Annotated in this window: 50 protein-coding genes and 1 pseudogene (1 of these 51 running past the window's edge); 22 read left to right on the forward strand and 29 right to left on the reverse strand. The window is 35.6% G+C overall.

The features are described from left to right. Positions 1–591 precede the first annotated feature (591 nt). The 5 genes from ACMA47_RS22175 to ACMA47_RS22195 all read left to right on the forward strand — a co-directional run bounded on the left by ACMA47_RS22175 (position 592) and on the right by ACMA47_RS22195 (position 6,945). Positions 592–1,758: a T9SS type A sorting domain-containing protein gene (locus ACMA47_RS22175; RefSeq protein WP_413931535.1), complete on the forward strand. Its 1,167-nt coding sequence runs from the start codon at positions 592–594 to the stop codon at positions 1,756–1,758. A gap of 126 nt (positions 1,759–1,884) precedes the next feature. Then, on the forward strand, positions 1,885–4,536 hold the full coding sequence (locus tag ACMA47_RS22180; protein WP_413931536.1) for a 4-alpha-glucanotransferase: 2,652 nt from the start codon (positions 1,885–1,887) through the stop codon (positions 4,534–4,536). A 139-nt stretch (positions 4,537–4,675) separates the two neighbouring features. Beyond that, positions 4,676–5,671 (forward strand): hypothetical protein, encoded by a 996-nt coding sequence (locus tag ACMA47_RS22185; protein ID WP_413931537.1) that lies wholly within the window; start codon positions 4,676–4,678, stop codon positions 5,669–5,671. Between the two features lie 187 nt (positions 5,672–5,858). After that, positions 5,859–6,308, forward strand: coding sequence for a hypothetical protein (locus ACMA47_RS22190; protein WP_034695675.1), 450 nt, complete (start codon positions 5,859–5,861; stop codon positions 6,306–6,308). Positions 6,309–6,435: 127 nt separating this feature from the next. Then, a complete protein-coding gene (locus ACMA47_RS22195) occupies positions 6,436–6,945 on the forward strand; it encodes a ferritin (protein WP_002981834.1) in 510 nt (169 codons plus the stop codon). A gap of 72 nt (positions 6,946–7,017) precedes the next feature. Here the strand turns inward: ACMA47_RS22195 and ACMA47_RS22200 are convergent, their stop codons facing one another. Both ACMA47_RS22200 and ACMA47_RS22205 read right to left on the reverse strand, forming a co-directional pair. After that, positions 7,018–7,242: a hypothetical protein gene (locus tag ACMA47_RS22200; RefSeq protein WP_413931538.1), complete on the reverse strand. Its 225-nt coding sequence runs from the start codon at positions 7,240–7,242 to the stop codon at positions 7,018–7,020. 133 nt (positions 7,243–7,375) lie between these two features. Continuing rightward, positions 7,376–10,516 (reverse strand): UvrD-helicase domain-containing protein, encoded by a 3,141-nt coding sequence (locus tag ACMA47_RS22205; RefSeq protein ID WP_413931539.1) that lies wholly within the window; start codon positions 10,514–10,516, stop codon positions 7,376–7,378. 182 nt (positions 10,517–10,698) lie between these two features. Between ACMA47_RS22205 and ACMA47_RS22210 the strand changes: the two genes are divergently transcribed. The 4 genes from ACMA47_RS22210 (at position 10,699) to ACMA47_RS22225 (ending at position 13,907) form a co-directional block, all read left to right on the forward strand. After that, positions 10,699–11,445 carry a hypothetical protein gene (locus tag ACMA47_RS22210; protein WP_413931540.1) on the forward strand — a complete coding sequence of 249 codons (747 nt, stop codon included), beginning with the start codon at positions 10,699–10,701 and terminating at the stop codon, positions 11,443–11,445. 1 nt (position 11,446) lies between these two features. After that, the gene (locus tag ACMA47_RS22215; protein ID WP_413931541.1) at positions 11,447–12,265 is read left to right on the forward strand and encodes a hypothetical protein; all 819 of its coding nucleotides are present in this window, start codon (positions 11,447–11,449) and stop codon (positions 12,263–12,265) included. Positions 12,266–12,280: 15 nt separating this feature from the next. Beyond that, positions 12,281–13,093, forward strand: a complete 813-nt coding sequence (locus ACMA47_RS22220; protein ID WP_413931542.1) for a carboxypeptidase-like regulatory domain-containing protein — start codon at positions 12,281–12,283, stop codon at positions 13,091–13,093. Between the two features lie 79 nt (positions 13,094–13,172). Beyond that, positions 13,173–13,907: an SIMPL domain-containing protein gene (locus ACMA47_RS22225; RefSeq protein WP_076596918.1), complete on the forward strand. Its 735-nt coding sequence runs from the start codon at positions 13,173–13,175 to the stop codon at positions 13,905–13,907. A gap of 53 nt (positions 13,908–13,960) precedes the next feature. Here ACMA47_RS22225 and ACMA47_RS22230 read toward each other — a convergent pair whose 3' ends face one another. The 5 genes from ACMA47_RS22230 to ACMA47_RS22250 form a co-directional block, all read right to left on the reverse strand. Continuing rightward, positions 13,961–14,473, reverse strand: coding sequence for a GNAT family N-acetyltransferase (locus tag ACMA47_RS22230; protein ID WP_413931543.1), 513 nt, complete (start codon positions 14,471–14,473; stop codon positions 13,961–13,963). 3 nt (positions 14,474–14,476) lie between these two features. Then, on the reverse strand, positions 14,477–14,698 hold the full coding sequence (locus ACMA47_RS22235; protein WP_034695702.1) for a PspC family transcriptional regulator: 222 nt from the start codon (positions 14,696–14,698) through the stop codon (positions 14,477–14,479). A 94-nt stretch (positions 14,699–14,792) separates the two neighbouring features. Then, positions 14,793–16,049, reverse strand: a complete 1,257-nt coding sequence (locus ACMA47_RS22240; protein WP_413931544.1) for a DUF2851 family protein — start codon at positions 16,047–16,049, stop codon at positions 14,793–14,795. Between the two features lie 27 nt (positions 16,050–16,076). Further along, the gene (gene bshA, locus ACMA47_RS22245; protein WP_034695707.1) at positions 16,077–17,225 is read right to left on the reverse strand and encodes an N-acetyl-alpha-D-glucosaminyl L-malate synthase BshA; all 1,149 of its coding nucleotides are present in this window, start codon (positions 17,223–17,225) and stop codon (positions 16,077–16,079) included. Between the two features lie 26 nt (positions 17,226–17,251). Next, complete coding sequence (locus tag ACMA47_RS22250) at positions 17,252–18,955, reverse strand: glycoside hydrolase family 3 protein (protein ID WP_413931545.1); 1,704 nt, start codon at positions 18,953–18,955, stop codon at positions 17,252–17,254. Between the two features lie 116 nt (positions 18,956–19,071). On the opposite strand from ACMA47_RS22250, the gene ACMA47_RS22255 reads away from it, so the two are divergent. Then, the gene (locus ACMA47_RS22255) at positions 19,072–19,620 is read left to right on the forward strand and encodes a hypothetical protein (RefSeq protein WP_413931546.1); all 549 of its coding nucleotides are present in this window, start codon (positions 19,072–19,074) and stop codon (positions 19,618–19,620) included. Positions 19,621–19,864: 244 nt separating this feature from the next. On the opposite strand, the gene ribA is transcribed toward ACMA47_RS22255, so the two are convergent. From ribA to ACMA47_RS22295, 8 genes are all read right to left on the reverse strand, one after another. Then, a complete protein-coding gene (ribA, locus tag ACMA47_RS22260; RefSeq protein WP_079240315.1) occupies positions 19,865–20,461 on the reverse strand; it encodes a GTP cyclohydrolase II in 597 nt (198 codons plus the stop codon). 18 nt (positions 20,462–20,479) lie between these two features. After that, the gene (locus ACMA47_RS22265; RefSeq protein WP_253316416.1) at positions 20,480–20,938 is read right to left on the reverse strand and encodes a hypothetical protein; all 459 of its coding nucleotides are present in this window, start codon (positions 20,936–20,938) and stop codon (positions 20,480–20,482) included. Beyond that, positions 20,935–21,549: a DUF4254 domain-containing protein gene (locus tag ACMA47_RS22270; protein ID WP_034695722.1), complete on the reverse strand. Its 615-nt coding sequence runs from the start codon at positions 21,547–21,549 to the stop codon at positions 20,935–20,937. The genes ACMA47_RS22265 and ACMA47_RS22270 overlap by 4 nt, the downstream gene beginning before the upstream one ends. 15 nt (positions 21,550–21,564) lie before the next feature. Beyond that, entirely contained in the window at positions 21,565–21,780 is a 216-nt protein-coding gene (locus tag ACMA47_RS22275) for a twin-arginine translocase TatA/TatE family subunit (RefSeq protein ID WP_034695724.1), read from the reverse strand. Positions 21,781–21,811: 31 nt separating this feature from the next. Next, entirely contained in the window at positions 21,812–23,374 is a 1,563-nt protein-coding gene (locus ACMA47_RS22280; protein ID WP_413931547.1) for a peptidoglycan DD-metalloendopeptidase family protein, read from the reverse strand. Continuing rightward, positions 23,371–24,216, reverse strand: coding sequence for a DUF4292 domain-containing protein (locus tag ACMA47_RS22285; protein ID WP_413931548.1), 846 nt, complete (start codon positions 24,214–24,216; stop codon positions 23,371–23,373). Before ACMA47_RS22285 ends, ACMA47_RS22280 begins: the two co-directional genes overlap by 4 nt. 106 nt (positions 24,217–24,322) lie before the next feature. After that, positions 24,323–25,339: a sugar phosphate nucleotidyltransferase gene (locus ACMA47_RS22290; protein WP_413931549.1), complete on the reverse strand. Its 1,017-nt coding sequence runs from the start codon at positions 25,337–25,339 to the stop codon at positions 24,323–24,325. A 153-nt stretch (positions 25,340–25,492) separates the two neighbouring features. Then, on the reverse strand, positions 25,493–26,920 hold the full coding sequence (locus tag ACMA47_RS22295; RefSeq protein WP_413931550.1) for an oligosaccharide flippase family protein: 1,428 nt from the start codon (positions 26,918–26,920) through the stop codon (positions 25,493–25,495). Between the two features lie 101 nt (positions 26,921–27,021). Between ACMA47_RS22295 and ACMA47_RS22300 the strand changes: the two genes are divergently transcribed. Then, complete coding sequence (locus tag ACMA47_RS22300) at positions 27,022–28,359, forward strand: dihydroorotase (protein WP_413931551.1); 1,338 nt, start codon at positions 27,022–27,024, stop codon at positions 28,357–28,359. Between the two features lie 212 nt (positions 28,360–28,571). Here ACMA47_RS22300 and ACMA47_RS22305 read toward each other — a convergent pair whose 3' ends face one another. From ACMA47_RS22305 to ACMA47_RS22315, 3 genes are all read right to left on the reverse strand, one after another. Further along, the gene (locus ACMA47_RS22305) at positions 28,572–30,869 is read right to left on the reverse strand and encodes a GH92 family glycosyl hydrolase (RefSeq protein WP_413931552.1); all 2,298 of its coding nucleotides are present in this window, start codon (positions 30,867–30,869) and stop codon (positions 28,572–28,574) included. 77 nt (positions 30,870–30,946) lie between these two features. After that, positions 30,947–31,630 carry a response regulator transcription factor gene (locus ACMA47_RS22310; protein ID WP_034695738.1) on the reverse strand — a complete coding sequence of 228 codons (684 nt, stop codon included), beginning with the start codon at positions 31,628–31,630 and terminating at the stop codon, positions 30,947–30,949. A 12-nt stretch (positions 31,631–31,642) separates the two neighbouring features. Next, on the reverse strand, positions 31,643–32,896 hold the full coding sequence (locus tag ACMA47_RS22315; RefSeq protein ID WP_413931553.1) for a sensor histidine kinase: 1,254 nt from the start codon (positions 32,894–32,896) through the stop codon (positions 31,643–31,645). Positions 32,897–33,055: 159 nt separating this feature from the next. Here ACMA47_RS22315 and ACMA47_RS22320 point away from each other — a divergent pair, with 159 nt between their 5' ends. The 9 genes and pseudogenes from ACMA47_RS22320 (at position 33,056) to ACMA47_RS22360 (ending at position 41,435) form a co-directional block, all read left to right on the forward strand. Beyond that, positions 33,056–33,466 carry a DUF1573 domain-containing protein gene (locus ACMA47_RS22320; protein ID WP_034695742.1) on the forward strand — a complete coding sequence of 137 codons (411 nt, stop codon included), beginning with the start codon at positions 33,056–33,058 and terminating at the stop codon, positions 33,464–33,466. 175 nt (positions 33,467–33,641) lie between these two features. Continuing rightward, positions 33,642–34,523 (forward strand): SDR family oxidoreductase, encoded by an 882-nt coding sequence (locus ACMA47_RS22325; RefSeq protein WP_034695744.1) that lies wholly within the window; start codon positions 33,642–33,644, stop codon positions 34,521–34,523. An 84-nt stretch (positions 34,524–34,607) separates the two neighbouring features. Then, a pseudogene (locus ACMA47_RS22330) lies at positions 34,608–36,548 on the forward strand (M1 family metallopeptidase). A 342-nt stretch (positions 36,549–36,890) separates the two neighbouring features. Next, positions 36,891–37,778 (forward strand): DUF2589 domain-containing protein, encoded by an 888-nt coding sequence (locus tag ACMA47_RS22335; protein WP_202971506.1) that lies wholly within the window; start codon positions 36,891–36,893, stop codon positions 37,776–37,778. 15 nt (positions 37,779–37,793) lie between these two features. Continuing rightward, a complete protein-coding gene (locus tag ACMA47_RS22340) occupies positions 37,794–38,489 on the forward strand; it encodes a hypothetical protein (protein WP_413931554.1) in 696 nt (231 codons plus the stop codon). Next, complete coding sequence (locus ACMA47_RS22345; protein WP_413931555.1) at positions 38,489–39,067, forward strand: hypothetical protein; 579 nt, start codon at positions 38,489–38,491, stop codon at positions 39,065–39,067. The genes ACMA47_RS22340 and ACMA47_RS22345 overlap by 1 nt, the downstream gene beginning before the upstream one ends. A gap of 11 nt (positions 39,068–39,078) precedes the next feature. Beyond that, positions 39,079–40,341: a S8 family peptidase gene (locus ACMA47_RS22350; RefSeq protein ID WP_413931556.1), complete on the forward strand. Its 1,263-nt coding sequence runs from the start codon at positions 39,079–39,081 to the stop codon at positions 40,339–40,341. Next, a complete protein-coding gene (locus ACMA47_RS22355) occupies positions 40,338–40,541 on the forward strand; it encodes a hypothetical protein (protein WP_413931557.1) in 204 nt (67 codons plus the stop codon). The genes ACMA47_RS22350 and ACMA47_RS22355 overlap by 4 nt, the downstream gene beginning before the upstream one ends. A 66-nt stretch (positions 40,542–40,607) precedes the next feature. Continuing rightward, positions 40,608–41,435: an endonuclease/exonuclease/phosphatase family protein gene (locus tag ACMA47_RS22360; protein ID WP_413931558.1), complete on the forward strand. Its 828-nt coding sequence runs from the start codon at positions 40,608–40,610 to the stop codon at positions 41,433–41,435. Between the two features lie 4 nt (positions 41,436–41,439). Here ACMA47_RS22360 and ACMA47_RS22365 read toward each other — a convergent pair whose 3' ends face one another. Both ACMA47_RS22365 and ACMA47_RS22370 read right to left on the reverse strand, forming a co-directional pair. Continuing rightward, positions 41,440–42,126, reverse strand: coding sequence for a response regulator transcription factor (locus tag ACMA47_RS22365; RefSeq protein WP_413931559.1), 687 nt, complete (start codon positions 42,124–42,126; stop codon positions 41,440–41,442). Beyond that, positions 42,116–43,438: a sensor histidine kinase gene (locus tag ACMA47_RS22370; RefSeq protein WP_413931560.1), complete on the reverse strand. Its 1,323-nt coding sequence runs from the start codon at positions 43,436–43,438 to the stop codon at positions 42,116–42,118. The genes ACMA47_RS22365 and ACMA47_RS22370 overlap by 11 nt, the downstream gene beginning before the upstream one ends. Positions 43,439–43,686: 248 nt before the next feature. Here ACMA47_RS22370 and ACMA47_RS22375 point away from each other — a divergent pair, with 248 nt between their 5' ends. Together ACMA47_RS22375 and ACMA47_RS22380 are read left to right on the forward strand one after the other, a co-directional pair. Continuing rightward, positions 43,687–46,056, forward strand: coding sequence for an outer membrane beta-barrel protein (locus ACMA47_RS22375; RefSeq protein WP_413931561.1), 2,370 nt, complete (start codon positions 43,687–43,689; stop codon positions 46,054–46,056). Between the two features lie 106 nt (positions 46,057–46,162). Beyond that, positions 46,163–48,028, forward strand: coding sequence for a M1 family metallopeptidase (locus ACMA47_RS22380; RefSeq protein WP_413931562.1), 1,866 nt, complete (start codon positions 46,163–46,165; stop codon positions 48,026–48,028). A 35-nt stretch (positions 48,029–48,063) separates the two neighbouring features. Here the strand turns inward: ACMA47_RS22380 and ACMA47_RS22385 are convergent, their stop codons facing one another. The 9 genes from ACMA47_RS22385 to clpB form a co-directional block, all read right to left on the reverse strand. Further along, on the reverse strand, positions 48,064–49,473 hold the full coding sequence (locus tag ACMA47_RS22385; protein WP_413931563.1) for a phosphatase PAP2 family protein: 1,410 nt from the start codon (positions 49,471–49,473) through the stop codon (positions 48,064–48,066). A 108-nt stretch (positions 49,474–49,581) separates the two neighbouring features. Continuing rightward, entirely contained in the window at positions 49,582–50,595 is a 1,014-nt protein-coding gene (locus ACMA47_RS22390) for a zinc metalloprotease (protein ID WP_413931564.1), read from the reverse strand. A gap of 395 nt (positions 50,596–50,990) precedes the next feature. Continuing rightward, on the reverse strand, positions 50,991–51,995 hold the full coding sequence (locus ACMA47_RS22395) for a zinc metalloprotease (protein WP_413931565.1): 1,005 nt from the start codon (positions 51,993–51,995) through the stop codon (positions 50,991–50,993). A gap of 248 nt (positions 51,996–52,243) precedes the next feature. Next, a complete protein-coding gene (locus tag ACMA47_RS22400) occupies positions 52,244–52,885 on the reverse strand; it encodes a response regulator transcription factor (protein ID WP_034695775.1) in 642 nt (213 codons plus the stop codon). Continuing rightward, positions 52,882–53,613 (reverse strand): sensor histidine kinase, encoded by a 732-nt coding sequence (locus tag ACMA47_RS22405; RefSeq protein ID WP_228436906.1) that lies wholly within the window; start codon positions 53,611–53,613, stop codon positions 52,882–52,884. The genes ACMA47_RS22400 and ACMA47_RS22405 overlap by 4 nt, the downstream gene beginning before the upstream one ends. A gap of 32 nt (positions 53,614–53,645) precedes the next feature. Then, positions 53,646–54,260 (reverse strand): hypothetical protein, encoded by a 615-nt coding sequence (locus ACMA47_RS22410; protein ID WP_413931566.1) that lies wholly within the window; start codon positions 54,258–54,260, stop codon positions 53,646–53,648. A 59-nt stretch (positions 54,261–54,319) separates the two neighbouring features. Then, positions 54,320–54,859 (reverse strand): hypothetical protein, encoded by a 540-nt coding sequence (locus ACMA47_RS22415; protein ID WP_413931567.1) that lies wholly within the window; start codon positions 54,857–54,859, stop codon positions 54,320–54,322. 201 nt (positions 54,860–55,060) lie between these two features. Beyond that, complete coding sequence (locus ACMA47_RS22420) at positions 55,061–55,213, reverse strand: hypothetical protein (RefSeq protein ID WP_413931568.1); 153 nt, start codon at positions 55,211–55,213, stop codon at positions 55,061–55,063. A gap of 138 nt (positions 55,214–55,351) precedes the next feature. Further along, positions 55,352–57,671 carry the 3' portion of an ATP-dependent chaperone ClpB gene (clpB, locus tag ACMA47_RS22425; RefSeq protein WP_413931569.1) on the reverse strand. 275 nt of this gene lie beyond the right edge of the window, so only the last 2,320 of its 2,595 coding nucleotides appear in the window; the start codon falls outside the window, past its right edge — the gene reads right to left on this strand; the stop codon is at positions 55,352–55,354.

Consider the following 57,671-nt stretch of genomic DNA (forward strand, 5'->3'; position numbering starts at 1 on the left):
CGCGGGAGAGTAGGCCGCCGCCAGTTTTTATTTTATTTTTAAAAAACCTTTATCTTTACGATAAAGGTTTTTTTGTTATACCTATCCCAACAGATACATAAGCAATGAGTAATGAGCAATAGATAATAGATAATAGATAATAGATAATAGATAATAGATAATAGATGCGGGGTTATAAGCAATCTAGCTCATCTATCTGTTTTTTTCTTCCTCCGGCTTCCAGCCCTGTTTTCTATTCCTTTAACCAAGAATGGGTCTTTACCTTCAATACTATTCTTTATTCTACCCAGTATGTCACTCCGTAGGAGTCTATGCAAAGCATTTACACTTAACAAAACTATTCTAATCAAAGGCGGTGTTCCTAAGGAATGGTATAAATGAAATGGAGGTGTATCCATCCGCTTCTTTACCATATTTATTATTCTATCTGTTTCCTTCTTTTGAAATCTAACTATGGAAAGCTGGCTGAATTATTTTGATGTGCTCTTATTCAGTTAATTTTTATTCAAATACCAGGGATTTTTAATTTCTAATTTAAAAATTATGTAACTTAGTAAGATAAAAACGATTACGAATCTAAAAATATATAATATGAAAAAACATTTATTCCCTCTATTTTTACTGTTATTAGGTGTGAATGCCCAAGCACAACAGGATTTCTTTGCGATTACAGGAAAAGATACCCAAAGTATTACGTTTAATGATTTTCGCGCAATTGACGGAACTAACGGAACTTCAGGAGAGAAGTTTTTTACTGCTGAATCTTCATCAAAAGTATTTTCTCAGACAAGAAAAGGAGTTGTAGCGGAAGACAAAAATTCTTACAATCACTCTCAAGCCGTAACATTAGCTGCTCTTGCTTATGATTCTTCGAATAATAATCTGGTATACATGCCTATGTTTTCTTCGAATATTTATGTTTTGAATCCAAAGACAAAAGAAATTACCTTAGTGGAAAATAATGTGGCAAGAGTATCATCATGTGATATTAATTCTCATATCACAAGAATGGCAACTGGATATAACGGAAACATTTATGCTGTAAATAATGCCGGAACACAGTTTTTAGAAATCAGAAAAGAAGCCGGACAATACAATGTAAATGATCTTGGAATCATTAAAGATGATCCTTCAAATGGCAGAAATTCATTTACTGCAATGGAAACCGGTTTTGGTGGTGATATGATTGCTGATGCAGATAATAACTTCTATGTTTTTGCAGCTTCAGGAAATGTCTTCAAAGTTTTGACCAAAGATTTGAAAGCTAAATTTATAGGTAAAATTGCAGGGATTCCTGATAACTATTCAGTCAATGGTTCTGCTGTAAATGCCCAAGGAAAAGTTGTAGTAGCTAGTGCAAAAGGAGGTGCTTTATATGAGGTTGATCTGACAACTTTACAAGCTAAACAACTTCCGGGAGAACAAGGACTTCATATTTATGATTTAGCAAGTAAATATTTTGCTAATGATAAATCTTCAACAGTAAATACTCTGGCTGCGAATCTTGATATTTATCCAACAAGAGTTGATGAACACTATATCAACGTTCATGTTAATAACAATGTAAAAGGTTCCATTAAACTGAATATTTTTGATATGGCTGGTAAAAATGTAATGACTCAAAACCTATCTGTGAAAGAAGGTTCATTAGATGAAAAAGTATATCTTAAAGGATTGGTGACTGGAGCTTATATTGTAAATATTACTGATGAATCGGGAAAAGTTATATTCAATAAAAAGATTTTAGTTACAAGATAATAGAGTGCTATAAATCAGTATATAAAGACCTTTTCAAATTATTTTGAGAAGGTTTTTTAATGATTATTTGATATCCAATAAGTTTTATTTTTCGATATTAAAATGTACTTTTATAAAAAAATATAGATGAAACTATACTTTAATGTAGGATATATTGTAAATGCTGGAGAAAACCTGCAGCTGGTATTTGGTGAAGAGGAGAATACCTTACATGTCCATACAATGTTTTACGCGGAGAATGGTTTATGGAAATGTGAAGTAGACTATTTTTCAAAATTCATTTCCTATCATTATCGCGTAGTGAATGAAAAAGGAAATGTATTAAGGGAAGAATTCGTGGGACATCATTTGAGTTTTCCACATAATTATAAGGAGTTTATCATTTTTGATGAATGGAATAACAAAAACTTTCCTGAGAATTATTTAAATAACAAAATTCTTTACAATAAACTGCACGACTTTATTCCTGAAAAAGTTACTGTTTTAAAAAAACATACCCATCTCTTTAGAATAGAAACTCCTATTTATAATCCGGATTGGAGGATTGTTCTTTTCGGAAGTACAGCATCTTTAGGAAACTGGAGTTATGATAAAGTGGTTCATCTGAATCAGACAGATTTTGGAATGTGGGAAGCTTCTGTTGAAATTCCGGAGAATGAATTTATCCAATTCAAATATTGTATTTACGATACTAAAGAAAATAGGGTTATAGACGTAGAAACCGGAGAAAACAGATTCACGGTAGCTAACCAATTATCTGATGTTTTGCAGGTTGTTTCCAACCATTATTTCAGGTTTAAAGGATATCAGATGTATCATGATGCCGGTGTAGCAATTCCCGTATTCTCTTTGAGAAGCGAAGACGGATTTGGAGTGGGAGAATTTACAGATATTAAAAAACTGGCAGATTGGACCAAAGAAACTAATCTTGGAATTATTCAGATTCTTCCGATCAATGATACAACGGCTAATTATTCCTGGACAGATTCTTATCCTTATGCAGCTGTATCCGTATATGCTTTGCATCCACAGTATATTTCTTTAGAAAGCCTTGATTATTCTTTACCGAAGGAATTAGTTAAAGAGTATCTGTCTGAAAAAGAGAAGTTAAATTCTTTGGATCTGATTGATTATGAAAAAATGATAGAGGGTAAGTGGAAATATCTTACCGCTGTTTTCAACAAGGAAAAAGACAAAATTTATAAAGACAGAAATTTCAAAAAATTCATCAAGGATAATGAATATTGGCTTGTTCCTTATTCTGCGTTCTGTGTTTTGAGAGACAAATATAAAACACCTAATTTCAACGAGTGGAAGACCCACAAAAAGTATATTGCAGGAAAGATCTCACAGTTTTTTACAACGAAAAATAAAGATTACGATACCTCAATGCTTCATGCCTGGGTACAATATCAATTGCATGTACAGCTGAAAGATGCTGTTGATTATACCCATAACCTGGGAGTTTCGTTGAAGGGAGATCTTCCCATTGGTATTTACAGATATTCTGTAGAAGCCTGGACAGAACCGGAATTATTCGGTATGGATTTCCAGGCTGGTGCACCTCCTGACCAGTTTACTGAACTGGGTCAAAACTGGGAGTTCCCAACATACAATTGGGAAGCGATGAAAGCAGACGATTACAAATGGTGGAAAAACAGGTTCAAAGCACTGGAACAGTATTTTGATGCCATGAGAATTGATCATATTTTAGGGTTCTTCAGAATATGGAGAATGCCGATTTCTGCTGTGCAGGGAATTTTAGGGTACTTCTATCCGGCTGTTCCTATTGTAGCGGAGGAATTTAAGGCTTGGCAGATTCCGTTCAATTTTGACAGGTACTGTAAACCTTTTATCAACAATAAGATCTTATGGGATTATTTTGGATCAGAAAGCGGAAAAGCTCTTGAGTTTATGAACCGTAATGAAGATGGTACTTATACTTTCAAAGAAGAATTTGATACCCAGAGAAAACTCGTTAACTTCTTTAAGAAAAAACCGCATAATTCTATTGAAGAAAAATTAGTTTCCCTTTGTGCCAACGTTTTGTTTTTAACTGAAGAAAGAAATGGGAAAACAGTTTACCATCCGAGATTCAATGTTTACAATACGGAATCTTATCAATACCTTCCTGAATCAGAACAGAAAAGTATTTATGATCTGTACCATGATTACTTCTTCAGAAGACAGGATCACTTATGGTTTGAAAAGGCCATGGAGAAACTTCCGGTTATCCTGAATGCTACTAAAATGCTGATCTGCGGTGAAGACCTGGGAATGGTTCCTGCCTGCGTACCGATTGTGATGGATGAATTGGCTATTATAGCCCTTAAAGTACAGAGAATGCCTTCTGAAAATATTCCATTCTATAATCCTAAGAATGCCAATTATATGAATGTGGTGACAGCCTCTTCTCACGACAGTTCAACATTGAGACAATGGTGGAAAGAAGATCCTGTATTGACACAGAAATATTACAACCAACAGCTGATACAGTACGGAAAAGCTCCTGAAGATCTCAATCCTAATCTTGCAGAGATCATCATGAAGCAGCATTTATATAATGAGGCGATGCTGGCTATTTTCCCGATTCAGGAGTTTCTGGCGACAGATGCAGAACTTACCAATAAGAAAATGGATAACGAAAGAATCAACAATCCTGCAGTTTTCCCCCATTATTGGCGCTACAGAATGCATATCAAACTTGAAGACCTGAAAGAGCAGAAATCTTTCAACAATAAAATTGCTCACTGGGTAAAAGATAGTGGAAGGATGTAAATTTAACAATTGATTATCAATTAGTTATAAATAATTTAAAAGAAGTTTGATCTTATGATTTAACTTCTTTTTTTTATTTGTATCAAAAAGATAGAATTAAGATATTCTGCTATATATTAACCAATTAACGACTATAGAGATGAAAAAAATATTTTTGGGATTAGCTTTTGGGTTAGGCGTTTTAACGTCAGCTCAGCAGTATCCGAATAATGGTTGGGATGATGATGGTTATTATCAGAATGATGGAGGTTATTACAGTGATCAAGATGATAGAAATTATTTCCCTGACGATTATTATTACAATTATCCTCAGGACTATTATCCAAGTAATTATTACCAAAGCTATTATAACGACTACAGAGGAAGTATTATTAATATAGACTGGAACGGATTTTTCGTACAGAACAGATTAAGCAGATGGCAGGTAGACCAGATTATGAGATTGAATAATCTGTATGCAAGTTTTACAGCATGGAATAATTTCTACAGATATAATCCGGACAGATGGTATTATGACAGATTTTATGCTCTGGAAAGAATTTTAGGACCAAGAGTATTTGTAGTTTTCCAGAATAACTATTATAGAGGATCCAGTCCGATAGTGTATTTCCAGAATTACAGAAGAACTTATTACGTACCGAGATATACTGTAATGCCAAGATATAGAAATATTAATATCAATATTTACAGGGTAGACCGATCAAGATTCCGCAGAATGGATAATCCTACTTTTGATATTATCAGAAGAGACAGCAGACCAGATAACGGTTTCAGAAACACAAGAAACAATGGAAACTCAGGAGGGTTCCGTGGAAATAACGGAAATAACAATAATTCCGGTTTCAGAAATGAGAATAATGGTGGTTTCAGAAATAGCAATGAAGGCGGCTTTAGAGGGAATTCTGATAATGGAGGAAACAGAGGTAACTCTGATAACGGAGGCTTCAGAAATAATAATGGAGGTGGTTTCAGAGGGAACAGTGAAGTAAGAAGAGAAGCTCCTAAAAGAGAAGATAATGGCGGATTCAGAGGAAATAATGGAGGTTTCAGACAAAAATCTGAAAATTCTGCACCAAGACAAGAGAACCGTGGTAATAGCGGTGGCGGTTTTAGAGGCAGTTTAGTAAGGAATTAATTTTCATATATTATATTTAAGTGGTGTGAAGGGCAGGTTTTTATAATCTGCCCTTTTTTTTGTTGTTTTATTGATTTATTTTTATTAAAATTTAACATTATTTATGAATTTGTCAATTTAACTTGTGTTTTAATTCATAATCAAAAAGATATAATAACAAAATAACAATTAATTAAATTTTAAAAAGATGAAAAAATTAGTTTTAGCAATAGCATTTATCGGAATGGGAGGTTTTGCAATGGCACAACAGACTACAACTCCACAAGACAGACAGGCAAGAGCGGTTGAAATGAAGCAGAAAATGGAACAGAAACAACAGGAACGTTTAGACCAGATGCAAAAAGACCTTAATCTTAACTCATCTCAGGTAGCTCAGATAAAGGCACTTCAGGATAAAAGAAAAGCTGAAATGAAGGCGGAATTCGACAAAAATAAAGTAGACAGACAAGCTAAGATGCAGGAAATGCAGGCCAAAAGAGCACAGATGGATACTGATATGAAAAAAATCCTTACTCCTGATCAATATGATAAATGGCAGGCTGACAGAAAAGCTAAAGCAGAGAAAATGAAAATGGCAATGAAGGAAAGAAGAATGATGAAAAAGCCAATGAATACGGGAACTGCTGAAGTAAAATAACAGTTTGTAATTTTAGTTTTTTAATGTGTTAAGGATGGATAGTTTTCCATCCTTTTTGTATTAATTTTCTTTAAAACTTTTGATTTCGGGCTTTTATTCCCTATTTTTGACTATAAATTTAATACTTATGGTTAGCGAAAAAATTGCAAAATTAATTAACGAACAAATTGCCCACGAACAATACGCCGCTCAATATTATCTTTCAATGTCTGCATGGTTTTCTGGAAAAGATCTGGATGGAATTGCCAACTATTTCAGAGTACAGAGCAAAGAAGAATTGATGCATGCAGATAAAATGTTTGATTATTTGAATGATGTAGGAGGTGAAATTATCATCGGAGAAATTCCAAAACCACCCCATGAGTTCGAAAATGCAACAGATATTTTTGAAAAGGCATTAGCACATGAGAAAATCGTAACTAAAAGTATTTTCAATATTGTAAAAAATGCAAATGAAGAGGGAGATTTTGCAACAACATCATTCCTGCAGTGGTTTATCAACGAACAGGTAGAAGAAGAAGCAAGTGCTTCTCAATACGTAACAAAAATCAAAATGGTATGCGATAATCCATCTGCATTATACCTTTTTGATCAGGAATTGTCTCAGAGAGTATTTACTCCTGATACAACCGCTTAAGATTGAAAATTCTTCAAAATATAAAACCGTTATCCTCAGGAATAGCGGTTTTTTTATTATATGATCATATCGTTATTTCTTATACGAAGGTCTTTGTATTCTCACTGCAGAAATAAAAACGATTGCTCCCAATACAAAACTCAGAAACAATGAGTTGGCAATGTTTTCAGTAGACATATAATGACGGTTATCTTCTGTAGCAGATGAATCTAAATAATCCACAATATGATAAATGACCATTGTGGAAAACAACATCATAATCAGACTTATTACAAGGGAAGTTAAATATATTCTCATGGTTGGTTAGTTGTAATCAAAATATAATGAAAGGCTATATTTTATTCGTACTGAATAAAAATAATAAAACCTTTTCTATTTTGAAGGTTTTTTTTACAAGAATTATAATATTAACCTTTTGGGAATGTTTAAATTATAGATAGATAATCTGAGTTTTGAGTACTTTTTTGCCCAGACGTTCAAGAATATTTTTATATCCTTCTACCTGTGCTTCATCCTTTGCTTTTTGTTCACCGGTTTTGAAATCAACAATGATATATCCTTCTTCGTCCTTTAGAATACGGTCTGGCCTGAATATATGGCTTTCTCCCCTTTCAGAAATCATGATATCTTTTTCATTGATTACTTCCCATTTTTCATCAAAGAATTCTGCATAAGTTCTGACAATTTCCTGTAGCGTAAGCTGTATCTCATTTTTTTCTTCCAGTGTAATCTGCCCTTCCAAAGCATATCCGTCCAATACTTTCACTATATCTTTTTCGGTATTGATTTTCGACAAAAGTTCATGCACAAAAAGCCCGATTCTTACCTTTTCATTTCGTACCTGATAGTTTTTTGAAGGCGTTGCAATCTTGATAGAAGTACTTTTTTCATTAACGTTCTTCAGATTCTCAATATTCTGGGTTTTAAAAGAAGAACTTTTCTCTTTTGAATATTTCTTCAGCATCTCAGGATTTACAGCATAAACGTCAAACTCATCAGCCTGTTCCGGATTCTTTGTCTGAAGGAATTCCAGGAGCTCAAGATTATTGGAAGTTTTATTGGCCTTTTGAAGATAAAAAAACAACTGTTCAACAGGTCTTGTCGTAGCAACATACTGAAGACATAATCTGTCAATCAGATTTTTATAAGCATTTTTACTGTTGAAAAACAGAATTTCATCATCATAAGCTTCCAGGTTTTTGCTGAATTGGTTGATATTGACGGATTTTAAAGCATCATTTTCATTCGTGTCAAACCAGTTGGTAAATTCACTGTCCCGGTTTTTGTTCATCATAGGGATAAAAACAATCGGGAACTCCAGCCCTTTAGACTTATGGATCGTCATGATTTGGACAGCATCAATATTTTCTGAAGCCTGAATGGTATATGATGAAGCCTCTTCGTCCCAATATTTCAGAAACTCTTTGGTACTTGCACCTGCATTCTGCGTAAAGTTGAAAAGCATTTCCAGAAAGTTCAGTAAAAAGTCTGTTTCTTTATTTTCAACAGAAAATTCGTTGATGTAATATTCAATGAAATTATAAAGATTGAATCTTGGGAAGTTATCCTGTTTAAGCTGTAAAGAATATTTTTGCTGAATAAACTGCAGAATTTCTTCATGGCCTTCAATATCCAGAATTTCTTTCATTCCTAAAGTGAAATCCGGCATATCAATTTTTCCCAATGTATTCAGATGATACATCATCATAATCAGACAATGTTTATTCTTTGAATTGAGTTCCCAGCGAAGAAATTCAATAACCGCTTTTAAGGTATTGGAAAGTTCCAACGTAAGACCCTTATCAGAAATCGTTTTAATATTGGTTTCTTCTCCTTTATACTTAACCTTTAAACTTCCCAGCTTTTGAGAATAACTGAAAATATCAAAATTTCCACGGCAAAGAATCGTAATGTCAGAAAACTTGAAACCATTATCCAGGCATTCCTGAATATCTTTTCGCATTCTTTCTGAAGTATCTGTATAGAATTCTTCATTCGTAAGATTTTCAATCAGATTTACCTTTACACGTCCATCCATTTTGGATTTTGGATTTTGCTCAGCATCTTCCCCGAAAATATTTTTATGCTCTTCAAGTAGTCCTTCAGAATGAAAACGGTACAGCTCATTGTTGAATTGTACAATGTTTCTCGCACTTCTCCAGTTGTCTTTTAATACCAGAAGATCTGCTTCCTTAGGTGAAAACTCTTTTTTGTTGATAATGTCCAGCATCAGTTTACTTTCTCCACCACGGAATCGGTAAATACTCTGCTTGGGATCACCCACCAATGTAAATGAAGTGTATTCTGTAGAAACACTGTGATCTCTCAGCGGGACAAAATTCTGCCACTGCAGTTCCGATGTATCCTGAAACTCATCAAAGAAATAATGCTGAAACTGTGAACCTACTTTTTCATAAATAAAAGCCGAAGGTTCATTTTTAAGATTTTCATTGATCAGAATATTGAATTTAGAAAGAAGAACAAGATCATTTTCTTCCTCAATCTTTTGGAGCTCATCCTGAATATCTTTATTGACCTTTAAAGGAAGAAGAGCAGATAAAACTTTCTCTTTCTTTTGGGTTTCAATATACAGAATGATAAGTTTCATTCTGTTGTCGAGAAGCTGATCAAGGATTTCGAAAATTTCAGCTTCTTTATGTTTCGATTTTGAAGACGCTCCTTTTCTGTAATTATTGATAACAGATTCTTCCTGCGTAGTAGGAAAAGGAAAACCAGCTCTTTTCTGTTGATAAAAATCTATAACCTTAGTAAAGAAGCCTCCGATTCCGTTTTTACCCTGAGCAAAATCTTCAATATCAATATTTCTTGATTTGAATAATTCAATAGAACCGGCAGCCAGTTCTGCAGACTGTTTTTTGTTGAGAACAATCTCTTTACGAAGTGTATTCTTTATATTTTCATAATTGGCATCGTCAAAACTTTTATTGCTTTTCAGATGTTCATAGTGAATATCCTTTACAAATTCCTTCGCAGAATCATAAAGGTTTTTATTAAGATTAATCCTTTCATTATTTTCAAGACTGTAATCTACATAATCCATGAAAGAATTGGAGATGTTTTCATTCTCACCAATCTGATCCAGCATTTTATCAACAGCTTCTATCAGAAACGGCTCAGCTTCAATTTCAAGATTAAAATTTTTCGCCAGTCCCAGTTCATAAGAAAAACTTCTTACCAACCTTGAGTTAAAACGGTCAATCGTTCCGATATTCAGTGTGGAATAATTGTGGAGAACGTAGTCCAGTAATTTTTTAGAACGGTGATGAAGCTCATCAATGGTAATTTTCAGCCCTTGTTCTTCAAATGCTTTCTGGATATTTTTCAGATCCGTATTTTCAGCATACTCTTTCGCTGAGAAATTTCCCAACCAGGATAAAATTCTTTCCTTCATCTCATTGGCTGCCTTGTTGGTGAAAGTCAGTGCGAGAATATTCCTGATCGACTGCTGTTGATTAGGATAGCGGAGACAGATCATCAGAAGCCTTTGTACCAGGGCATATGTTTTCCCGGATCCGGCAGAAGCATTGATGACTGTGTAAGAATTTTGCATTGTTGAAAGAGAATTGAGACTGCAAGTTAGCTAAAATTTAAAAGAAATTTTAACAATTTAATCCACTGATTTAACAGTTTAGAAGGCAAAAATTAAAAAGAAATATTAAAACGAGTTAACTGTGGTTAAACTTATGGGATAAATTAAAAATAATTTTAGCTTTGCTTTATAAAAAATAGCCCGTGAAACTTAAACTATTCTTTTTCTTATCCTTTATTCTTTTTATCCATACCCATGCCCAAAGTTATATATTTGGTAAGATCATTTCAGAAAGTGGTAGTGAAATGCAGGATGTGAATGTTGTCAATATCAGAACAGACGAGATAGTGGTTTCAAACCGGGATGGTCATTTTATGATTTCCGGAAGACAGGGAGATGAATTACGGTTTATAAAAGCAGGTTATGAGCGTCTTACAAAAAGAGTTTCTCAGGAAAATACCCAATCTCCTATGAATATAGGTATGGTTCGCCAGACCATTCAGATTCCTGAAGTGGAAGTAAAACAAGGGCTTACCGGAAACCTTAAAATTGATTCAAAACTTTATAATAAACCCAAAAAGGTTGAAAAACTGATCAAAGAAATGGATCAGTATATTGCTCAGAAATCAGATCCGAGAATATTGGCCGCAAAACCTGGAGAATTTGTGCAACCGAAGGGTGAAGGATTTTTTATAGGAAAAGTTAAAAATAAATGGGATGATGTAGATTTAATGAAGTACATCAGAGCAAGCCTTGGTGATGATTATTTTATCAATCTTAAAATAGAGAAACCTCTGATAGACCATTTTATTTATTATGTTTTTGCAGGTGGTTTTGAAAGGAAAAAGATCCTGAAATATGGATTCTGTAGTGATGCAGATCTGAACAGGTTTCAGCGTTTTGTCCTGACAAGAATTTCATCTTATCGTGCTCCACAAACTCAAAGATAATATGGAAATAAGATATATCAAAAGAGTTGTATTATTTGTGCTTTTTTGTATCACTTCGATATTGTGGGGACAACAAAAAATAGCAGGGAAGGTAATAACAGGAGATGAACTGGATTTAGCACCTGTACTCGTTGTTAATATCTCCGGGAATAAAAGCACATTAAGTGATATGTCCGGGAATTTTGAAATTGAAGCCAAAGAAAATGATGAGATCAGATTTGTAAAAGAAGGATATTATCGTGTTGATAAAAAAATGACCAAAGAAGAGATCAATGCTCCATTCAATATTATTCTGAAGAAAATAGAAATTCAAATTCCTGAGGTTAAAATTAAGTACAAACCTACCGGAAATCTGGCAAAAGATAATCAGCACTATAATGAATCCAGAAAACTTCAGGCCTTAAAATCAGATATGGAGGATTATATGAGAAGTCCATTGAATCAACCCTTACCTAATAATGCTATATCAAAAACTTTTACAGGCCATGATTTTAATGTGGGCCAGGTAAATCTGTTTGGCGTATTTAATGCTGTATCAGGTTTGGTAAAGAAGGCAACACAACCTAAAATTACCAAAGCGAATTACAATGAAACACAGGATTTCCTGAGGAGAGTAAGAAATGAAGTGAACCTGAATTTCCTGAAAAAGTACGGAATGGATGAAGAACAGATTGATGCATTTCTTCTGTATGCTGATAAAACGCGTTCATTGGCGAAAAGATACCGAAAAGATTTTAGTATCAGTGTTGTTGAATATGAACTTAAAGTTGCCTTCGGGGAATATAGTAAAACCCATAAATTAGAAGGAACTCAAGAATAATATATACATTAAAAGTTGGCTTATATCACTGAAAATATTGAAACATTAAAGCAAAGAAAAATTTTTCTTTTCCTGCTGCTCCTTTGCAGTAGTTTTGTTTTGTCCCAACAGAAAGTAACGGGACGAATAGTGGATGACAATGGCGAAAATCTGAGTAAAGTGATCGTGATTAATATGTCTACTGATAAGAAAGTATATTCTGATTCTGAAGGTATATTTTCTATTGATGCCAATCCTAACGATGAATTAAGATTTGTAAAAGAAGATTTCAACAGAGTCTCCAGAAGAGTTCTTATCAATGGTAATAACTTACCTCTATTTATTACACTTCGCCAGATTCCGAGAGATGTGGGTGAAGTAAAAATTGTAAAAAAACTCACCGGAGATCTGGAAACAGATTCCCGGATAGTAGCCAAAGTAGATAAAGGAGAGCAGGTAAGAGATGCCGTTGGTCTTCCGCAGCCTGTAGGAAAAATGAGAGAGAAGCCGGCAGAAGTGAAAAGTGTTCTTTTACCAATACTTTTAGGAAACCTCAATGTTCAGGGAGTATATGATCTGATTAGCGGAAAAGCCAGAAGACAGAAAAGACAATACAGATATGATGATCTTCAGCAACATATCGCCTGGGTTCGGGACAGAATAGATGATGAATATTTTATCAAAGCCGGAATTCCTAGTGACAGAATTTCAGAATTTATTCAGTTTTCATTTCTAGCAAAACCTCAGGTACGAACGTATGTAAAAGCAAGAAATCTTTCCGGTGTTATGCTGAGGTTGGAAGAAACAGCTCCTCTTTTTATAGAGAGATTGGAGCAAAATCAAAAGTAATTTGAATGTTAATAAATTCTTAAAATATTGGAATAGAAATTGATACAGTATGAAGTAACAATCCAAATTCACAAATTTTATGAATAAAAACATTTTTGCAGTAGCTATTGCAGCATTAGGTTTTGTCATTGGCCTCGGGTTTTTAGGAAATGCTATTAAAAACAGAAATAAATCTGAAAATACCATTTCCGTAACAGGATTAGGAACAAAACAGTTTACATCAGATCTGATCACCTGGTCCGGAAGTTTTTCCAAAAATAATGTAGACCTGAAATCTGCTTATGATGAACTGGCAATGGATCGAAAAGTAATCAATGACTATCTGCTTTCAAAAGGAATACAACAGAAGGAGATCGTATTTTCTTCGGTAGATATTCAGAAGCAGTTCAGAAGCTATAATGATTCAAACGGGAACTATGTTCAGGGAGAATTCTCCGGATATAATCTTACACAAAAGGTTTCTATTGAAAGTAAAGAAGTGGGAAAAATAGAAAACCTATCCAGAAATATTACTGAAATTATCAACCGGGGAATTGAATTCACTTCTTCTTCACCAGCCTATTTCTATACCAAACTGGCTACAGTGAAACAGGAAATGATCGCCAGTGCCACAAAAGATGCAAAAGAACGTGCCGAAAAAATTGCGGAAAACTCGGGGAGTAGTCTGGGAAATCTGAAAAAGGCAACCATGGGTGTAATTCAGATTACGGCACCCAATTCCAATGAAGACTATTCTTATGGCGGAACTTTCAATACCTCTTCCAAAGAAAAAGAAGCCAGTATTACCATCAAACTGGAGTACGAAGTAAATTAATATAAATATCAGTAAAAGAAAAACGCCGGAATAGCTTTCCGGCGTTTTATATTTTAAGCATAAATAATTTTATGAATTTCTTTTTTAGCTTCCTCCACATTTTCAGGAGTGTAGTTAGCAAGCAGCCATAAGTTCAAAGATTTCTTTCCTTCACCATAGCTAGGCTGTACATGAGTGGTATCAATCAAGCTGAAATTATTTCTCTGATAAAAAGAATAACGCCTTGAAGCATCTTCACTCAATTCTGCAGGTTCAATTTCCAGGATAATACTTGGATAGCTTTCAGATAAATGATTCATAATATGAGAACCTAATTTTTTACTTCTGAATGCTTCAAACACTTCAAAATGCTCTACAAAAACAAAAGAACTCAGCTTCCACAGGATAAGGTAGCCGATAGCTTCCGATTCGTGGATAACAGACATGAATTCTACATAAGGATTTGAAAATAAACTTTCAAACTGATCTTTATCTCTTTGTTCGTCTACAGGAAAAGTTGTTGTGTAAGAAGTATAGATTTCCTGAACGCTAGGATCTTCTGAAGAAGTAATCGGTAAAAATTCCATAAATTATAAATCAAAGACACTAGGTCTTCTGGTGATGAAAATATCTTTAATCCAAAGGGTAAATGCCAATCCTAAATAGATCAGAAAGAAAAATCCGGCCGTTGCAAAAGTAGAGTAGATAAAGAAAATTCTCAATTTAGAAACAGGAATTCCCAGCTTGGCACCCGTTCTAGTCAGTACACCAAACCATTCTCTTTCCATTTTATGACGGATATTACTCAGCATTTTCAGATTATTTTTTAAGAATTAAATCTAATACTCAAAGTTAAGAATTTTTTTTGACAAAGCTTTTTGAATGCTATATCCAGTTCGGATCCCGTTATTCTTTTAAAAGTTTGAATCCGATGGCACAGGATAAACAGTTTTTCGGTTCACAAAAGGTTTTATGATGATAAATAAGACTTTGACTTTCCAGAGCATTGGTAACCTGTAATCCAAGCTTTTTCCAGCTTGTAATGATGGTATTTTTCTCTGCGGCAACAGTCTTGTAAAGCTCAATAATTTCGTCTGCAATATCTTCCTGATGATATCTGTGATAGGCATACTGTAAAGGGATTACCGTGTTTACAATGAGAAGATCTATAAAATCTTTACTCAATGTTTTAGGCTGTACTTTAGAAATACTCCCAAAATTAAAATGACAATTCCAGTACTCAGAGGCCTTTGTAGATTTGAAAATGGAGTAGAGTTGTTCTGCACTTCTCGCTTCCATAATCTTTGAAAATAAATTCTGATGTTGGTAAAGGTCTGCTAATTGAGACAAACGAATTGTTGGGAAATTGGGAGGTCTTAATCTTAAAAACTTAGGATGGAGTTTTAAATCAGGAATGGAAAATTTGGCTTTAATGAAATCGAATTCTCTTTTCCATATTTTCATTTGCCCGTCCTGTGGTTTCTCAAGCCATCCTGAAATTCCGAATAATAAAGCTTCAAGCTGAAGAGGATTCTGACGGATTTTATTGATAATACTGTAATCGATACTTTCTGCAATCTGCCGGAAAATAGCAGCATTTACTTTTAAACCGAATGAGTAAGCAAAACTGTGAAATAAAACAGCCTCAAAATTATTTTTGTATAGATATAAACTCTGTTCAAGCTCTGAAGATTTTTCATCCAGTTTTTTCAGGATATTCTCTTCATGAAAGTTGACAGGTATTTTTTTCGGATCAAAAATCTTTTCACAGGCAATAAATTCGTCTCCATTAATGAGCTTTTCATATTTCCATACGATATTTTCATCAATATAATTGTGAAGTTCCAACGTAGGAACCTGTTTTTCGGTAAGTTCATGAATTTCTATGTCGTGCTGAAATACAACATGAAGAATGATATTCTGATAATTGGGATCCTGGGAATGATTGTGGAAAATCCAGTCTGAAGAACAGACATGCAGTTCTATATTTCCTGCGAGAAGTAAGCCGTTGATTTTGATTTTAGCATCCAGAAAATCCGGACCTGCATTTTTATTCCATTTTCCGAAATGGATGATCTCAACGGAATTTCCTTCAATATCTTTGAAGTCAAAATGTTTGAAAACCTTATAGTTCCAAAGATATTGAAGTAGTTTTTCCGTCATAAGTGTGACGTAAATATAACAGAAATATTATACTTTCGTCAGCTCCTTATTAAAATTTTCTATGGTTGTTCTATACATTTTCTCATAGATAGGAAGAATGTTTTTCAAATCGAATTTTATTGCCTGATCTTTCGCATTTTGCTTCATTTTGGCTAAAAGTTCATCATTGCTTAACAACTTGATGGTGTAGTTGCTCATAGCTTCCACATTTCCGATTTCAGCCAGATAACCGGTCTCTCCCTGAATATTCACCTCAGGAATTCCACCTGCATTGGAACTGATAACCGGTGTATAAGCTGCCATGGCTTCCAAAGCTGCAAGACCGAAACTTTCCTGTTCAGAAGGCAGAAGAAATACATCCGAAAGCTGTAAGATTTTATAAAGATCATTCACCTTTCCTAAAAGGCGGATTTTGGAAATAAGATCCGGGTTTTCTTCCAGAAACTGATTTACTTTTTCCATATCAGGACCTTCACCAATGATGATCAGCTTAGATTTAACTTTTCTTTCCACATTCTTAAAAATCTGAAGAACTTCGTCTACACGTTTCACCGGACGAAGGTTGGATACGTGGATCAGAATTTTTTCATCAGGATTGGCAAACTGGGTTCTCTGGCATTCAGAGCAGTCGTCAAATTCAGAATTATCAATAAAATTGGTAATTACCTGAATTTCCTTTTTGATATTGAAAAACTGAAGGGTATCTTTTTTCAGACTTTCAGAAACTGAAGTAATAGCATCAGACTGATTGATCGAAAATTCTACTGCGTGTTTATAACTTGGGTGCTGGCCTACAAGGGTAATATCTGTACCGTGCAGTGTAGTAACCAACGGGATATCATTATTGTCTTCCTTAAGCATTTGTTTTGCCGTAAAAGCAGCATATGCATAAGGAATGGCATAATGTGCATGAAGAAGATCCAGTTTGTAAAGATTGACAACCCTGTAGATCATCGAGCTTAACGCAATATCATAAGGCTGATACTGGAAAAGGGGATACGTCTGAACATTTACCCTGTGAAAGAAAATATTCGGGTTGGTGATATCTAATCTTGCAGGAAGTGCAGAACTGATGAAATGTACTTCATATCCTTTATTGGCAAGGGACATTCCTAATTCTGTTGCTACAATTCCGCTTCCTCCATAGGTGGGATAGCAAAGTATGCCTATTTTCATTAGATTATTGTTGTTTTAATTTTGTATTATTTGGTTTTTGTTGAGGTTGTCATAGGAAGATCTATACCCATTCCTGGTTTCAACTGATCATTAACCAGTACAGGAAGTTTTCCCGATATTTTTGTTTTTCCGTTGAAAGCGTCCGCAGTTGCATTCATAGAATCATCATTGTTTTCGTAAGAAACAAGAACGGTTGAAACTTTTGAGATGTCAATATCCTTTAATGCATAAGCACTTCCGAATACATTCAATATAACATTTTGTTTTTTGGTAAGATCAGCAAGTACTTTTTTAGATTCTGCTGAGATTTTATATGGCTTATAAGCTGTTGAATTATCCTTATGGAAACCTACGATAACTGTAGAACCGGCAGGAATTGTATTGATTTCTCCTGCTTTTTTAATGATAACATTGTTACCCAATCTGTTGGCAAAAGTCTGATAAGAAGCTTCTTCAAGAGGAACATAATAAATCTGTTTTCCTGTCAGAGGTAGTAATTTCTTTTCATCCTTTACTAAAGTCAATGCATTGGAATAAAGATTCTGTACCAATTGGATATGAGAATCATTATTTAAATCCTTATTGATATTTTCAGGGTTTCTAGGAGTATATTGTGTAAGACCAAGGAAATATTTGGTTAAAAGGATTTTTTTCACACTTTCTTCCACTCTGGATTGAGAAATTTCTCCTTTATCAATTGCTTTTTGAATCAATTTTTTACCTTCAGCAACACCTTGTGAGAAAAGCATGATATCATTTCCTGCTTTAAAGGCCATAGCATCCAGTTCACCCGGTTGGTATTTATTAGCCACAGCACCCATGTTTAAGGCATCAGTGATGATTAAACCTTTATAGCCTAATTTATCTTTCAATAATCCCGTAATGATATTTTTAGAAACAGAAGCCGGAATTCCCTTTCCTGATTCTAAGCTTGGAACGTATAAGTGTGCCACCATTACGCCGCCGATTCCTTTATTCATTAATGCCTTGAATGGAGCTAGCTCTACGGTGTTAAGTCTGTCAATATTGTGAGAAACTACAGGAAGATCAAGGTGAGAATCTGTGCTGGTATCTCCGTGACCCGGGAAGTGTTTGATTGCTGCTAAGATATTGTTATCCTGAAGACCGTTGGAATAGGATAGGGCAGAGGTGATTACATTATTCACTTCAGATCCGAAGCTTCTGTTCCCGATAATCGGATTATCAGGATTGGTATTGACATCTACTACAGGTGCAAAATCCCAGTTGATTCCCATTCTTTTGCAATCCTCTGCAATTTTTGCAGCCATCTGATACACAAGATTTTTATCCTGAATAGCTCCTAATGTCATGGCCCATGGAAATTTGTGAGCGGTAGCAATTCTCTGGTAAATTCCCCATTCTGCATCCATACCAATCATCAAAGGAACTTTAGACTTTTGCTGAAATTCATTGACCAGATTGATTTCCCTTGCGGCATCGTCCTGCATTAAGATCAGACCGCCTATTTTATCATTCGTAACAATATTTCTTACCTGGCTGATATACTCTTCTCCTCTATTGGTATATAATGCCACAATAAAAAGCTGTCCTAGTTTTTCATCCTGAGAAAGATTTTTATATGTTTTATCAACCCATTGCTGAGCTTTTTTTACATCTTCTTTAGAAGCATTTTTTGGCTGATACTGGGCTTTCACCTTAGGGCTTATCAATGCGACAATAAAGAGTGAAGTATATAATAATTTCTTCATGACTTTTTTGAATAAGAACAAAAATACAATTAAAAAAGTGAGGAAAACAAAGTTTTTGAGATTTTTGGTATATGATTTGAATACGCAATATAAATAATAACTAAACTTTACTAAAAATGAAAAAAATACTTCTTTTCTTATTCCTGGGAGCTGTAGGTTTTACTGCGTATAGCTGTGATAATAGTGATGATACTGTAGTACAGGGAACAGATTATGATACCATAAACCAATCATTTGATATATCTCCTACTTTTACAAAAGTTAATGATAATCTTTACAGATGGAGTGATGATTTTAACAAGCCATTAATCCAATCCGATATGGTACTTATCTATATGCAGATTGGAATGGATGGAGATTCTCCTGTATGGAAACTTTTACCCTATACTTATTATGTAGGGAATGCCAATAATGACGCTGTAGATTATATTTATGAATTCAGTAAGTATGCTGCTACTATTAATATTAATTCTAGCAATACATTTAGCTTAACAGCTAATCCATCATACTATCAGAATAAAAAATTCAGAGTTCTTATTCTTCCTGCAAATGGTACAGGAACAGGTGGTGCAAAGATGGCTAAAGGTACTGCTGTAGATTATAATGATTATAAGAGTGTAATCAAATATTATAATATCGACGAGTCTAAAATTAAGACTAAATAATTTAGAAATATCTTTTCAGTTTTTTATAATTAAAAAAGTCCCGGGAGAATATCTTCCGGGGCTTTTGATTTATTATTAAAGGTAAGGGAGATTTGAGCACTGTAATTAAGCTCTTAATGTAAGTGTGTTTTTACTTATTATAATCTTTCGGAACCAGAAAATATTCAGAAGGTGATTTTTGGTTTGTATGAGCCGAAAAAGGGTCAATAAAAAAGCCTCAGAATTTCTGAGGCTTTTATTTTATCTAGTTATCATTGTCATCCAGAAGATGTCCAAAGAAATCTTTTTTTGTCTGCAGATATCCTTTGCTTATTTCATTCGCAGGAATCTGTAACGGTACTCTTGAATTAAGGTGAATATTGCTGTCTACAACATATTTTACCTTTTCAGGATTATTGGTCAGAAGGTTGATGTCTTTTATATCCAATAGATTCAGAATTTCAATGGCTACGCCAAAGTTTCTGTCATCTGCAGGAAGTCCCAGTTCAAGATTAGCCTGTACAGTGTCCAGACCTTTTTCCTGTAGTGAGTATGCCTTCAGTTTGTTGATGATCCCGATGTTTCTTCCTTCCTGACGAAGGTAGATGATAATTCCACCGTTTTCATGGATATATTTCATTGCAGCATCCAATTGTTGGCCGCATTCACATTTTTTTGAATGGAAAACTTCTCCGGTAATACATTCTGAGTGGAAACGAACATTGACCGGTTTTGAAAAATCTGTATTTTCAGCAACAATGGCCATATGAGGCATCCAGTCGTTTTCGTTTTCGGAGAAAGCTATCATTCGGAAAGTGCCGTGCTCTGTGGGAACATTGGCTTCCGCCTGAATTTTAATCATTGATAGTTCAATTAGTTTTTAACTTCCTGGCAAAGTATCTTCAATAACAGAAATATTGGTTTTTAAACGCACCAGATATCTGTTAAGAACTTCATCGTCGTCTCTGTCAAGATTTTGCCTTAGCTTTTGAATTTTTTTGTATGATTTTTCGAAGCTTTTAAGGGCTCTGCCTTTTCCTGCAGAATTGCTGGCATCAATAGCATATAAATAATTCTGAAGACTGTATTTCAAACTGGTAATCTCATCATTTAATCCGTTGTTTTTAAACTTGGGAAAAGTAGAGATCATGTTTGAAATTTCAGAAGCATTTACATTCTGTTTGATATTGATATTGAAATTCTTCTTTGAGCTTCTGTCTGAATCAGACCCTTTAGCATCACTATAAAAATTATTTGACAACGGAGAAAGATTAAGCTTTTCCGTTGCGCAGGAAGATGTTAATATGATAAGTACTCCAAAGAAAAATAGTCGTTTCATTTCTGTTGCCCTTTTTGATAAAGGATTGGGTTAAGACTTTCATCGTTGTACATTTTCATTTGTTTGTACACTTTCATCTTAACGTTACCGTTTTCAATATCAGTAAGCAACTGATCTATAGAAGTTGATAGGTCTTCTTTCTGAGTAAGCAGAACATCCAGTTTAGCCTGGCAATTATTTCTGTGTTCTTCAGAAGCGGATTCTCTATTAGCTTCTAACGACATATGATAAACCTTTAATGCAAGAATTGATAGCCTGTCTACTGCCCAAGCGGGAGTTTCCGTATTTATTTTTGCTTCAGGTTTAGGAGTTATATTTTCAAACTTATTAAGAAACCAGCCGTCAATATATTCTACCAGATCAGTTCTTTTCTGATTGGAGGCGTCTATTGTTCTCTTCAGTTGAAGAGCTTCTGCCGGATCAATATTTTCATCTCTAATTATATCTTCCAAATGCCATTGAACGGTATCAATCCAGTTCTTTGCATACAAAATCCGTTCCAAACTATCTTTTTCGAACGGGTTATTAATTAGAGTGTTAACGTCATCAGACACGTGATAGTCTTCAATAGCTTGATTGAAGACTTTCCATGCAGTCTCAGTAAATTTCATTAATTCTAAGGAATTTTAGTTGCTAGAAGAATTATTATTGTTGTTTGAAGAAGATTTATTTTCAGAACCTGGTTTGTCTTCTTCTTTTACCGCATCTTTAAATTCTTTGATTCCTGAACCTACTCCTCTCATTAATTCCGGAATTTTCTTTCCTCCAAAAAGTAATACCAAAAGTATTGCTACGATAAGGATGTGTTGCCAAGATAAGGCAAGTATTGTTAGTGTATTCATCTCTTAAAATTTTTGCAAAGTTACACTTTTTTTAATATGAAATCCAACCTAATGGATCAACTGGTGTACTTCCGTTCCATACTTGGAAATCAAGGGTATAAGCACCATCAAAATCCTGAGCTATTGTACCTACAGGAGTTCCTGATGAAACCTGCTGTCCCTTGGAAACACTTACATTTCCTAAGTTGGAATAAATGGTAAAATAACTTCCGTGTTTGATGATGACTGTCTTTGTTCCGTCATTGTTGGCGAGAACTGAAGATACTGATCCCGGGAATACAGATTTTGCACGCGTACCTGAAGGGACGGAAATTTTAATCCCGTTATTTTCTTCAGTAATATTTTTGAAAACCGGGTGCGGCTGTCTTCCGAAACGGTGAGTGATTTGTCCGGCTCTGTCTGCAGGATAGCCAAGTCTTCCTCTGCTATCTGCAAAGCTGTTCCCAGTAGCGGTGGAAACTCCGTAGCTTGTCATAGCTTTGGTCTCAGCTGCTTTTTTCTCTTCTTCTTTTCTTTTCGTAAGAGCTGCTTCTGCTGCTCTTGCTGCGGCCAATTTATCAGCAGCTTCTTTAGCTCTTGCATTCGCCTCATCAGAAGCCTTTTTAGCGGCTACTCTTCTTGCTTCATCTCTCGCATTAGCTTCTGCCTTTGCTGCGTCTTCATTACGTTTTCTTTCTTCTTCTGCTCTTTTAGCGGCAAGGTCTGCTGCTCTCTTAGCTTCTGCTTCTGCAAGTCTTCTTTCTCTTTCAAGGGCTTCCGCTCTTGCTTTAGCTTCTGCTTCGATTCTTGCTTTCTCTCTTTCAGCAGCTAGTTTTGCCAAACGTATTTTTTCTGCTTCCGCTTTTCTTCTGGCTTCTTCTTCTGCTTTGGCGATTCTGATCTCTTCTGCAATAATAGCTCTGATCTGTCCTTCCAATGCTTTAGACTGAACTTGTTTTTGCTTAAGTTCAGCGGTCAGTTTAGATTCGTTTTTCTTGAAATCAGCAACCAGTTGTTCTTTCTGGGCTCTTTCAGCATTGATGGTTGCCAGGTCTTTCTGTTGGTTAACCAACAGATTTTCCTTCGCTTTTACAGAGTTTTGTTTCTGAGCGATGGTTTTTTTGATGAGATTAGCGGCATCTGTGATTTCAGCTGCTTTTTTATCCTGGTAGTCTGAGTATTGTTTCAGATATTGAACCCTACGTATGGCTTCTCCTAAATTTTTAGCAGAAAGTATAAACGTTACTTTGTTCTGTACCCCTTTGTTTTTATAAGCATTCACCAAAACTTCAGCATAGTTTTTTCTTAAAACAGCCAGTTCTTTATTCTGACGGTTGATTTCCAGCTGACGTAAATAGATATCATCTTCAATGAACCTTTTTTCTTTCTGCGTATTATTATAAACCTTTTCTCTTAAAACCAATTTTTGGTTGACATTGGAAAGGTAGGCTACGGAAAGTTTAGATTCACTTCTGGTTTTGGCTAAATCGGTATTTATTTGTGCAATTTGTTTTTTAAGTTCGGCATTCTGCTTTTGCAGCTGTTCTTTGGTCTGCTGTCCCTGGTGCAGTCCGAACATCAAAACACCTATTAAAAAGCTAAATTTTCTAATCATTTAATCTCAATTTTCTTATAACTGGATGGTACAGAATAAGGTGTTTCCATCCTCGAAAAGTCAAATTTCGTATTTTCCATTAAAATCTGACTAGATTTTGAGCCTTTTATAATTATTTTAACATTTTTCGGAAGACGGACTCCTTCGTATTCATTCCAGTCGCTGTAAGAAACATCGAGCTCGTCTGAAGACAAAATATCTTTTAAATTGACATTTAATAAATCGTAATTAGTATCGTACTGAAGGGCTATTTTATATTCTCTGTTTTTTTCATCCGTTACAATTTTCTGATTGATGGTAGAAACCATTTTGAATCCTTGTGCATTTTGGGTCAGCATAAACTGTTTGTCATTTATTTTTACAAAAGTTCTTCCCATTAATATTTTTTCCAAAGATTTATAATCAATGAAATTAACATTCAGCAGATTATTAAGATAATCAAAATCAGAATCTATAAAGGTTTTATTGATCTTGTCCTGTCCTTTTATCCCTTCCGGAGTTGCAATACCTCTGGCTGCATTAATAAACAAGGCTCTGAGATTCATCCATACCTTTTTATCATTTTCAATATAGATTGTTGCATCCAGTGTAGGAACATAGCTTCCTGTTTCTACTTTTATTTTACTGTCTATTTTGATCTGCTCGAATTTTGGTGGAATTAATACATGTTCATAGAAAGTAAGTTTGTCGCTTACCGGTTCATTTACGTCTTTTGGATTTCCATTGTCTTTTGTAGTATTAATGCTGTCCCGTGTATGATCTGTGTCGTTTTGGACAGTATTACGGGTCTTACAGGATGATAGGGCAAGAAGCAATAAAAGAAAAGGAATCCAATTTTTCATGTATTTATCTTTAAATTAAAAATACGTTGCAATATTAACGCCAAACCACACAAAAACATTTTGTGTGGCCTGATGATGTGTTATTTATATAAAATATTTTCTATTCTTACTTAGATAAAAAATCTAAAACAGAATAATCACCTAAAGAGATTTCTCTGGCAACTCCGAAATACTGTGCAGAATTACCGATCATAGAATTGGATAGGTTTCCGTGATTGATTTTTGTGTTTTCCTGAACCAGAGAGTTTTCAATATTAGAATTGACAACGGTTGTGTTGTTTCCTAAAGAAACACCAGGTCCTACTTTTGAGTTGGAGATTTTTACATTTTCTCCAATAAAGCATGGTTGAATAATAAGGGAATTTTCAATGACTGCAGAAGCTGGATAATTCTTCATCTCTTCTCTTTCATATTCAAGGATTTTGCTGTTGGTTTCTACGGTAGCATTTTTGTTACCACAATCCATCCAGTCATTTACTTTTCCAAGGGTAAACTTAGCTCCTTTTGATCTAAGATTTTCAAGAGCTGTTGTCAATTGATATTCACCTCCGTTTTTAATGTCATTATCCATGATATAATTGATTTCCTCCATCAGCTTTTCAGCACTGTTGAAATAATAAATACCAATGATAGCAAGATCTGAAACGTAAGTTGTTGGTTTTTCAACAAAGTCGGTAATAAAGCCGTAGTTATCCAATTTTACTACTCCGAAAGCAGATGGGTCTTCAACACTTTTCACCCAGATTACACCATCAGAATTTTTATCCAGTTGGAAGTCTGCACGGAAAAGAGTATCTGCAAAAGCAATAACGATATCTCCCTGCATGGACTGCTCAGCACACTTTATCGCATGAGCTGTACCAAGAGGATCGTTCTGATAATAGATACTTCCTTTTGCTCCCAGCTTTTCAGCAATCTGAATAAGGGATCTTTCGATCTCAGGGCCAAAATCTCCGATGATAAAAGCTACCTCTTCAATATTTTCTCCTGCAACTTTAGCAATATCTTCCACTAATCTCTGTACGATAGGTTTTCCTGCAATAGGAATAAGAGGTTTTGGAACTGTCAGTGTATGAGGACGTAATCTGGAACCACGTCCAGCCATAGGGACAATAATTTTCATAAATTATATGTATAAAAGATGTTTTGTTAGTTATTTTTGATATTTAGGTTAAAGATAATAATTAAAACCTTTAGCAAAGTATGATTTATATCTTTTTAAATAATTGTTTAAATTAACAATAGGTTGGTGTACAAGCAAAATAAAGACCAAAGTTTAATTCTTTCTGATTCTCGATAAAATCAGGTTTTTCTCAGAATAAATCAAAATTCCGGTAAAGATTAAAAAGAGGAGATTACTTGCTAGAATATTATAGTTGAGATATTTTACAATGATGAAACTAAAAACCCCAAGCAGTATCAGAAAGAAAGACATTTTCTTCATTCTGTAAGGAATAGGATAATATTTTTGACCTAACAGGTAAGAAACAATCATCATAATAATATAAGCTCCAAAAGTAGCCCATGCAGAACCCATCATGCTGTGATAGTAATTTAAAGCAAGGAGATTAAGTCCTATATTGATTCCTGCTCCGAGCCATGAAATGACAGTTCCCATACTGGTTCTGTCTGTTACTTTATACCATGTTGAAAAGTTATAATATATTCCAAAACAAAGATTGGCAATTACAATAATTGGGATGATATCTATCGCGATCCAGTACGATTTATTAGGAATGAAAACAGCCTTCAGCCATGATATATTGGCAATGATTCCCAAAGCTACAGCACAGGCGAAAAATGCGAAATATTCTGCAACTTTGGCGTAGGTTTTTTTCGCATCTCCCTTATCCATTTGTTTAAAGAAGAAAGGCTCAATCCCCATTCTGTAAGCGGTAACAAATAATGTCATCAGTACAGCAAGTTTATAGCATCCTCCATAAGCACCGGCTTCTTCGTCTGAAATATGATTTCTCTGTATGGATTTATCAAAGTTTTCATTCACCATAAAAGCCAGACCTGCCAGCATCAGAGGGAAGGAGTATTTGATCATACGTCCGAACAATGAAGTGACAAACTGAAATCTTACCTTTAATATAATAGGAAGTAATAATAAAAAGCCTAAGGCACTTCCTGCCAGATTACTGAAGAACGGATAATCTACATTTTGATCCAGCCCCATACTTCTTGATATGCTCTCTGGGATCCAGAAGAATAAAGCAGCAGTGAAAACAGCCTGAAAAATAGCCTGAACAACTCTTACTGCAGAATATTTGATGGGTTTATTGTGGAAACGAAGCCATGCAAAAGGGATCACCAATAAATTGTCAAAAAAGGCAATCATGGCAAACCATCTGATGTATTCAGGGTTATCGTGGTATCCCGCATAATCTGCAATGGGTTGATTGAATAAATAACACAGTGCGAGGAAAAGAGTGGATGTGGAAAATAAAAACCAGAATGAGGTATTGAAAGTTTTTTTCTCGTTATCCTCTTCGGCTGAAAATCTGAAATATGCTGTTTCAAAACCAAAAGATAGGATAATATTAACAAATGAAATCCACGCATAAAGTTGGGTGAAAATCGCAAAACCTTCATTGGGAATCTTATAGATCAAAAGTGGATTAAGGATAAATAGAATGATTCTTGGTGCTATTGCTCCTACTCCGTAGATGATAGTCTGTCCTAATAGTTTCTTGTACAAAGCCGAATTTTTTTTGCAAATGTAAAACTTTAAGCATTCGTTTGGTTATTTTGAAGTTAATTAAAACTGAAAATCTTAATTTTGTGTAGAAATAAATTGAAATGAAAGTTCTTATAAAAAATGTAAATATCGTTAACGAAGGAAGAGTCTTTGAAAGTGATATCCTAATAGAAAATGATTTAATATCTAAAATAGCTGCCGGTATTTCTGAAGATGCAGATCAGGTTATTGATGGTTCAGGAAAGTATCTTCTTCCCGGAGTAATAGATGATCAGGTGCATTTCCGTGATCCGGGACTTACTCATAAAGGAGATATTGAAAGCGAATCAAGGTCTGCTATTGCTGGAGGAATAACGAGTTTTATCGATCAGCCGAATACTGTTCCCAATGCAGTTACCCAGGAATTATTAGCAGACAAGTATGAGATTGCTTCTCAAAAAGCATATGCTAACTATGGTTTTATGATGGGCGGAACGAATGATAATCTGGAAGAAGTTTTAAAAACAAATCCTAGAAATGTTCCGGGTATCAAATTATTCTTAGGATCATCCACAGGAAATATGCTGGTAGACAATCCTGAAACTCTGGAGAATATTTTCAGTAATACTAAAATGCTGATTGCTGTTCACTGTGAAGATGAAGCTACCATCAGAGCCAATACTCAGAAATATATGGATGAATACGGAGATGATATTCCTGTAAAATTCCACCATTTGATCAGAAGTGAAGAAGCATGTTATAAGTCTTCATCCAAAGCCATTGAGCTTGCGAAAAAAACGGGAGCGAGACTTCACGTTTTCCATCTTTCAACAGCAAAGGAAATGGAACTTTTCCGAAATGATATTCCTCTAAAAGATAAAAAGATCACTGCTGAGGTATGTGTTCATCACCTTACTTTTACCAACGATGATTACGAAACAAGAGGGAATCTTATCAAATGGAATCCAGCTGTAAAAACTCAAACGGATAAAGATGCGCTTTGGGAAGCTTTGCTGGATGACAGAATAGACGTGATTGCTACAGACCATGCGCCACATACTGCAGAAGAAAAAAATAATGTATATACAAAATGCCCTTCTGGAGCGCCTTTGGTACAACATTCACTGGTTGTGATGCTTGAAAACTATAAGAACGGTAAAATATCTCTTGAGAAAATTGTTGAAAAGATGTCACATAATCCGGCAATCCTTTTCAAAGTTGAAAAAAGAGGTTTTGTAAGAGAAGGCTATAAAGCGGATCTTGTTTTAGTAGATTTAAATCAAGACTGGACGGTTTCCAAAGACAATTTACTGTACAAATGTGGCTGGAGTCCACTGGAAGGAATGAATTTCCACTCTAAAGTTACCCATACTTTTGTTAATGGACATCTGGTGTATGATAATGGTACAATTGCTGAGGAAAAATTCGGAGAGAGATTGCTTTTTGAACCAAGGGATTAATAGGATATACTCAAAGAATATAGTTTCGAGTTAACTTGAAATTATTATGATAATTCAATAGGAGCGGGCTTTAGCCCGCTCTTTTTATTGTAATCTTCCATTGGCTTTAGCCAAAACTTATTCTTAGCTCTCGCAGATCAAGGAGATTATGCAGATTTTTTTAACCCAATCATCTGCTCAATCCGCATCATCTGCGAGAATATATTCATTATTTACTTCTTCGCCTTATTCCCCATATAAAAAGTAAGTTTCCCGCCATTCATAATTTCGGAATGCTTCAATGTAAAGTTTTTAATTTCTTTTCCATTCAAAAGAACCTTCTGAACATATACATTTTTCGGACTTTGATTAATGGCTTCTATTTCAAAAGTTTTTCCGTTTTCCAAATTCAATACAGCGTTATCAATCGCAGGGCTTCCGATAGCATAATCTTCCGAGCCGGGAGCTACAGGATAAAAACCTAATGAACTTAAAATATACCATGCACTCATTTGCCCGGCATCATCATTTCCTCCCAGCCCGTCCGGTGTTGCTTTGTACTGCATTTCCAGAATACGGCGGATTTGTGCCTGTGCTTTCCATGGCTGTCCGGCCCAGTTATAGAAATAAGCAACATGGTGAGCCGGTTCATTTCCGTGAACATATCCACCGATAATTCCTTCCCTTGTAATATCTTCAGTATCTGCAAAGAATTCATCAGGTAAATGCATGGTGAAAAGTTCGTCCAGTTTAGATGCAAATTTCTTCTTCCCACCCATCATCGTGATCAGTTCAGCTGGATTTTGTGGAACAAAGAAGCTGTAGTTCCATGAGTTTCCTTCAATAAAACCTTGCCCGTGGGTGCTTAATACATCAAAATCCTTTTTAAAGCTTCCATCAGCCAGACGCGGACGCATAAACCCGATGGTTTTGTCAAAATTATTTTTCCAGTTTTCAGAGCGTTTGATAAACTGATTGTAGATTTCTGTTTTGTTTAAATGCTTTGCCAGTTGAGCAATAGCCCAGTCATCATAGGCATATTCCAGGGTATTGGAAACTGAAGTTCCGTTTTTCTCGGCCGGAATATATCCAAGATCAATGTATTGTCCTATACCTTCGTAATTTCTTTTGTTTGCTGTTTCTATACATGCTTTCAAAGCTTCTTCAGGATCACCGTTATAATTTCCTTTAATAATAGCATCAGCCACTACACTTACACTGTGGTAGCCGCTCATACACCAGTTGTCATTGGCATAATGTGACCAGATCGGCAGCATTTTCATCGAAAACTGATTGTAATGAGCCATCATAGACTTTACCATATCACCATTTCGTTTAGGCTGGATGATATTAAAGAATGGATGTAGTGTACGATAAGTATCCCACAGAGAGAAGGTTGTGTAATTGGTAAAACCATCTGCTTTGTGAACATTCTGATCCAACCCTTTATATTCTCCATTAACGTCCATATAAGTTGTGGGGTTAATGAAGGTATGGTACATTGCTGTATAGAAATTCGTTTTTTCTGTGTCGGAGCCCTTTATAACAATTTTATTTAATTCCTTATTCCAGTTGTCCTGAGCTTGAGCTTTAGCCTGATCGAAGGTTATATTTCCGGCTTCTTTTTCAAGATTTTCCAAAGCATTGGTTTGGCTTACAGGAGAAATAGCCAATTTTACTTCAATGGCCTCATTTTCATTGGTATCAAAATCAAAGAACATTTTCAGATCCTTACCTGCAATCTCCGGGAAATTCTGATTTTGGTCGAATTTTCTCCAAAACCCTTTATAAACCTGCTTCTCATCATAATTTTTCTGACCGTAAGATTTAAAAGGTTTTGAAAACTTCATGGCGAAATAAACTGTTCTGGTTCTTGCCCAACCGTTGGTCTGTCGGTAACCTGTGATGGTATTTCCGTTTTCTACACGAACGTATGTCCATACATTTTTTCCATCATAATTGTAAATACCTGCCATGAGATCCAGAATAATATGAGACTGGTCCGATTTCGGGAAAGTATAGCGGTGAATTCCCACTCTTGGTGTTGCAGTCAGTTCTGCAAGGATATTGTGGTCATCCAGTTTTACTTTATAATATCCGGCTTCTGCTGTTTCGTTCTGGTGTGAAAATCTACTTCTGTACCCACTTTCCGGATTGGAAGCTGTTCCCGGATTCAACTGAAGTTTTCCTACAGTAGGCATCACCAGAAAATCTCCGAGATCAGAATGTCCTGTTCCGCTGAAATGGGTAGAACTGAAACCAACAATGGTTTTATCTTCATAACGGTAACCGGCACAGTATTTATAAACCTCGCCATTATACTTTCCGTTAAGTTCATATGAGATAGAGTCTGTTTCAGGGCTTAGCTGTACAGCACCAAAAGGAACAGTGGCTCCCGGATACGTATGTCCCATCTTTTCGGTTCCGATCAGAGGATTGACATATTGGATTAATTTTTCAAATTTTTGAGCCTTAAACTGTGTACTTACACATAAAAGAAATAGAAAAACAGTAGATCTGTGATTTTTCATTAATGATCAATTTTCAAAGTTTAAAATTAATTAAAATCATCATTTGCTGTTATGTTTTAGAGTAATATGGGGATTATTTATTCTTTTTCAGAAAATCGGAAACCTATTCCGTGGAGATTTTCTATTAAAACGTTCTGCTCTTCAGCCAGTACTTTTCGTAATCGGGAAATAAATACATCAAGACTTCGTCCCATAAAATAATCATCATCTCCCCAGATGGCCTTCAGAATTTCCTGTCTTTTGACCACCAGATTTTTGTGGCGGATAAAATACAAAAGAAGATCAGATTCTCTTTGGGTAAGAGTAATGCTGTTTTCTATCCCTTGAAGGGTATAGTTTTTAGGATCAAAATTATATTTACCCACCTTATATTTTAAAAGAGTAGTATCCGTTTTCTTAGTCCGTTTAAGGAAAACCTCAATTTTCAACATCAGTTCTTCAATACTGAAAGGCTTTACCAGATAATCATCAGCTCCTATTTTAAGCCCTTTGATTCTGTCTTCTTTTAAAGCTTTTGCAGAGATAAAAATAATCGGAACCTCAGCATTTTTACTGCGGATTCGCTGTGCCACCTCAAATCCGTTCATGCCGGGCATCATAATATCCAGCAGACAAATATCGAAATCCTGACTGTTAAATGCTTCCCATGCAGATTCACCATCAGAATAACAGCTGATATCATAATAACTTTCCAGGCTATCTTCCACCAGAAAAGCTATTGTTTTGTCATCTTCGGCATATAAAATTTTAGATTTCTCCATACTTACACATGATTAATTTGAAAACGGGAAGAAGAGCGTCGTGGTAATTCCTTTATCTTCATTATTTTCTACAGAAATTTTCCAGTGATGCTGTTGAACTACTTTTTTTACATAAAATAATCCCAGTCCGAAACCATTCACTTCTTCACTTCTTTTGGTGTGTACCCGATAAAATTTTTCAAAAATATGAGGAATATTTTTAGCGGGAATTCCCATTCCGTTGTCTTTAAACTTTAAATATAATCCTTTTGAATCTTTATGAGCTGAAATTTTAATAACAGGTTTAATTTCACAATACTTGATGGAGTTATCCAACAGGTTATAAATGATGTTGGTAAAGTGAAACTCATCTGCCATTACTGAAGTACTGTTTTCAATATTGATCTCAATGCTGAGGTCCTTGTTTTTATGCTGTACATTGTCTGCAATTTCCTGAATAAAAGGAAGAAGCAGAATTTTTTGAGGTTTTAATGATAGCCCGGCCGCATCGTTCTTCGCAATATTCAATATTTTTTCAATATGGCTATTGAGCTTGTGACTTTGATTGATAATAATGGAAGTATAGGTCTGCAGTTTGGAATTTTCCTGTACCATTTCCTGCTTGTTAAGTGCTTCTGAAGCTAAAAGTATCGAGGATAAAGGAGTCTTAAACTCGTGAGTCATATTATTGATAAAATCACGTTGGAGTTCTGAAAACTTCTTCTGCTGAATGATCGTATAAATAGAATATACATACACCAAAAGGATGATGATAAGGGCAAATGTAAGGAGATACCAGAATCGTAATGAACTGATCAGATAAGTGGTTTTATCCGGGAAGCGTATGGAAAAGTAATAGATCAGATTTTTATGCTTCGGAAAATTGATCACCTTATTGCTGGGACTTTCCTGATGAGAGGTCATGTATTTTCCATAGATCATTTTATCGCTGTGGCAATTGTATAATGCATACACATAATCTGTGTTGATCTGGAAACGGGTAAACTCTGTTTTCAGATAATATTCAAGAACTACGGGATGAAATTCATTGTTGATATTAACCACATAATAGTCATTGGCAATATTTTGAACAGGATTTTCAGTATAGGACGTCTTTCCTCCGGAGAGTTTTTCCGCAACTTCCATTAAGGCGATATTGACCTTCTGATTAAACTTTTTATCTTCAAGATTATAAGCCTGGCGGGTCCACATCAGCTGTGCTATTAAAATTCCGATAATAGCAACGAATCCCAGCGTTATAATAATATTGAGTCTTTTTATTTTCATTTCCTGAAACAATATTATCCAAAAATATCTATTTATCTTTTATTATTAACAACTCGTTAACAAATGTTAGACAGCGGTTAACAAGTTGTAATCACAGTCTGCTTTACATTTGCTATATCGAAAGAAAATAATCAGTTTCAAATATTAAAATTTATACTCATGAAAAAACTAAAAATTACAGCTCTTTTGGCAGTGTTGGCATTCTCTCCTTTTTATGCTAATGTACTTACTGCAGACGCTCCATCCATTGTGAAAATGGTAGCAGATGCTATTAAATGGAAATCAGAATCTATTGACGTAGGAAATATTCCTCAGGGTAAGCCGAAATTGATCAGATTTGAATTCACGAATACAAGCTCAAAGCCAATCATTATCCAGAATGTAGCTCCTTCTTGCGGATGTACCACTGCGGATTATACAAAAACACCTATTCAGCCAGGGAAGAAAGGATTTGTAGAAGCCAGCTATAACGCAGCAGCGGCAGGACCATTTATGAAGACTGTAAACGTTACTACCAGTGACAGCAAAACTCCTAAGACACTTTCTTTCAAAGGAGTGGTAGCTTCTTAATACATTGTTTTAACAAATGAAAAAATAGCCTGGTAATTGTTATCAGGCTATTTTCTTTTTAAATAGTTAATCTATTTTAAGAATAATATAAGGAACAATTATTTGTAGCATTATTTATCAACCCATTTTAAAGGATTGCATTTCAATATTTAGTATTTTTAAGAAAAAATATTTTATGAGTCTATATACACAACCTATGCTGCGCGAAGGTGCACTAAAAGATAAAGTAGCAATTGTAACAGGAGGTGGAAGCGGCCTTGGAAAAGCGATGACCAAATACTTTCTTGAATTGGGCGCCAAAGTAGTGATTACTTCCAGAAATCTGGAAAAATTACAGGGAACAGCTAAGGAACTGGAAGAGGAAACAGGAGGCAAAGTGCTTTGTGTAGCTTGTGATGTAAGAAACTGGGATGAGGTGGAAGCCATGAAAGAAGCAACTCTGAAAGAATTCGGAAAGATTGATATTTTATTGAATAATGCTGCCGGAAATTTTATTTCTCCCACAGAAAAACTGACTCACTCTGCTTTTGACTCTATCCTTGATATTGTTTTAAAAGGAACAAAAAACTGCACCCTTTCAGTAGGAAAACACTGGATAGATTCTAAAACTCCGGGAACTGTACTGAATATCGTAACAACATATGCATGGACAGGTTCTGCTTATGTAGTACCATCTGCCTGTGCAAAAGCAGGAGTTCTAGCAATGACCAGATCATTGGCTGTTGAATGGGCAAAATACGGAATCCGTTTCAATGCCATTGCGCCAGGACCTTTCCCAACCAAAGGAGCTTGGGACAGACTTCTTCCTGGAGATCTTCAGGAGAAATTTGATATGAAGAAAAAAGTTCCGTTGAGAAGAGTAGGAGAACATCAGGAGCTTGCCAACCTTGCGGCTTATCTGGTTTCCGATTATTCAGCGTATATGAATGGGGAAGTGGTAACCATTGATGGAGGAGAATGGCTTCAGGGGGCCGGAGAATTTAATATGCTTGAAGCAATTCCTAAAGAAATGTGGGATGCGTTAGAAGCGATGATTAAAGCAAAAAAATCGAATTAAATTAAACTTATATTAAAAAAGCTCCCGGATGTGTAACAAATCCGGGAGTTTTTTTTACCTATACACTAAATAATACTTTTTCTAATGAAATTTAAACTTCCAACCCTTGTTTCGACGCTTGCAGTGGTTCTGTTCTCAGGATCTGCCTATGCACAGCAAACTCCGAAATATGATTACGTAGAAGCATTTAAGCCGTTCTTTTATCCGCAGACAGGTACAGCAACCCGCTCTGCAAGTGGACAGCCGGGACATGCTTATTGGCAGAATTCAGCAGATTATCATCTGAATGTCAGCCTGAATGAAGATAAAAAAGAGATTACAGGTACAGCAGAAATTACCTATACCAACAATAGCCCTGACAAATTAGGTTTTCTGTGGTTGCAGCTGGATCAGAACCTGTTTGCAAAAGATTCCAGAGGAAATGGCGTAGTTCCGCTTTCAGGAAGCCGAAATGGAGCTCATGGTGAAGAGTTTAATGGTGGATATACCATTAAATCAGTTAAACTTGACGGTAAAAAAGAAGTAAAATATACCATTACTGATACGAGAATGTAGATTGATCTTCCAAAGGAATTAAAAGCCAATGGTGGAGTTGCAAAAATAGAAATTGAATATTCATTTATTTCTCCTGATTATGGGTCAGACAGAATGGGAATTCAGGAGACTAAAAACGGTAAAATATTTACCATCGCACAGTGGTATCCGAGAATGTGCGTATACGATGATGTTTTAGGATGGAATACACATCCTTATCTTGGAGCTTCGGAGTTTTATTTAGAATATGGAAATATTACAGCTAATATTACTGTACCTGCCAATCAGTATGTAGTGGCATCCGGAGAACTTCTGAATGAGAAAGAAGTGTACAGCAAAGAAGAAATCAGCAGATGGAACGAGGCGAGAAACAGTGATAAAACAGTAATGATCCGTCCAGAATCTGAAATCGGTAAAAATAAAGCATCTGGTACAAAAACCTGGAAATTCAAAATTACGCAGACAAGAGATTTTGCGTGGGCATCTTCTGCAGGATTTATTTTAGATGCTGCAAAAATCAATTTACCTAGTGGAAAAAAATCTTTGGCTATTTCAGCTTATCCCGCGGAGAGTGCCGGTGATAAAGCATGGGGTAGATCTACAGAATACACAAAAGCAGCTATAGAACATTATTCAAAAAAATGGTATGAATATACCTATCCAGCTGCCACCAATGTTGCAGGAAATGAAGGTGGAATGGAATATCCGGGAATTGTTTTCTGTCATATGGATTCCAAAGGAGAAGATCTTTGGGGTGTTACAGACCATGAGTTCGGACACAACTGGTTTCCTATGATCGTAGGATCTAATGAGAGATTATTTGCCTGGATGGACGAAGGATTTAATACATTCATTAACGGACTTTCAACTGAAGCTTTCAATAAAGGAGAATATTATCGTAAACCGAACCTGGCAAGATCAGGAACATATTTGTTAACTGATAATCTGGAGCCTGTAATGGTAGGACCTGATAATATGAAAGAAAGAAGTATCGGAGCTTTGGCTTATTATAAGCCGGGAACAGGATTGGAAGTTTTAAGAGAAACAATTCTGGGCCCTGAAAAATTTGATAAAGCATTCAGAACCTATATTGACCGTTGGGCATTCAAACATCCGACGCCATGGGATTTCTTCCATACGATGGAAAACGTTTCCGGAGAAGAGCTGAACTGGTTCTGGAGAGGATGGTTCTTTAATAAATGGAAAATTGATCAGTCAGTTAAGAATGTACAATATGTAAACGGAAACTTTAAAAACGGAGTTCAGATTACGGTTGAAAATATTGGTCAGCTGCCAATGCCTACAACCGTACAAATCAAATTCAAAGATGGAACTGCGCAGACAATGAAAATTCCTGTTGAAGTTTGGAAAAGAAATACTGAATGGACATTCAAGGTAGATTCCAGCAAGGAAATTGATGAGGTAAAACTGGATCCGAATTCTGTGGTTCCGGATGTAAATCTGGAAAATAACAGCAAAAAACCTGCATAGAAATGCTAGATTTAACGCAAAGGTTTACTATCTCATGTTGAATTTTTAAGGTGGCAAAGATGGAATCAATGAAATTGATTCTTTCTAAGCGTAAGCATATTCATACAGCTTCATCAGCAACTTGTTGCTTTCTCAGCTTCCTTAACAATAATAGCTAATATGATCTTTGCGTCTATAAAATAAATATTTACTACATGCATTACAAAAGCCTGAGCTTACCATCGTAAGTTCAGGCTTTTTATTTTTAGGGTGTTTTTCCGGGATAAGTAGAGGGGTTTCCCTACAATGTTTTGGTAGTCAGTGATATAATTTTGTCCCACAATATTAATCAAAACAAAAAACATGGAAACATTAAAATCGGTGCTTGAAGCAAGCCACGCCAAAAAAACAAAAAATGAGTTAATTGACCTTTTATCAGGAGTAGAAAAAGTTCTTACCCCGGCAGTCTATGAAAAAGTATCGGGAGTTGAAACTTCAGAACTGAGTTCATTGACGAATAAAGAATTATTAGCCATCGTAGACGAATTCAAAAAAAGCTATGATGAAAAGTGGGAAAAATCTTTCTCAGGTGCGTCTTCAGAAATCATGAAAATGATTGCAGGTAAAATAGCTGCTGATGAAGAAATTTTCAGAACTTCTGATGCTGCCAGCGCAGATTTTGCCGCAGAATTGGGAAGCATTGACTTTGCAACTATTATTGGCGGACCGTTAGATGCCTGTGTAAAAGCACAGTCTAATGCCTCTATTGCCACCGTTAATTTCATCAATGAAGTTGGGTTCGAACTTACAGATCCAGCCAATGCTGCCAGTCCTAAAAAACTGAGAATGGCAGAATTCAAGTACAAAAAGAATATTCCGAATCCGGATTTTAAAGAAGATGAGCCGGTAAGTGCTACCAATCCAAAAACGATTCCGAATGATGTAGAAATTTCAGTGCCTTTTATTGCGTTGCTGAATGTTCCGAGTTTCAGAATTGAAACCTGTGAAGTAGATTTTAATGTAAAACTTAATTCTACATACACAAAAGATGTAAGTGATGAATTCGGGATCAATGCCGGAGTATCTGGCGGATGGGGACCTGTAAAATTCAAAGTGGATGTATCCTATAAGAGAACTTCCAGTACAGGAATCAAAGTGGAAAAAGAATATTCTCTTGGGGTAAAAGTACGTGCCACCAATGATGAAATGCCTGCAGGACTTGAGAAAGTGCTTGGACTTCTTTCACAATAACAGATTTTACGAAAGATGATAAAACTATCAGACTACCTGGATTATCTCAACAACGAGATAATTCAGGCTCGTAAAAAAGCAGACGAAAATGCGGTTCTTATTGCCAAAGAGTACGCCCGTCATGAATACCTTAAATATTTTAAGGTTCCGCGTTATGCGCTGCCCAGTGTAAAGATGGATATTCCGATCAAAATCACAGATATAGATTCAGATTCTAAGTATAATTTTAGACTGAATCAGGATCAGTTTGTGACAGAAATAAATGAAAGAATTCGTCTGGCAAACAAAGAGAAAAAACTGAATATTCCAGAAATTAATAAAAGACAGATTCAAACTGAAGAGTTTAAAACCCTGTTCAGTAATTTGGAAAAAAATGATCAGAAATTCGGAAAACTTCCAGCCAATGAAGTTCTTAAACTGGATCTCAGAAAGAAAATGCAGATTCTTAATTCAGGAATATTTCGACCGCAGGAAGGAACAGAAGAAGAAACCGATGAACTGAAAGAAATTTTTTCAAAAGTTCTGTTGAATAAATATACGCTGGTGAATGCAAAACTGAACAGCATTTACATAGATCCTAACACCAGTGCAGCAGAAGATAAAGATAAACTATTCATCAACCTTCATGTGGAAATGGAGGAGGAAGGAATCAGGATTGTGTCCTATAAAGATAAAGACGGCAACGAGATAGAACAGATAACTTTTGAGTAATGCAGGAACTTATTCACTTTACGGTACAGAAAATCAAAGAATTGCTGGAACAGTTCAATGAAGTTCAGGCTTTATACCTGTCAAAATCATTTGACTTTGATGCCAGGTTTGATGCATTTCTCAACGAAGTTCTGGAGTATTTCCGTACCAAAGGAAACACCAGTCACGAATCTGAAGTGTTGAAAATTATGAATATGATTTCCACCGTTAAGAGAGGTTTTAATCCCATTAAAATGGAAAAAATAGTGAATGGGAGAAGGGAAATGCTTGGAGGATTCTCGTTCAACGGAATGGAAAGTATTTATGATATTCTCATGGAAATATATGCCAAGGAAAACAAAAAACTTGAGGACGCGGAAGAACTTATTTCAGGAATCATTGTTTCATTATATCAGAATGGTATTCTGGACGATGAAAAGCTGAAAGATATGAATTCTGTTCCGAAAATTGAACGTTTCTGGACTTCACTGGTTGAGCAGAATACAGCCATATCAGGAATTAATAAGAAACTCAGACTGACCATTATTCCGGAGGATATTTTTCTTATTCTGGAAAAGGTATTTCTGAAATTAATTTAAAAAAGATCATTATGGAAACCGGAAGATATATCGTTCTGTTGCAGAATCAGCAGAAAAATGCACTTAAAAAAATAGAGAAAGAACTGGAAGTGAATATCACCTCTTCAGAATTGCTGTCCAAAGAAAACCGTTCTTATGAAATCATTGATAAGGATAATGGTGTGTTTTACAAAAACCTGGGAGTTCTTGTGGTAGATAATATGGATGAAGATCAATTGAAAAGTGCCGTGAAAGATGAATCCAATTCTATTGTATACTACGAAAAAGAGAGAGAATTTTTTCCTGCAGATGAATTGCAATTGATTAGTGAGCTTAAGAAACAGTCAGCCGGACTCGCAGAAAAAATTTCAGAACTTGAAAAATATATCACCAGCAAACCTTTGCCTCAAAAATCATTTATTGAGATGGAATGGGGATTAAAAGCAATCGGACTGGAAAATGCAAACTATACAGGAAAAGGAATTGATGTCTGTATTCTCGATACCGGCCTTGAAACTTCCCATCCCGATTTTTCAGCTGAAGATATTGAAGGAAAGTCTTTCATAGATGGTGAAGACTGGAACAGAGATCCCAACGGACATGGTACACACTGCGCAGGAGTAGCTACAGGAAATACAAGAAGTGATACCGGAAAACGGTACGGAATTGCCAGAGACTGCAACCTGAAAATAGCAAAAGTGCTCGCAGACAATGGAAGAGGAACTACCAGCAGCGTGATTGATGCGATAGACTGGGCCATCTCGAAAAAATTCAGAATACTATCTCTTTCACTGGCATCTCCGGTGAGGCTAGATGATCAGCCTTCCGTTCTTTTTGAAACCATTGGGGAAAGAGCGCTGGAAAATAACTGTCTTATTATCGCAGCGGCTGGAAATGACAGCAACAGACCGCAGATTCCGCAACCGGTTTCAATGCCGGCCAATTCAAAATCAATTATGGCCGTAGGAGCTATTGATGCTCAGATGAAGATCGCAAGATTTTCAAACGCAGGTCTCAATCCGTCCACAGGAGGAAGTATCAATGTCTGTGCTCCCGGAGTAGATATTATCAGTTCGTATCCTAAAAATGCAAAAAATAAAAATAATTTGTACTACAGCATGAGCGGTACAAGTATGGCAGCACCGCATGTTTCCGGACTTGCCGCTTTGTATATGGAACAGTTTCCTGATAAATCAGCAAAAGAGATCTGGGAACTGATTGAAAACAAAGCAAGACCTATCGAAGGCATAAAATACAGAGATATTGGAAACGGTTTAATACAGATATACTTATGATCACTTACCTCGCAGTTTTAAAGAAAGATATAAATTTAAAAAAGCTTGAAGCTCTCCTCAAAAGCAAAGACATAAAGCTGGCTGCTCACTACAAAACCATTGGTGTTGTAAAGCTAGAAAGTAACATTTCCATTTTGGAGTCTGAATTCCAGGAGTATTTTATATCTATAGAAGAAGAAAAAGATAATTTAACAATATAATCACATCAATAAAGCTTTTCTGTCGCAGAGAAGTTTTATTTTTGTCTCTTAATGATAAAATAACATATGAATTTCAGATTTTCAATGGTGTTTCTGATGTTTTTTGCATTAGGATTCTCACAAGACCTTACCGTAATGAGTTTTAATATCAGACTGAATGTAGAGTCGGATAAAGATAATGCCTGGCCAAAAAGAAAACAGGACGTTGCGGATTTATTGACGTATTATCATCCTGATTATTTCGGAGTACAGGAAGCACTTCCGGAGCAGATGAAAGATATTAAAGCAGGTTTAAAAAACTATGATTATATCGGAGTAGGAAGAGATGATGGTAAAGAAAAAGGAGAATTTTCTGCCATCTTTTATGATACAACCAAACTGGAAATTGTAAAATCCGGGACGTTCTGGTTATCTGAAACTCCGGAAAAACCATCAAAAGGCTGGGATGCTGCGCTGAACAGAATCTGTACTTATGCCGTATTTAAAGATAAAAAATCGAAGAAAGAATTTCTGGCTATGAATCTTCATTTTGATCATATTGGAAATGTAGCCAGAGTAAAATCTTCCGAACTGATCCTGAAAAAAATCAAAGAACTGAATCCAAAGAATCTTCCGGTGACGCTGAGTGGAGATTTTAACCTGACAGATGATTCAGAACCGATTAAAATTCTTTCCCAAAATATGAAAGACACTTTCTATCACTCAGAAACCAAGCATTACGGCCCGGTAGGAACTTTCACAGGCTTCAATGTGAATGAAGTTCCAAAAGACAGAATCGATTATATTTTTACGCAAGGTTTTACAATAAGATCTCACAGACACATCAATGACAGAAGAGAAAATCTTTTGTATCCTTCAGACCATTTTCCGGTGATTGTGAATCTTTCCCTATAGAAAATCAATTGGTTGGAAAATCAATTTCAAATCCAATTCCTCTCAGGGATTGGATTTTTATTTTGGGATCACTGTTGAAATATTTACGAAGCCTGCTGATAAACACATCAAGACTTCTCCCGGTAAAATAATCATTGGTTTCCCAGAGGTTATCCAGAATGTTATCCCTTGTAATGATGGATCGGTTGTGCTTCAGAAGATACAGAAGAAGTTCCTGTTCTCTTATGGTCAGTCGGTTGTTTCCATTAGGATGCGACAACAGAAGTTTGGCGGTATCCAGTGAAAATTCTCCTATTTTTATTTGACTTTCAGTAATGGCGGGAAGTGTTCTCTTCAGAATATTTTTAATTCGTAAAACAAGTTCTTCAGGATCGCAGGGTTTCGCAATATAATCGTCAGCACCTATTTTCAATCCGGTCAATCGGTCAATTTTTTGATTTTTAGCCGTTAAAAATAACAATGGGAAATTACTTCTTTCTTTGATAATCATTTTCGCCAGTGAGAAACCATCGATATTGGGCATCATTACATCCAGGATTCCTATCTGAAAGGGAAAATCAGCCTGAACCAATGGTATAATATCTTCCGGATTCTGAAACCAACTGACTTCAAAATCTTCCAATTCAAGATACTGCTTAAGAATCATTCCGAAATCCGGATCATCTTCTGCCAGAAGGATTTTAGTTTTCATAAGGAATTGATATTTTAAAAGTACTGCCGGTATGAAGCTGGCTGGAAACTTCTATTTTTCCACTATAGTTTGTAATGATTTTTTTTACGAAATAGAGTCCCAGCCCAAGACCTTTACTATTGTGAATGTTATTATTCTGTATTCTGTAGAATTTTTCGAAAATATTGTTCAGCTCTTTTGTTTCCATGCCTTTACCGTTATCGGAAACTTCAAATTGTAATTGTTGAGAACTGTTTCGGACATCTATTTCAATAGCCGATGCTCCATATTTTACACTGTTTTCACAAAGGTTTTTAATGACCGTTTCCATTAGATTTTTATCAAAAGGAAGCTCTTGTGAAACTGTATTTTCAAGCTTAAAATCTGTATTTGGATAAGTAACCGAAAGATCCTGAATAAAAAAGTTCCAGTGTTCAGGTTGTATGGCGGTCATTTCATCAGGAATTTCATCTTTATGAAGCTGAAACATCAGGCTTTCAAGACGTGAAATCTGTCTGTCAATAAGAGGAAGCGTTTCAGGATTCCACTCTTTTTTTAATGCTTTCGAAGCTATTTTTAAAGTAGCGATAGGCGTTTTAAACTCATGTGAAATGTTATCCACAATGTTGTGGAGAACTTCCACCTGCTTCTGCTGCTGAATAAGATTTCTGATCGTGAAAATATAAAGCAGAAGAACGCCCGAAAGAAGAATAATACAGCAGATAATCAATAAGGTAAGCTCTTTGAAAACAATACTTTTTATATTTCTGATTTCAAAATCTGTCTGGGTTTTTACAAGAAAGGTATTCTTTTTTTCAATATGTCCTTTATCTGTGTCATTTCTTTTGGTGGTTGAGGTTTCCCAGCTTCCGTTACTGGCAATGCGTGGATTTTTTAGTTTATCCTGCGTTTCAAAAATAACAATAGGTTCGGTAATTACTTTTGAGCTGTCCGGTAGATGAACAATGGAAAGATACCGTATTCTTGCGGAGATTTCGTAACCGTCTTTTTGGTAGCGGCTGTCGATATAATGAATCAGTCTTTCTCTGGCAGATTTTCTGTTTTCTATGAAATAACGGAGAAAATCTTTTTTGTTGATCTCTTTATTATGGTACTGTATAATGATTTCCTGAAGAGAATCATCATTCCTTTCTTTAGCCTCCTGGATGTCTTCAAGATTGTCCGTGTAATTGGTAAGCCCATCATTCACAGATCTGTAGATATCCCTCTCTTTTACCTGGTAGGTTTTATACATAAAATAAACCTGGATTCCCAGTAAAAGCAGGAATAGAGCGGCAAAAACCGGGATGAGAATTTTACTCTTGGCTATCATTAAAACAAAGATAAAACTTTAGTCATTTTCCGGAAATGATTATTTTATTATTAACCTTCCATTAACCATAGTTTTGAACCTTCAAAAATAAAGCTTGATCCATTCGTCTGAATCTGGATGTTTTGATACCAGAAAAGACATTAACCCATCATTAACCTTCTGTTAACCGTGTTTTTTCCAGTCAATACAGAATTTTGTCCCCATAGAACAGAACAGTAGTTTTTGTTGGAGAGGATAAAAAAATAACCATGTATAAAATTCTTTTTCTTTTGTGTTTTCCCATTTTGATTCTTGCCCAGAAACAAAAAGCTGGAGGAACAGTGATGAATACCGAAAACGAAAAGCTCTCATCTGTAAAGGTGGAAGTGTACAATGCTCAGGATAAATTAATCAAAGAGTTAAAAACAGATGATAACGGAAAATTTGTGTTGGAAGATATTTCAGAGGAAAATATAAAGGTGGTCATTAAAAATCAGGGATATTCTTTATTTGAGAAAAAAGTGGATTTAAAAGAGCCTGAACCACTGAATATTGTTCTTAAAAAAGAATCTCAGGAAATAGAAGGAGTAGTTATGACGAAGCGTAAACCTTTAGTGAAAAGAAAGGTAGACCGTCTGGAATTTAATGTGGAAAACAGTAATATTTCCTCACTTAATGCCTGGGAAATTCTAAAAAATACACCCAGTGTCACGATCAACAATAGTGTACTGAGTGTAAAGGGAAGTACCGGAATTCTGGTGACGATTAATGATAAAAAAGTAATGCTGACAGGGGATGAGCTTAAAAATCTTCTGGAAAATACATCGGGAGATGAAGTGAAATCTGTGGAAGTGATTACCAATCCGCCTGCCAAATATGAAGCTTCAGGAAGCGCAGTACTGAATATCGTTCTGAAAAAAAATAAAATTGAAGGCTACCGCGGTATTCTTTCATCCAAATACGTGCAGACACAATATGCAAAAGGCGTATTTGGTCTCTCTCAATATTATAAAAAAGATAAACTTTCCTTAATGGGAAGCTATTATAAAGGGCTGGGAACGTACTACCGGGAAGGAACAGACTATGTAAACTATCCGGAAAGCCAAACCCGATGGGTAAGTACAATGAACAGGAAGGATAAAAACAATAACCAGAATACCCTGAATTTTAATGCGGAATATGAACTGGACAGCTTGACCAATCTAAGCCTCAACTACTCAGGGTATTTTTCTCCGAAATCCTTCGGAACTTATCATGTTCCTACATTGATCTATAACCAGCAGGATATAGTGGAATCTGATTATACGACGATCAATGATCACCGTTCCCGTTCCATCAATAACTCGGTAAGTTTTCAGATAGATCGCAAGCTCAATAAGAAAAGCAGTCTTTCATGGATCAATTATTTTACCGGAAATAATGTGGATAAATATCAAAATGTAATTACATACCTGAACTTTGCCGGACAGCCACCGAAAGAAGATAACTTCCTTACACAGAATAAAGCAGATGTTCAGCTGTATTCCACCCAATTCGATTATCAGTGGAAAGGAGATAAGCTGGAACTAGAATCCGGTGCAAAGTATAGTTTTGTAAAAACAAGCAGTCAACTTGATTTCTCCGATAATGAGAACGGAGTATTGCAATACCGGCCGGAAAAGAGCAGTATTTTTGATTATAAAGAACACAATTTTGCACTATATTCTTCATTAGCCTACAATATAGGGAAATGGAGCTTCAAAGGTGGACTTCGTGCGGAAATGACAAATCTTGAAGGTGTGGTTTCAGAACCTTATGAATTGAATAAAAGTAACTATTGGAAATTCTTTCCCACGTTTTATGCACAATATACCACAGAAAATAAACAGGAATTTGGATTCTCCTATGGGAAAAGAATCAGCAGACCTTCCTATTCATGGCTGAATCCCGCAAAATCTTATTATAATCTTTTTTCCTATTATCAGGGAGATCCAAAATTAAAAGCCACCATTACCCATAACCTTAATCTTACTTATTCCTGGAAAGACTGGAATCTGGATGTATACTACAGAAAAGAAATATATCCTTCGATGGAAATCTCCTATCAGGAACCAAGTACCAACAGTTTGATTTATTATTTTACCAATATTGAGAAAGGAGAAGCTTTCGGAATCAGTTTATACAAAAATTTCCAGGTTAAATCCTGGTGGAATATTATCCTTTCTGAAAACCTTGAGCACAACGAGAATTATTTCAAAGGAATTGATGGAATGTTGTATAAAAATAAAGTCTGGAACTGGGTTTCAAACATCTCAACAAGCTTTACACTGGATAAAAACAGCGACTGGAAAATGGAAATGGGACACCGCTACTATTCTCCCGGTATACAGGGAACCTTCAGAATATCTTCTTTATGGTCAGCCTATTTTGTAATGAATAGAAAATTCTTTAGTAAAAAACTGGAAGCCAGTCTTGTTTTTAGCGATATTTTCAGATCTACAGGGCAGAAGGTCAGCACAAAATATGCAAATCAGGATAATTATTTTCTTGATTATTCCGATACTCAGGGAGTGACATTTTCATTGAAATTCAACTTTGGAAATCAATCGGTTAAAAATGCAAAAACAATTAAGAAGACAACCGAACAGGATCGATTGTAGAATATTTTAATATAAAAGTTTATTACAGTGAAATATTATCGTGAAAGAATGATCGTCTGATGGCACATTTTCGCTATTTTTGATGCTTATCTTTAAAAAGATTGCTATGAAGAAAATTTTTTCCGGAATGCTGATCGCAGTTGCTTTACTGCAATTGTCAGCTCAGGAATTGTATATGCCGAGGAATATCAAAAAAGCGTACGAGAGAGGAACACGTGATATCTCCGGAGTGCCAGGAAAAAACTACTGGCAGAATAAAGGAGTGTATAATGTAGAGGTGAAAGTAGATGCTGCTACAAAAATAGTTTCCGGAAAAGAAACTATTGTTTATACCAACAACAGCCCGGATAACCTGAATGAACTGGCTATCCGATTTGTGAATAACCTTCACAAGCCACAGTCGCCAAGATCGGGATTTGTATCCAAAGATTTCCTTTCATCCGGACTGAAAATTAAGTCTTTTACTGTAAACAACGTAAAATATGAGATCAACAGTGATGACTGGAGTACTGTTGAAAAAGTAAAATTAAAATCAGCTTTAAAATCTAAATCAAAAGCTGAGGTTAAAATAGAGTGGGAATATCCATTGTCAGTTCAGAGTGGAAGAGAGGGGCAGATTGATCCTGAAACATTCTATGTGGCATACTCTTTTCCAAGAATTTCTGTATACGATGATTACAACGGATGGGATATGCTTCAGCATTCGGACAGACAGGAGTTTTATAATGATTTCAATGATTACAGTTTTGCCATCACCGCACCAAAAAATTATGTTGTTTGGGCAACCGGAGATTTTCTGAACCCGGAAGCTGTACTTCAACCGGAATATTTAAAAAGATATAAAGCATCCTTGAAAAGTGATAAGCTAATGCATATTGCCACTGAGCAGGAAATGAAGTCCGGAAAAGTAACAAAGCAGAACAAGTGGAATATCTGGAAATTTAAAGCCAGCCATATTACAGATTTCTGTTTTGCGATGAGTAATCATTATGTATGGGATGCAGCCAGTGTTCAGTTAAAAACAAAAAGAGCCAGCGTTCAGGCCGGATATAAAAACGGAGCGAAAGATTTTGAACATTACGTAGACTGGATGCGCTATAATCTGGATTGGTTTTCAAAAAACTGGCCGGGAGTAGAATACCCTTACAATGTAATGACAGCTATTCAGGGGTATGCAGATATGGAATATCCTATGATGATTAATGATACCAGTATTCCTGATGATCTTAATGATGCCAGACTTACAGCAGATCATGAAATTGCTCATACTTATTTTCCTTTCTATATGGGAATTAATGAAACAAGATATGCATTTATGGATGAAGGCTGGGCGACCACACTGGAATATCTTATAGGAATTGATGAAAACGGAGAGGCTGCTGCTAAGGAATTTTATAAAAACTTCCGTGTTAAAAAATGGATTAGTGATGCTTCCGCAGAACAGGATCAACCAGTGATTACGATGAGTACACAGGTGAGCGGTGCCGGATACGGAAACAACTCTTATGTGAAATCTTCTCTATCTTACCTTGCTCTGAAAGATTACCTGGGAGATGAACTTTTCAAAAAAGCATTGCACCATTATATGGACAACTGGAACGGGAAGCATCCGGTTCCATGGGATTATTTTAATTCTATGAATACAGGATCAGGAAAAAATCTGAACTGGTTCTTCCAGAATTGGTTTTATACCAATAATTATATTGACTTAAAAGTCACAGGAGCCTCTCAAAAGAATGATATGCTTACCATCAATGTTGCAAATGTAGGAGGTTTTGCCATTCCGTTTGATGCTATATTGTCTTATGATGATGGAACTACAGAGAAAATTCATTTTTCACCTTCAGTTTGGGAAAAAGATCAGAAACTGACTGATCTGGTGATTCCTATTAAAAAGAAAGTGAAATCTGTACAGTTGGACGGAGATATCTTTATGGACTATACTCCGGATGACAACCGTAAAAACTTATAAAGAAAAGCCTTCAGGATATGAAGGCTTTTTTGTTCTTAGAAATAGGCCGTTAATCTTAAGCCTAATGTAATATAACTGATTTTTTCCTTAGCAATCATATTGTTAAGTTCCTGATCCAGTTCTTCACTTTCCTTGATCTCATCGCTGAAGGAATATTGAATTGTGGAGTTGATCTTATTGTAATCTGTATAGAAAGTAAGACCTAATCCCGGATTGAACTTGTAGGTCATGGAAGCTCCTGTATTCCAGCGGAAAGCCGGTTTGGGTTTGTATCTGGCGATCTGAAGTTCGTTGTTGGGAGCATCAATATCGTTTCCTTTTAAAAATACTTTTCCACTTGCTGTTGCAGCATATCCTCCGGTTACCTTTAAAGTAAGCTGCCATTTTTTTGATAGCTCATGAGAAAAATAAGGTCCGATTCCCGCAGAAAGAAATCCCATAGATTGTGTTTTGATTTCGTGATTGCCAAAATACTGTTCGTCATCAAATGTTATTCTTTGAGATTTAATCGGGAAGCTGCTGAAGGACACATCGGCACCCACACCCCATTTTTTTGAAAAGAAGTAAGCACCTTCCAGTCCTCCCTCAAAACCAATTTGTTTTTTATCATCCAGTTCAGATTCCCTCAGGAAATTGGTTGTTCCTAAAGCAGTCCCCATTTTCAGTGCAAGAAAAGACGGGTAATCATTTCCCTGTATTCTTGATAAAATACTTAAATTATCTCCTTTGTTCTTATAAATTTTATCAATAAAGAAATATCCCAGTTCTGTTGATATAATTCCGATACCCGCACCAGCCAGAATATCCGGAACCCAGTGTCTGTTATTTAAATTTCGCCCAAGTCCTGTGAGGGTTGCAGAACCATATCCTGCAATACTGTAGGCTGGATTTACCAAACCATATTCTTTATGTAGAAAACTGGCATTGGTAAAAGCCATTGCTGCATGTCCTGATGGAAAAGAGTTGTTTTTTGATCCATCCGGACGTTCTACTTTTGTTGTGTATTTAATAGAATTGACTAAAATGGCCATGATGGCTAAACTTGTACCATAGGATAAAGTTGCCCGCCCTATATTGTTACGCCCCTTTATACCTGCCAGTTTTAGCCCGTAAACAGCTACAGCAGGAGCATATTGCAGATAATCATCATATTTCACTTTGAAGTTGGGAAGATAGCGGTTTCTTACTTCGCGTATATTTTCTTTTTCTCCCCATGTTGCAGCGGCTGCAGTAAAAAGAATAGCTGGAGCTACAGATTTTTTTACCCATTCTTTTTTGAAAAAAGGAGTTTTCTCCTGAATAGAATATCCTGAATTGATAATTGCCAGGTCTTCTTTGAGATTTCTGGATGGGATCGTATCCAGTGTTTTAATCGTAATTGTATCCTGAGCTTTAATACAGTATAAATGCAATAGTATTCCTGATGCTAGTGCTATTTTTTTCATCTTAGTAGTGTTGAAATTTAAATCGCGTAAAAGTATTAAAAAAATCTATCCCAAAAATTGAGATAGACTATTTTAATATTTTTATAATATTCTAATTGAGGTTGTTGATTATCTTAATCCAGCTCTTGGACCGGATGCGGATACTACAGCCTGCATTCTTGTTTTTTGGTTGGCAGAGAACATAACCATAGATTTGTCATCTACATAATCCATATAATTCATGAACATCTGAGAACGGCTTACACCACCACAAACTCTGTTTAGAGGATAGGTAGGATTTCCATAGTTAGGACCCGGAGAGGTAGGAGTATCATTAGAGTAATCTGTCTGACAACCTGCATCGGATGATCCCCAAAGGTGAGGAAGATTCAGGTAGTGTCCTACTTCATGCGTTACTGTTCTTCCTAAATTGAATGGAGCAGATGCACCTGTTTTTCCGATATATTGATATCCGATTACAAGACCATCATACCATTGCCCAGCATTTTCAGGATAATAAGCGTAGCCTAGAGTTCCAGGTTGGTTGTTTTCGTCAAGAATTGAATTAACAACCCAAATATTCATGTTTTTATTTACATCAGTAGCATCAATACCTCCGGTACTGGCTTTTTTCATTTGTTCCAGATCAGATCTCCAACCTGTTTTCGTACTCTGCTTACGGTTGGTTGCTACTAGTTTGAAACGGATTTTTACATCACCTGCTGCGGCTGGCTGAAATGCAGAAGGTATTTTGTTGATATCAGAGTTGGTAGCGCCATAATCGGCATTAAGGACTGCAATTTGTTCTGCAATTCTTGCATCAGAAACATTTTGAGCAGAAGTGTTGTAAATTACGTTAAAAACAACCGGGATTTCAACAGTTCCATCTGCAAGAACTTTTCCCACTTTAAGATTTTCTGCAAATTTTTCAGTACTGAATTCAATATCAGCCATTTTTTGTTTTAATGCAGGGTTTTTCAGAAGCATTGCTTGTCTGATTTCTTCTGATGGACAACCTCTTTTAAGAGCGCTCGGAACAGTGTTTTCCTGATCCGCAGAAGTCTCATTTTGGTTGGTTAAGCTGTCGTTGTTACACGCCGACATAAGGCCCAGAATCAGGGCTCCAAATAAGAATTTTTTCATATCGTTATAATATAATTTGGTTGAGGGCGTGAAATTATATCATTTGAAATTAATATGCAAATTATTTCTATAAGTATTTAATAAATAATTAATTTTTAATCGATTTGTTTGAATTAAAATCAATTAAAATTGATTTGTATTGAATTTTAGTTAAATTTTATTATTTATTTTATATTTCACATTCAAGTGTATTTTAATGGTAAATAATTTTATCATTTTTATATTTTTTGTAGAATATTTTTTATAAAAAATCCAAGTAATACAGTTTTTGAAAACAATTCAGAAACCATTGATTTCAATATTTTTCATTTGTGTTTCTGAAATGAAAACAGATAGAATAAAAAAATCTGTCTCATACTTGAGACAGATTTTAGATATGCAAAAAGATTTTATTTTTAATACACTCTCAATCCGGATCTTGCTCCAGAAGAAGCTACTACAGACTGCATTCTTGTTTTTTGTCCTGCAGAGAACATAAACATAGCTGCATCATCTACATAATCCATATAGTTCATAAACATTACAGATCTTTGTACACCACTACACGTATTATATAGCGGGTAAGAAGGTTTTCCATAATTAGCAGTAGTCTGTGTAGGAGTATCACTTACCTGGTCGTTTCCACAATTGGCATCTCCCCAGATATGTCTTAAGTTTAGATAGTGACCTACCTCATGTGTTGCAGTTCTTCCCAGGTTGAAAGGAGAAGAAGCTCCGGTTTTTCCAAAATATGGAGCGGCAATTACAACACCATCATTCCATAAACCTGCCGATTCAGGGAAAGTGGCATATCCAAGAATAGTACGTCCCTGACTGGTCATTTTGCCTACAACCCATAAGTTTAAATAATTGGTAGGATTAGTAGCATCAATTCCTCCTTTAGACGCTTTTTTCATATCATCATTAGTCGCCCAGCTTGTTTTTGAAGTGGATTTTCTAACGGTATTTACCAGTCTGAATTTTACTTTTGTATCACCGGAACTTACGGGTTGGAATTCGGTTGGAATTTTATTAGCATCACTGTTTGTGCCTGTATAGTCTGCGTTCAATACCGCAATTTGCTCTGCAATTCTTGCATCAGAAACGTTTTCAGCTGTAGTTTTGTAAATGACATTTACGATAACAGGGATTTCTACAGTACCATCAGCAAGAACTTTTCCGAATTTCACATCATTAGCGAATTTTTCTGTATTGCTTTCTAATGCCGCGAATCTTTGTTGAAGTTCAGGGCTTTTTTTCAATGCTTCCTGTCTGATTTCCTCAGAAGCACAGCCTCTTTGAGCTAAACCTGCAGGAGTTGCATTTTCGTCAGTTGTGTTTTCATTTTGATTGGTAATGCTGTCATTGTTACATGCAGCCATTACAGTGAGCATAAAAGCTCCAAATAATAGTTTTTTCATATCAAAATCATTTAGGTTGAGAATGTGAAATTATATTATTTAAAATTGATATGTAAATTTTTTCTTTATTTATTTGCAATATTGTTAAATATTACTATTGATTATTGGTTTTAATTTAATGTTTTTTTAAATGTATTGAATTTTAACTAATTTTAAAAAATATACTAACGTGATCTTAGTTTTTAATTATTTTATATGAATACTTTTCGTTTAAATTTACTTTTGAAAGAATTTTTTCATGCTAAAATCTAATTTGCGAAACCGTTTTTAATGGCAAAAACGGCAAGCCCTACACGGGTTTTGAGGTCCAGTTTTTCACATAGCTGGTCACGATAGCTTTCTACTGTTCTTGGACTACAGCACATTCTGTCCGCAATTTCTTTATAACTGAGTTCGGTTACTGTATATTTCAGGAATTCTTTTTCTCTGTCTGAAATTCTTATTGCAATCTCAGATTCTGTTTCTTTATTAAGATTGGAAAATATAATCTTGGAAGCCCAGTCCGGATAAAAAAAGCCATCACTATTGAGACGGGTAAGTGCGGTTTCCAGATCTCTCGGGTGGGTGTTTTTTAGCAGATAACCTTTGGCGCCGCTTCTAATCATCTTAATCACACTATTGTCATCTCCCTGCATGCTGAGAGCCATGATTTTAATATCAGGATGATTTTTGCTAAGCCAGGCTGCGGTTTCAAAACCGTCCATAATAGGCATGCTGATATCCAAAAGAATAATATCAGGAATGGCATTGCCTTCCTCGAATTTCTGGATGAGGTCTTTCCCGTTTTCACTTACATAGATGACTTCAAATTCACTGAAGTTACCAATGATTCCTTCCAGAGCTTTTGCAATAAGTATATGGTCGTCAACAATGACAATAGATTTTTTCATGACTGTTTTTTTAATATAATATTGATTTGTGTTCCTGCATTTTCCTGGCTTTCCATACAGAAACTTGCGCCTATGATTTCAGCTCTGTTTTTCATATTCGTGAGTCCTATTCCGTTGGACTTGATCTGTGAGGTATCAAACCCGATTCCATCATCACGAATATCAAGCTCCCAAAGAGTATCTTCTGAAGTGTTCAGGTTTATAAAAATATTTTTACAATGGGAATGTTTTATACTGTTTTGAATAAACTCCTGAGTAATCCTGAGTAAAACATTTTTATGAACAAAGCCCAGATCCAGTTGTTTGAAATTGTGTTCAAAGCTTACATGGCATTTTTTGAAAGAATTGGTGTTGTCTACTTCTTCCTGTATCAAAGTTACAATTTCCTTCTGGTTGATATTATCATCTGTCAACGTTTTTGACAAGCTTCTAAGATCCTGCAGAGATTGATTAATAATCTGTGAAACCTGATCAATTCTTTCACTTGCTTCAGAAACTTTGTTTTCATAAAGCATCTGTTGTACATACAGACTTACGAGAGTCAGTTTCTGGCCGATATTGTCATGCAGTTCCCGACCGATTTGCTGCATGGTGGCTTGTTGTATTTCCAGTTGGGTAGACAGGAGTTCTCTCTGATGGAGTTCATTTTTTCTTTCAATTTCATTTAAGTATTCTTTCTTCCTTTGTCTGTAATTCCTGATATAGATAAATACGGCTATTACAAACATCAAAAAAAAGATGTTGAATGAAATAAGAGTGATTAAGAGTTCTGTTTTCCCCATATGAATGAACTTGCAAATAAAATATACATAACTGCTCCTGAAACCTGAAAATATATAAAATAAATATCCCAGATATCTATATATTTCCAAAGAAGAGAGTTAAATGTCATAAATGGTAGATTGGCAATGTAAAAAAGCGTTACTCCCAGATTGATATAAAACATTTTGTTTTTACTGAAATTAAGGATCTCAGATGAATTAACCTGTTTATAAAATTCCATAATGACAAGAGCCATTAAGAGCAGACAACCTATATTATAATTGAAAGAAAAGATTACTTTCTTTTCCGGGAAAAAAAGTGCCCTAAGAACATATGTTAAAAGATATGTTCCTGTTAAGATATAGAATAGTTTTGTTTTCTTTAGAGATTCTTTTGCATACAGCCAATAAAAAAATATAAACTGCAAAGGAATCACAAAATAGTTGTGAAAATTTATTCGGTCTATTCTAAGCGGTTTTTCTCCCCATTTTACAGCTGATTCACATAAAAAAATAACAATCAGATAAATGGCCAGATATTTCCAATGTAGTTTTTTTACACGATTATAATAAATAAGAGAGGTTATGGCAGCAAAGGCTTCTCCCCAATACATAAATGAAGAAAAAAATTTTTGAATCTCAGTCATACTGTGTTTAAGGATATGAATGGTAATTAATAAGATATACCCAATGGAGGTGATGGTGGAATGAGTGTTCCGCTATTTTCTCCCAGACCTTTATCGTCATCTTCATCTTCTCCTCCTAGACCTTTAACAGAACGGGCGTTTAATGCCATTGATTTCCCTTCAGAACCTTGGAAAGGATTGAAATCATAATCAATAAGTTCTCCTGCTTCATCGGCTTTTTTCAGTGTTGGGATCATTACCAGTGTGTGTTTTTCTGCGTATTCTTCAGGAACAGGGTGGGAGTCCATAATAGACCAGTTTTCCTGTTTTGGATAAGAAGCGTAATAAAATCTTATTCCCAGATTTTCCTCAGAGGTAGCAGGATCCACTTTTGCCGCTTCTTCTTCAATTTTTGCAATAAAACTTTTTAATTTCGGAAGGTCAAACCAAATAGAATGAGCGTCTTGTATTCCTAAAGTGTTATTAATAGCACTTAAATGATTTTGACGATAATTGTCTATCAGAGTCTGGATAAGACTGTTTGACATAGTCCCAGGCTGTAATGGATTGTTTGATTCTGTATTCATAGCTTAGTGGTTTACGGTAAAACTCAATTAATATGCAAATCTCGTAAAAAATATTATAGAAAATGTATTTGCTAATTGGGAATTACACTGTTATTTTTACCGTGTTTTTACGGATTGTATGTAAAAAATAACAATTTAGAACGAAGGAAACTCATATTCATTCAATAAAAAACGGAGAAAATATATTTCTCCGCCTATTCTTTAAATGCATGGATACTTTCTCCAATCCCTGCAAGTATAATCTACTGTACAACAGAGACCGGGAGGGCAGCTCCAGTCTTCGCCACACATAATAGGGAATGGTTCAATTCCGCCATCAATTTTCTTTAATTCATTTCTTTTTAGCTTTTTCATGTTGATTTTGTTTAAGTTATTAGAATAGTAAATATAATTATATTTCACTTAATAAGGATAAATTGAATAAAAAAATAAGTGCTGCAGATTATTCTACAGCACTTATTCACAAAAATAATGTATATGAAAAAAACTATTTTATTGTTCGGTAGGGCGGAATACTAATCCTGTTTCTACAAAATAATCCAGCGTAATTCTGTCTCCGTCATTCACATTTCCGGCAAGAATTTCTTTAGACAATTTGTTTAAAACTTCCTGTTGTATTACTCTTTTCAATGGTCTTGCTCCGAAGGCAGGATCATATCCTTTATCCATGAGATAATCTACAGCATCCTGAGTGAAAGTCATAATGATGTTTCGTTTAGATAACATTTCATTGAATCCTCTCAATTGATACTGAACGATTTTTCCGATCTCTTTTTTTCTTAAAGGTTGGAAGAGTACAATTTCATCAATTCTGTTCAGGAATTCCGGACGCAGCGTCTGTTTTAAAAGATCAAAAACTTCATCTTTTGTTTTATCCACAATTTCATCCTGGTTTTCCTCTGTAAGGTTTTCAAAATTTTCCTGAATCAGGTGTGATCCTAAATTCGAGGTCATAATGATGATTGAATTCTTGAAATTTACCACTCGTCCCTTGTTATCCGTCAGACGTCCATCATCCAGAACCTGAAGCAATGTGTTGAAAACATCCGGGTGCGCTTTTTCAATCTCGTCTAAAAGCACTACGGAATAAGGTCTTCTTCTTACTGCCTCAGTCAATTGTCCGCCTTCATCATAACCTACGTATCCCGGAGGCGCTCCTACCAATCTTGAAACACTGTGACGTTCCTGATATTCACTCATATCAATTCTGGTCATATTGTTTTCATCATCGAATAAGAACTCTGCCAGCGCTTTTGCCAACTCAGTTTTACCGACTCCGGTTGTTCCCAGGAATAAGAAAGATCCAATTGGCTTTTTATCATCACTCAATCCTGCTCTGTTTCTTCTGATCGCATCAGCAACCGCCTGAATCGCTTCATCCTGTCCTACAACTCTGTGGTGTAGTTCAGATTCAAGATTCAATAGCTTGTCTCTTTCAGACTGTAATAATTTGGTTACCGGAATACCTGTCCATTTACCAATCACTTCAGAGATATTTTCTGCAGTAACTTCTTCTTTGATCAGTTCATTCTGATGATTCTGCATTTCCAGCTCTACTTTGGCTAGTTCTTCCTCTTTTTCACGAAGTTTTCCATATTGGATCTCCGCTACTTTTGCATAATCTCCTGCTCTGGAAGCTCTTTCTGCCTCGTGTTTCAGAGATTCAATATCTTTTTTGATCTGGGTAAGATCTTCACTTTTCTGTTTTTCTTTCAGCCATTTGGCATTGATCTCATTTCTCTGTTCGGAAATTTTAGCAATATCTTCCTTCAGATGATCAATTTTGGTCTGATTACCTTCTCTTGAGATAGCTGCCAGTTCAATTTCCAACTGCATCAGTCTTCTGTCCAGAACATCCAGCTCTTCCGGCTTGGAATTGATTTCCATTCTCAGTTTTGCAGAAGCTTCATCAATAAGGTCAATCGCTTTATCCGGTAAGAAACGGTCTGAAATATATCTTTGAGACATTTCCACTGCAGCAATAATCGCCTCATCTTTGATTCTTACTTTGTGGTGAGCTTCGTATTTGTCTTTAATACCACGAAGGATAGAGATTGCAGATTCTGTATCCGGTTCTTCCACCATTACTTTCTGGAAACGTCTTTCCAACGCTTTGTCTTTTTCAAAATACTTTTGGTATTCATTCAGAGTAGTGGCACCAATCGCTCTTAATTCTCCTCTTGCCAAGGCAGGTTTTAAGATATTGGCAGCATCCATTGCTCCTTCACCGCCTCCGGCTCCTACCAGAGTGTGAATCTCATCAATGAAAAGAATAATCTGCCCATCAGACTTGATTACTTCATTCACAACGGATTTTAAACGCTCTTCAAATTCACCTTTATATTTTGCTCCGGCGATCAAAGCTCCCATATCCAGTGAGAATAACGTTTTATCCATCAGGTTTTCAGGAACGTCACCGCTGATAATTCTGTGGGCAATTCCCTCAGCAATCGCAGTTTTACCTACACCGGGTTCCCCAATAAGGATTGGGTTGTTTTTGGTTCTTCTGGAAAGGATTTGTAAAACCCTTCTGATTTCTTCATCACGCCCAATTACCGGATCCAGTTTTCCTTCAGCTGCTAACTCGTTAAAGTTTTTAGCATATTTATTTAAGGATTGATAAGTTTCCTCTGAGCTTGCAGAAGTGGCTTTGCTTCCTTTTCTTAATTCTTTAATAGCACCTTCCAAAAGATTTCTGGTTACACCCATATCTTTCAGCATTTTGGATACTTCAGAAGTGGTTTCCAGAAGAGATAACCATAAATGCTCAATCGTTACATATTCGTCACCCATTTTTTTAGCGATGTTGGGT

The sequence above is a fragment of the Chryseobacterium sp. T20 genome, assembly GCF_047345655.1.
GTDB lineage: Bacteria > Bacteroidota > Bacteroidia > Flavobacteriales > Weeksellaceae > Chryseobacterium.

What these genes read in the sequence shown, in the direction of transcription:
- ACMA47_RS22300 (WP_413931551.1), top strand. Translation starts at nt 27,022, where the DNA reads ATGAAAGTTCTTATAAAAAATGTAAATATCGTTAACGAAGGAAGAGTC.
- ACMA47_RS22385 (WP_413931563.1), bottom strand. Translation starts at nt 49,473, where the DNA reads ATGAAAAAAATAGCACTAGCATCAGGAATACTATTGCATTTATACTGT.
- bshA (WP_034695707.1), bottom strand. Translation starts at nt 17,225, where the DNA reads ATGAAAATAGGCATACTTTGCTATCCCACCTATGGAGGAAGCGGAATT.
- ribA (WP_079240315.1), bottom strand. Translation starts at nt 20,461, where the DNA reads ATGATTAAAATTCAGGCGGAAGCCAATGTTCCCACAGAGCACGGCACT.
- ACMA47_RS22240 (WP_413931544.1), bottom strand. Translation starts at nt 16,049, where the DNA reads ATGACGGAAAAACTACTTCAATATCTTTGGAACTATAAGGTTTTCAAA.
- ACMA47_RS22365 (WP_413931559.1), bottom strand. Translation starts at nt 42,126, where the DNA reads ATGAAAACTAAAATCCTTCTGGCAGAAGATGATCCGGATTTCGGAATG.
- ACMA47_RS22360 (WP_413931558.1), top strand. Translation starts at nt 40,608, where the DNA reads ATGAATTTCAGATTTTCAATGGTGTTTCTGATGTTTTTTGCATTAGGA.
- ACMA47_RS22180 (WP_413931536.1), top strand. Translation starts at nt 1,885, where the DNA reads ATGAAACTATACTTTAATGTAGGATATATTGTAAATGCTGGAGAAAAC.
- ACMA47_RS22255 (WP_413931546.1), top strand. Translation starts at nt 19,072, where the DNA reads ATGAAAAAAATACTTCTTTTCTTATTCCTGGGAGCTGTAGGTTTTACT.
- ACMA47_RS22200 (WP_413931538.1), bottom strand. Translation starts at nt 7,242, where the DNA reads ATGAGAATATATTTAACTTCCCTTGTAATAAGTCTGATTATGATGTTG.
- ACMA47_RS22380 (WP_413931562.1), top strand. Translation starts at nt 46,163, where the DNA reads ATGAAGAAAATTTTTTCCGGAATGCTGATCGCAGTTGCTTTACTGCAA.
- ACMA47_RS22370 (WP_413931560.1), bottom strand. Translation starts at nt 43,438, where the DNA reads ATGATAGCCAAGAGTAAAATTCTCATCCCGGTTTTTGCCGCTCTATTC.
- ACMA47_RS22320 (WP_034695742.1), top strand. Translation starts at nt 33,056, where the DNA reads ATGAAAAAACTAAAAATTACAGCTCTTTTGGCAGTGTTGGCATTCTCT.
- ACMA47_RS22420 (WP_413931568.1), bottom strand. Translation starts at nt 55,213, where the DNA reads ATGAAAAAGCTAAAAAGAAATGAATTAAAGAAAATTGATGGCGGAATT.
- ACMA47_RS22315 (WP_413931553.1), bottom strand. Translation starts at nt 32,896, where the DNA reads ATGAAAATAAAAAGACTCAATATTATTATAACGCTGGGATTCGTTGCT.
- ACMA47_RS22275 (WP_034695724.1), bottom strand. Translation starts at nt 21,780, where the DNA reads ATGAATACACTAACAATACTTGCCTTATCTTGGCAACACATCCTTATC.
- ACMA47_RS22350 (WP_413931556.1), top strand. Translation starts at nt 39,079, where the DNA reads ATGGAAACCGGAAGATATATCGTTCTGTTGCAGAATCAGCAGAAAAAT.
- ACMA47_RS22270 (WP_034695722.1), bottom strand. Translation starts at nt 21,549, where the DNA reads ATGAAATTTACTGAGACTGCATGGAAAGTCTTCAATCAAGCTATTGAA.
- ACMA47_RS22265 (WP_253316416.1), bottom strand. Translation starts at nt 20,938, where the DNA reads ATGAAACGACTATTTTTCTTTGGAGTACTTATCATATTAACATCTTCC.
- ACMA47_RS22345 (WP_413931555.1), top strand. Translation starts at nt 38,489, where the DNA reads ATGCAGGAACTTATTCACTTTACGGTACAGAAAATCAAAGAATTGCTG.
- ACMA47_RS22305 (WP_413931552.1), bottom strand. Translation starts at nt 30,869, where the DNA reads ATGAAAAATCACAGATCTACTGTTTTTCTATTTCTTTTATGTGTAAGT.
- ACMA47_RS22375 (WP_413931561.1), top strand. Translation starts at nt 43,687, where the DNA reads ATGTATAAAATTCTTTTTCTTTTGTGTTTTCCCATTTTGATTCTTGCC.
- ACMA47_RS22280 (WP_413931547.1), bottom strand. Translation starts at nt 23,374, where the DNA reads ATGATTAGAAAATTTAGCTTTTTAATAGGTGTTTTGATGTTCGGACTG.
- ACMA47_RS22230 (WP_413931543.1), bottom strand. Translation starts at nt 14,473, where the DNA reads ATGGAATTTTTACCGATTACTTCTTCAGAAGATCCTAGCGTTCAGGAA.
- ACMA47_RS22310 (WP_034695738.1), bottom strand. Translation starts at nt 31,630, where the DNA reads ATGGAGAAATCTAAAATTTTATATGCCGAAGATGACAAAACAATAGCT.
- ACMA47_RS22205 (WP_413931539.1), bottom strand. Translation starts at nt 10,516, where the DNA reads ATGCAAAATTCTTACACAGTCATCAATGCTTCTGCCGGATCCGGGAAA.
- ACMA47_RS22235 (WP_034695702.1), bottom strand. Translation starts at nt 14,698, where the DNA reads ATGCTGAGTAATATCCGTCATAAAATGGAAAGAGAATGGTTTGGTGTA.
- ACMA47_RS22340 (WP_413931554.1), top strand. Translation starts at nt 37,794, where the DNA reads ATGATAAAACTATCAGACTACCTGGATTATCTCAACAACGAGATAATT.
- ACMA47_RS22185 (WP_413931537.1), top strand. Translation starts at nt 4,676, where the DNA reads ATGAAAAAAATATTTTTGGGATTAGCTTTTGGGTTAGGCGTTTTAACG.
- ACMA47_RS22250 (WP_413931545.1), bottom strand. Translation starts at nt 18,955, where the DNA reads ATGAAGAAATTATTATATACTTCACTCTTTATTGTCGCATTGATAAGC.
- ACMA47_RS22285 (WP_413931548.1), bottom strand. Translation starts at nt 24,216, where the DNA reads ATGAAAAATTGGATTCCTTTTCTTTTATTGCTTCTTGCCCTATCATCC.
- ACMA47_RS22325 (WP_034695744.1), top strand. Translation starts at nt 33,642, where the DNA reads ATGAGTCTATATACACAACCTATGCTGCGCGAAGGTGCACTAAAAGAT.
- ACMA47_RS22225 (WP_076596918.1), top strand. Translation starts at nt 13,173, where the DNA reads ATGAATAAAAACATTTTTGCAGTAGCTATTGCAGCATTAGGTTTTGTC.
- ACMA47_RS22355 (WP_413931557.1), top strand. Translation starts at nt 40,338, where the DNA reads ATGATCACTTACCTCGCAGTTTTAAAGAAAGATATAAATTTAAAAAAG.
- ACMA47_RS22190 (WP_034695675.1), top strand. Translation starts at nt 5,859, where the DNA reads ATGAAAAAATTAGTTTTAGCAATAGCATTTATCGGAATGGGAGGTTTT.
- ACMA47_RS22415 (WP_413931567.1), bottom strand. Translation starts at nt 54,859, where the DNA reads ATGAATACAGAATCAAACAATCCATTACAGCCTGGGACTATGTCAAAC.
- ACMA47_RS22215 (WP_413931541.1), top strand. Translation starts at nt 11,447, where the DNA reads ATGGAAATAAGATATATCAAAAGAGTTGTATTATTTGTGCTTTTTTGT.
- ACMA47_RS22175 (WP_413931535.1), top strand. Translation starts at nt 592, where the DNA reads ATGAAAAAACATTTATTCCCTCTATTTTTACTGTTATTAGGTGTGAAT.
- ACMA47_RS22390 (WP_413931564.1), bottom strand. Translation starts at nt 50,595, where the DNA reads ATGAAAAAATTCTTATTTGGAGCCCTGATTCTGGGCCTTATGTCGGCG.
- ACMA47_RS22405 (WP_228436906.1), bottom strand. Translation starts at nt 53,613, where the DNA reads ATGTTTGTAATAGCCGTATTTATCTATATCAGGAATTACAGACAAAGG.
- ACMA47_RS22410 (WP_413931566.1), bottom strand. Translation starts at nt 54,260, where the DNA reads ATGTATTGGGGAGAAGCCTTTGCTGCCATAACCTCTCTTATTTATTAT.
- ACMA47_RS22290 (WP_413931549.1), bottom strand. Translation starts at nt 25,339, where the DNA reads ATGAAAATTATTGTCCCTATGGCTGGACGTGGTTCCAGATTACGTCCT.
- ACMA47_RS22400 (WP_034695775.1), bottom strand. Translation starts at nt 52,885, where the DNA reads ATGAAAAAATCTATTGTCATTGTTGACGACCATATACTTATTGCAAAA.
- ACMA47_RS22335 (WP_202971506.1), top strand. Translation starts at nt 36,891, where the DNA reads ATGGAAACATTAAAATCGGTGCTTGAAGCAAGCCACGCCAAAAAAACA.
- ACMA47_RS22195 (WP_002981834.1), top strand. Translation starts at nt 6,436, where the DNA reads ATGGTTAGCGAAAAAATTGCAAAATTAATTAACGAACAAATTGCCCAC.
- ACMA47_RS22395 (WP_413931565.1), bottom strand. Translation starts at nt 51,995, where the DNA reads ATGAAAAAACTATTATTTGGAGCTTTTATGCTCACTGTAATGGCTGCA.